The organism is Nocardia sp. NPDC051981 (assembly GCF_040680715.1).
Taxonomy (GTDB): domain Bacteria; phylum Actinomycetota; class Actinomycetes; order Mycobacteriales; family Mycobacteriaceae; genus Nocardia.
In genome coordinates this window covers 435,872-491,186 of the sequence record NZ_JBFAXK010000002.1, presented here as the reverse complement: position 1 = coordinate 491,186, position 55,315 = coordinate 435,872, and the positions used below count along the sequence as shown (strand labels likewise).

Genomic DNA, 55,315 nt, shown 5'->3' with positions numbered 1-55,315 from the left:
GCAGCTGTGAGGCCTGAATCTGCGACAGTCCGATGGTGGTGACGTACCGGGTGTCCCGGCCGAACGCCTTGTTCATCTCCTCGTACACGCGCTGCGGCTTGAGCGGCACGTTCTCGAAGTGCGTCTTGCGCTGTCCGGTCGCGCGGCGGGCGCGCACCTGCTCGGCCCAGTCACCGTGGTCGGTCAGACCACCCACGGCGTCAAGGGATTCCGCGACGGCGATGAACTGTTCCAGGGCCGCACCGGCGTCGGAGACGATGCCGTAGTCGGGCGCGAAGACCCGGCCGATCTGGGTCGGCTCGATGTCGACGTGCACGAACTTGCGGTCCATGGTGTAGGTGTCGAGACCACCGGTGTGGCGGTTGGCCCACCGGTTGCCGATACCCAGCACGAAGTCCGAGGCCAGCAGCGACTCGTTGCCGTAGATGTGCGAGGTCTGCAGACCCACCATGCCGGCGTTCAGCTCGTGGTCGTCGGCGATGGTGCCCCAGCCCATCAGGGTCGGGACCACCGGAACACCGGTCAGCTCGGCGAATTTCACCAGCAGGGCGTCGGCGTCGGCATTGATGATGCCGCCGCCGGCGATGATCAGGGGACGCTTCGCGGCGTTCAGCATCTGCAGCACCTTGGCGGCCTGCGCCCGGGTGGCGGCCGGGCGAGCCACGGGCAACGGCTCGTAGGTGTCGATGTCGAACTCGATCTCGGCCAGCTGCACGTCGATTGGCAGATCGATGAGTACCGGGCCCGGACGGCCTTCGCGCATGAGCCAGAACGCCTTCTGGAAGGCGCCCGGCACCTGGGCGGGCTCGAGCACGGTGTGCGCCCACTTGGCCAGCGGCTTCGCGATGGACGCGATGTCGACGGCCTGGAAGTCCTCCTTGTGCAGTTTGGACACCGGGGCCTGGCCCGTGATGCACAGGATCGGAATGGAATCCGCGCTGGCGGCGTACAGACCGGTCACCATGTCGGTGCCCGCCGGGCCCGACGTCCCGATGCAGATACCGATATTGCCGGGCTTGGCCCGGGTGAAGCCCTCGGCCATGTGCGAGGCGGCCTCGACGTGGCGGGCCAGCACGTGCTTGATGCCGCCGTGCGCCTTCATGGCGCTGTAGAACGGGTTGATCGCGGCGCCCGGCAGACCGAAAGCCTGTGTGGCCCCTTCCCTTTCCAGGATCAGGACCGCCGCGTCGACGGTGCGCATGCGCGCCATAATCAGTTCTCCTTGTCCAGCTTGCCGCTCAGGCGCTCGACGCCGCGCAGCAGTGCAGAGTGGTCCAGGTGGCCGTCGCCATTGGCGCGGGCCGAGGCGACCAGCTGCGCGATGAGCGAGCCGGCCGGGCTCACCAGACCGGCCTCACGCGCGGCGGTGGTGAAGATGCCCATGTCCTTGTGGTGCAGGTCGATCCGGAAGCCCGGCGCGAACTCGCGGTTGATCATCTTGTCGCGCTTCTGGTTCAGCACGGCCGAACCGGCCAGGCCGCCGCCGAGCACGTCCAGGGCGGGGCCCAGCTCGACGCCGTAGGCCTCGAGGAATACCACGGCCTCGGCCACGGCCTGGATGTTGCTGGCCACGATGAGCTGGTTGGCGGCCTTCACGGTCTGGCCCGCGCCATTCGTGCCGACGTGCACGATGGTCTTGCCGACAGTGTCGAAAACCGGCTCGGCGGTGGCGAAGTCCTCGGCCGAGCCGCCGACCATGATGGACAGGGTCGCGTTCACCGCGCCCGGCTCGCCGCCGGAGACCGGGGCGTCCAGCAGGCGGAAGCCACGCTCGGCGGCCTGCTTCGCCAGCTCCTGGGTGACATCCGGGCGGATGCTGGAGAAGTCGATGATCAGCGCGCCGGGCTCGGCGGTCTCGAAGACACCCTTCTCACCGGCAAGAACCTCCTGCACGTGCGGGGAGTCCGGCACCATCACGGCGATGACCTCCGCGCCGCGCACGGCGTCCGCGATCGAGGTGACCGCACGGCCACCCGCGTCGACCAGCGGCTGGGCCTGGGCCGGGTTGCGGTCGAAGCCCTTGACGGCGTGGCCGGCGTTCTGGAGGTGGACGGCCATCGGGGTGCCCATGATGCCGAGGCCGATGAAAGCGATGTTGGTCATGATCTGTTCCCTAATCCTCTGTATGGCAAGTTCTCTGGGTCTCTGGACGGCGGGCTACTTCGCGGCGCGACGCTCGCGCGGCAGCCATTCGAAGGCGTCCTCGGAACGGCCGGACGGCTTGTACTCGAGGCCGACCCAGCCCCGGTAGCCGCGCGACGCGAGGTCGGTGAGCTGAAGCTCGAGCTGGAGCTCGCCGGTGCCCGGCTCGTTGCGGCCCGGGTTGTCGGCGATCTGCACGTGGGCGATCCGGTCGGTGTACTCGGAGATCACCTTGTCCACGTCGTCGCCGTTCACGGCGAGGTGGTAGAGGTCGGCGAGCAGGCCGATATTGCTGACGCCCGCGTACGCCCGCACCTTGTCGATGACAGCGAGACCGTCGACGGCCGTCAGCAGCGGGTAGCGCGGCGCGCCGGAGGCGGGCTCGACCAGGATGGTGGCCCCGATCCGGGAGGCGGCCACGGCCGCCGCCGCCAGATTCTCGACGGCCAGCTCGTCCTGCTGCTCCGGGGTGGCGTGGTCGACGCGGTTGCCGTAGAGGGCGTTGAAAGCCTTGGTGCCCAGTCGTTCTCCGATGCCGACCGTGACGTCGATATTGTCCTTGAACTCCGCGGACCGCGACGGCCAGGAGACCAGGCCGCGGTCGCCGCCGGCCATGTCACCGGCGAAGAAGTTGAGGCCGATCAGCTGCACGCCCGCGTTCTGCACGGCGGCGACGAAGGCGTCCACGTCCCGGTCCGACGGGACCGCCTCGGCGAACGGCCACCAGAACTCGATGGCGTCGAATCCGGCCTGCCGCACGGCTTCCGGGCGCTCCAGGGTGGGCAGCTCGGTGAACAGCAGCGAGCAGTTCACGGCGTAGTCGAGCGAGTGGGTCATCAGGAATCCCTCCAGTTCGTTCCCGCAGCGTTTCCGCTATTTTCCACAATGCGGAAATATTTTTTCGGGATATGAAAATGCTAGTGCTCCCGAAACAACCCCGTCAAGAGAGTTCCGGGAGCTACCGGCCAGTACGGCACGAGATATACGAAATTGCCGATTCAGTCGCGGATATCGTCGTCCAGTCGCTCGCCCAGATCGTCCTTGCGATCCTCGGCTGCCGCGAACACCGAAGCGCCCGTCTTGTTTCCACCCTTGATCTCGTTGAACACCAGATTCAACGCGATCGCCACCACCGCCGTGGCGGAGATGCCGGAGTGCATGATCACCCGAGCCAAGTCGGGAACCTGTCCCAGAACGTCGGCGCCGCAATCGGAATCAGGCCCACGCCCATGGCCACCGCGACGATGACCATATTGAGGTTGTCGGTGAAGTCCACCCGCGCCAGCGTGCGGATACCACTCGCCGCCACGGATCCGAACAGGACGATGCCCGCACCGCCCAGCACCGGATACGGAATCCCGGCCACCACCGCGCCCACCACCGGGAACAAACCCAGCAGTACGAGCACCAAACCGCCTGTCGCGACCACGAACCGGCTCTTGATGCCGGTGAGCGCCACCAGTCCGACGTTCTGCGCGAAGGCGCTGCACGGGAAGCTGCCGAACACCGGCGCGACCGTGGTGGAGAGCATGTCGGCCCGCAGGCCGGTCGCCACCCGCGCCGAATCCACCTCGGTGCCGACGATTTCGCCGATGGCGAGGATGTCGGCGGTGGTCTCGGTCATGATCACCAGGATCACGATGGTCATGGACACGATCGCGCCGGCCTCGAACGTCGGCCCGCCGAAGTGCAGGATCGGCGGCAGCGCAATGATTTTCGCCTTGCCGACCGCCGAGAAGTCGGCGTGGTGGGTGACCACGGCCAGCAGGGTGCCGATCGCCAGGCCGATCAGGATCGACAGCCGCGAGATCGCGCCCTGGAAGAGCCTGCTGATCACCAGAATGATGAGCAGGGTCAGCCCCGCGAAGCCGATATTGCCCATCGAGCCGTAATCGGCCGCCTTGGGATCGTTGCCCATCGCCCACCGGAATGCGGTGGGCAGCAACGAGAGTCCGATCACCGTGATGATCGTCCCGGTCACCACGGCCGGGAAGAGCCGTACCAGCTTGGCGAAGAAACTGGACAGCACCAGTCCGATCAGACCGGCGACTATGATCGCGCCGAAGACCGGCCGGAGTCCGCCGTCGCTCGCGATGGTGACCATCGTCGAGACACTGGCGAACGAAATACCCTGCACGATCGGCAATCTGGAGCCGATGGGCCCGATGCCGAGGGTCTGTAGCAGGGTGGCCAGACCGGAGAGGAACAGGCCCGCCGTCACCAGCAGGGCCATGTCCGACGCCGAGAGCCCGGCCGCACCGCCGACGATCAGCGGCGGTGCGATCACACCGCCGTACATCGTCAGAATGTGCTGAGTTCCGTAGACCACCAACTGACCCAGGGGATGTCGCGCATCCTCGGGACGGGTGATGGTCTCTGTCACGCGGCTCTGGTCATCACCCATCGCCGCACCTCCTAGATCAGCACTGAGCCATTCAGCAAAAGCCCGGGGTGGCGAGCCAGGCGTTCCCGGCCTCGTTGGCGTCGTCGCGCTCGACGGTGGCCTCGATCAGGCCGTACGGACGGTCCGCGGCGATGAAGACCTCGCCCGGGTTGTCCACATTGAAGGGGCTCAGGTCCACCAGGAAGTGGTGCTTGTTCGGGGCCGAGAAACGGATCTCGGCGACCTCGGTGAACTGCTCGAGCACCGCGCGGCCCATGGAGTAGAGGGTCTGCTGCAGTGCCAGCGAGTGCACCACGGCGAACTGCCGCAGGATGGTCTTGAGGATGGCGTCGTAGGTCTTGTCCCAGTCGACGTCGGTGTGGTTGTAGCGCCACCGGGCCACCAGCGAGGTCGCCATGATGCGGTCGTTGGTCGGCTGCAGGGTGGTGTACTTGTCCTTGAAGAAGCCGTGGAACTCCGAGCCCGTGGTCTTCAGCAGGGTCAGGTCCTTCACGCCGGAGACCACGTGGGCCTTGCGATCCGGGCCGACGCCGTCGATGTTCACCACGGTGGTGCGTACGCCCCGGCCCGACTTCACGAACGAGTGATCGTGGCCCTGACCGTCGACCTCGATGCGATCCCAGGCGTACTCCTCGATCTCGACGCGCGCACCGGTGGCGGTGGGGGCCCGGGAGATGAAGTGGTCGGCGAGGGTGAGGCCGAACTCCTCGATGGAGTGCACACCCTTCTCCTTGGCGAAGGAGAAGGCGGTGTTCTTCTGGGTGTCGGTGGGCAGCACGTCGCCCTGGTCGCCAGTGATGTGGGCGTCGGCGAAGTCGCCGCGCAGCGCCGAGGAGACGTTGAGGTCGCGAATCTGGTGGCGCGGGGTGTCGCGGTAGACGCGGACGACGCGGTTCTCGGCCTTGCCGTACTGGTTCTGTCCCAGCTTGATTGCCATGTGAGTTCAGCTTCCTCGGTAGGTGGAATAGGCGAAGGGGCTCATGAGCAGGGGCACGTGGTAGTGCTCGCCCGCCACCCCGGCGACCTTGAAGGTGATGGAGACCGACGGGTAGAAGTAGGTCTGATTCGTTGCGGCGGCATAGCTTTCAATGTCGAAGGTGAGCCGGTAGACACCGGCCGCGAGCCCTTCGGGGCCGAGATCGCGGATCCGGCCGTCGTCATCGGTCTTGCCCTCGGCCAGCACCCGCGCGTCCGGGCCGACCTGTTCCAGCCGCACCTCGACACCGGCCGCGGGCTTGCCCAGCGCGGAGTCCAGGATGTGCGTCGTAATGGTGCTCACTGCTCGAATACCTTTCGCAGGCGCAGGACCGCGATCTTGCGCAGCTCCTCGGCCACCACGGCCGTCTCGGTGGCGTCGTCGTTGGTGAGGCGCTGGTGCAGGCTCGCCAGAATCTGCTCGGCCGACAGGCCGGTGGCGCAGATCAGGAAGACCCGGCCGAAACGCTTCTCGTAGGCGCGATTGCCGTCCAGCAGCTGCGCGGCGATGGCCACGTCCTGGCCGACCCAGGCCTGCTCCTGGCGTGACCACGCGGATCCGGCGTCGGTGCCCGACACGCGGTCACCGATGCGGGGGTGCGCGGCCAGCGCGCGATCCACCTCGGCTCCGCTCAGGGCGCCGGCCAGCTCGCCGGCCCGGGCGAGCACGCTGTCGATATCGGCATAGGGCCGGGCCTCCAGCACGCCGTCGGCCCACGCGGGCACGTCACAGCAGGTCAGCAGGTCCGGCCGGAGTTGTTCCCCGGCTGTCGAATTGAATTCGCTCAATGTCACCATCGGCGCTACCTCTCTCGGATAGCGGAAGGGTGATTCCGCTACTCGAGAAGAGTGTCATGGGCCACAACAAATCGTCAACATTTTGTTGAAAATATACGGAGACCGCAGGTCAGGGCGCTAGCCGAGCATACGTACCGGCCACCCCGGCGAGGACGGCCAGCATGCCCGCCACCAGGTGGCCCCGAAGATGACCGGCAGCGCCTCGCCCGGCGCGGCGTCCTTGGCGATGGCCAGGATCGGCCCCACCGCCGCGAATGATCCGCCATAGATGAGCGGCAGCCGCGCACCGAACTTCCACCAGCCCAGGGACTGCAGCGGGGTGGCACAGCCCTCGGCTTAGCGTCGAAACTCTTTGGCCCGCAGGTGAACCGCGTTCGCTCAACGTCTCCATTGGCGCAACCTCTCTCGGATAGCGGAAGGTCATTCCGCTATCCGAGAAGAGTGGCACGGGCCACATTGGCCGTCAACAATTCGTTGAATATATATCGGTCGGCCGACAGACCGGTCAGGCGCGCTCGCGGTTCAGGTAGTTGTAGACGGTGAAGCGGGTGACACCCAGCGCCGCAGCCACGGTCTCCGCCGACTTACGGAACGTGAAGGCGCCCCGCTCTTCCAGCAATCGCACAGCTCGCTGCTTCTCGACGCGCGGCAGTCCGGCCAGCGGTCCGCCCAGCTCGGCCGCCACCTCGTCCAGCAGCCGCTCCAGGCCGCCGAGGGTGTCGGACTCGGGCGGACCGAAACGCACGCAGGCCAGGGTCGTTCCTTCCCAGACCAGGGGGACATCGTCGGCGGTGGCCTCCTGCGCGGGCACCAGGCGACCGCCGGTTCTCTCCAGCAGCGGGGCGAGGGTCACCAGCACGGGGTGCGACACGTCCATCGGCGAATGCTCAGTCATCCTGCTCGACCTGCATGGTCACCCGGGTCGCCCCGTGCGCGAAGGCGGTCACCATGATCTCGCCCAGCACCGGCAGCAGTCGGTCGTCGGTCCCGGCCACCGAGGTGCCGAGCGGACCGAAATCGCATTCCAGACCGGCCGATTCGGCGAGTTCGAGAGCCGCTCTGGCATGCGGCGGCGTTTCCCCTTCGCCATGGAACGGTTCGGTCGTGAACTCCGCGCGTAGCCGCATGGGCCTCAGGCTACTGGGCAGAACAGGTGATCTACGATCTGCCCTAGAATTCCGGCATTCGGAAAAACTGAGGAGGACCGGGGTGCCAGCAGCGAAGGAGCCCAAGAGCGGCACCGGCGGTGTGCAGTCCATCGAGCGCGCGTTCGCCCTGCTGGAGCTGATGGCCGACGAGGGCGGCATGATGGGCCTGTCCCAGCTCGCCACGGCGTCGGGGCTGCCGCTGCCGACCATTCACCGGCTGGTGCGCACCCTGGTGGATCTGGGCTACCTGCACCAGGAGCCGTCGCGCAAGTATGTACTGGGCCCCAAGCTGATCAAGCTCGGTGAGAGCTCCTCGCAGATGCTGGCGGTGCTGGCCCGCCCGCACCTGTCCCGGCTGGTCGACGAGCTCGGTGAATCCGCGAACATGGCCATGCTGGACGGCGATCAGATCGTCTATGTGGCGCAGGTGCAGTCGCGGCACTCCATGCGCATGTTCACCGAGGTGGGCCGGCGGGTGCTGCCGCACTGCACGGCCGTGGGCAAGGCCATCCTGGCCGGTTCGGCGCCGGACCTGACCCGAGAGCTGTTGCAGCGCACCGGAATGCCGCGCTACACCGACAACACCATCACCGATCCGGAGGAGTTCGCCCGGCAGCTGGACGAGGCCGCGCGCACCGGATACGCCATGGACGAGGGCGAGCAGGAGCTCGGCGTGCGATGCGTGGCGGTCGCGGTGCCCAAAGCGCCTGCCCGGCTAGCGATTTCGGTGTCCGGCCCGGTGGGCCGGATGACCGAGGAGCTCATCGACCGCGCCGCACCGCTGCTGGCCGAGGTCGCCGCCGCCCTGTCCGACGACCTCCGATAGTTCTCGAATCTGCTACGCAGCAATCTCACCGGCGGTTCTCGGTCGGCTACCAGACAGCGATGTCGTAATCGACCTCATAGAACCCGCGAAAACTTGCGGGCCAGGCCTCCGATACCTCGCAAAACCGCTCGCTGCCAACAATTCCCATAATCTGGACAGATCCGAGAGGGTTCCGGTTTCGAATCCTGATGCGAAGTCATCGACATCTCGGAATGAGGTTTTCCTATGGGCACAAGGCAGCCCACAAGTTCGGTTCAGCTTTGTCGGCGTGCGGCCCGGGTCGCCGTTGCGGGGGCGCTTCCCCTCTCCCTGGTTCTCATGGGAGTAACACCCGCCCTGGCCGAGGAAGCGCCACCGGCCGTGGCGGATCAGCCGGCCCTGGATATCCCGGACTCGTCGATTCACATCGGCACCCTCCAGCTCGACCGGCCGTTCTTTCTGAGCCCCGAACAGACCCAGCAGATCAATACCGCGACCACGGGCACGGAAGCCGGTCTGGCGCAGTCGCTCGAAGCGGCCGGGCTCGACCATGCCCGCTCCACCAGTATCGCGAAGGCCGTCCTCGGTGACGCTGCCATCGGCGCTTCGGTCGGGTCCGTCCTGGCCAGTCCGATCGCGTGGACCGGCGCACTGGTCGGCGTGGTCTCGGGCGCGATCGCCGGACTCCCCTTCGCACCGATCGGCCTGGTCATCGTCCCGGCCATCGGCGGCGTCATCGGCTACGCCATGGTCGCCGCACCGTTCATGGCGCTCGGCGCAGGTGTCGGGGCGGCCGTCGGTATGGCGGACGGTCTGATCAATCCGGCGTCGGCAACCCAGCCCGGCCCGGCTGCGCCCCAGCCCAGCTGAACGCTGCGCAGCTCAGCTGAACCTCGGTGATCCATGGCGAAGACGGCCGGAGCGGCGGCGTAGATTGTCGTCCACGCTGCTCGGGCCGTCTTCTTCGATGAAGGGATCCGGTGATGGGTGTGTCGACTCGATGCCGAGTGGGTGCGGTCCTGGCGATCGTGCTGACCGTGGCCGCCGGTGCCTGCGGATCCGATCGGGGCGGTGGGACGCAGAGCTCCGGCGCCAACTCCCCCGAAGCCGCGCAGATCGCCGATATCGTGCGCACAAAACTGACCCAACTCGACCTCACCGCAGCGGTTTACGGGGTGTGGCGGGGCAAGAATCCGATCACCATCGGCGCGGCGGGCGACTCGCCGCTGGGCATCCCCGCGACCACCGACATGCAGCTGCGGGTGGGCCAGCCCATGGAGCCGATGCTGTCCACCGTGCTGTGGCATCTGGACGCGGCCGGCACCCTGTCCATGGACCAGCCGATCGCCACATGGCTGCCGACCTTCCCGCGCGCCGACCGCATCACGCCGCGCATGCTCGCCGACAGCACTTCCGGAATCTCCGACTACGTCACCGACCCCGACTTCCTGAAACGCTTCGCCGACAATCCGTTCCACACCTGGACCGCCCAGGAGCTGTTCGACCTGGCCAATGCCCGCCCGCCCCTGTTCGATCCCGGCACCAGCTTCGCCTACGCCCACAGCGACCTGGTCGTCCTGGGCGAGGTGCTGCAGCTGGCCAGCGGCAAATCGCTGGGCGATCTGATCTCCCAGTACGTCCTGGGCCCGCTCGGCATGCGGCATTCCGCGGTGGTCCGCACCGCCCGGATCGACGAGCCGATCCTGCACGGCTACACCGACGAGCGAAAGATCTTCGAAGATGCCACCTTCTGGAATCCGACGGCATTCCTGCACTCCGGCAACACGAATTCCACCGTCACCGACGTGGGCCGCTGGGTCCGGGCCCTCGGCACGGGAGAACTGCTCTCCACCAGCCAGTTCCAGCAGATGATGGCCCCCTCCACCGCCGGCCTCGGCCCGCTCACCGCCCAGAAGTACTTCGCCTTCGGCGTGCCCCACATGGCCGACTGGCTGTTCATGAACCCCGCCTACGGCGGCTACAACGGCATCGCCCTCTACGACACCAAATCCGACACCACCATCGTCGTCTACGCCACCCGGGGTCCGACCGCCAAGCCCGACACCGACAACGCCATCCCCATCGGCACCGCCATCGCCGCCCTGCTGGTGCCCGACCGCGCGCCGCCCCTGCCCTGATCTGGAACATCCGTGGAGATCATCGGGGAAGGCGTGCTCAGCGGATAGGCTGAGCGCGACGCCCGGGTCCTGACGCAGGTCGGCCGAGAGGAGTTAGCGATGAGCGCCGAGGATGCCGCCGCCGCACCGGCCCTGGCCGGTGACCTGACGGGAATCGTCGGGCGACATCTGATCTATGCGTACGAGAACGGCTGGAAGTTCGACCTGTACGTGCGCAATTCGCAGACTGTCGCCTTCCGCTGCCTGATGGGACCGATGTTCGGGCGCTGGTCCACGGCGCAACCGGCCAAGATGATCCAGCTCAGCGGCGATATGTACAAGATCGCCTGGGTGGAGCCGACCGGGGCGGTCACCGTGCTCATCGTCTGGCTCCGTGAGCGCCGGGTGCACACGACGATCTGCTATCCGCAGTGGATGCTCGACTTTCCCGAGAGCACCCTGGGCCACTACGAGGACGACATCCCGCAGATCATCGCCGACCGCGACCAGGGCCCGACCTACCCGCAGACCCTGGTCGCCTCCACCGGTCGCATCACCTACCTCGAAACCCGGGAACCCGACGACGACACCGTCATCGACTGCCCACCGGCCAAACTCCCCCTCGATTACGCGAATCGCACCAACTGATTCGGCGGCTCGCCGATGAATTCTGCGCGCCCGCGGCGTCTATGCCTACAACACGCACTCTGTGAACCCGATGAGGGAGGATTCCGTGAGCACCAACCCGCTGCCGTCCGTTGTCGACATCGACACCTGGCGGACCGAACTCGAAGCACTGCGTATCCGTGAGAAGGCCGCGACCCGCGAGCTCGACGCCATCGCCGCCCAGCGCCGCCGCCTGCCGATGGTCGAACTGCCCGACTACACCCTGGAAGGCGAGGACGGCCCGGTCCGCTTGGCCGACGTCTTCGCCGGCAAGTCCCAATTGGTCGTCTACAGCCACATGTGGTTCCCGGGCGAGGAATGGCAATGCCCCGGTTGCACCGGATTCACCTCGCAATTCACCCGTTTGGAATTCCTGGACCTCTACGACGCCCGCTTCGTCATCGTCACCCAGGGCCCGATCGACGAGGCCCTCGCCTACAAGCGCCGCGTCGGCAACCGGATGCCCTGGTACTCCACGGCCAACAGCCCATTCGGCGCGGACATCGACGCCCCGCCCGGCGGCGGCTTCGGCGTCAACGTCTTTCTCCGCGACGGCGACACCGTCTACCGCACCTGGCACACCAACGGCCGCGGCGTCGAACAACTGACCCACACCTTCCCCCTCATCGACCTCCTCCCCTACGGCCGCCAGGAAGACTGGCAGGACGTCCCCACCGGCTGGCCCCAGTCCCCCACCTACAACCGCTGGCCCAGCTCCAAAGACATCGCCGCCACCTACGGCAGTCCGAATCCCTGAGGCCGCCAGAGGAATAACGAATATCCGTCCGATCACGAGTCGAGTTGCGTTCCTGTCCAACACGATTCACAGCAAACCGACGGTTCCGTTCATTGTTTGTAACAGGTTCCAGTTAGGGTTGCGGCGTGTTCCTTCGACGTGATCGTTCGGGCCTGTCCGAGCTGGCGCGCGATCCGCGCGCTGACCACTATCCGATGCCGACGGTGCCCGAGGGCTGGTATGCGGTGTTGCGCAGCAAGCACCTGCGGTCCGGAAAGATCGTGAATCTGCACTACTTCGGGCGGGCGCTGATCGCCTTCCGGGGCAGCGATGGCCGGGCCACTGTCCGCGACGCGCACTGCCCGCACTACGGCGCCCACCTCGGTGCGGGGGGCCGGGTGGTGGACGGACAGGTGGAGTGCCCGTTCCATGGCTGGCGTTTCGATGCCGACGGTGCCTGCGCCTCAGCGCCTTTCGCATCCCGCCCGCCGCGGGTGACGCTGGGCGGATTCCCGGTGCGCGAGCACAGCGGGCTGATCTTCGTCTACTCCGGTGCCGGCGAACCGCTGTGGGAAGTGCCCGAGATTCCCGAGGCCACCGATCGCGCCTTCGCCCGCCCCATCGACGATGTCCTGCAATCGCGTATCCACATCCAGGAGATGCGCGAGAACATCGTCGACGAATCCCACTTTCACCACATCCACGGCCAGAGCGAGCCCCCGGTCCAGGAACTCATCCCCGACGGCCCCTTCGCCGAAATCCACACCCGCTTCTGCAAACCCGTCCTCGGCTACCCGGTCGACAACAGCTTCGACGTCTTCATGTACGGCCCCGGTGTCATGGTCGTCCGCACGACCGGCGCACTGATCACCATGACCGCCATCGCCCTCACCACCCCCATCGACGACACCACCAGCGAACTCCGCATGCTCTACTACATCCGCCGCCGCCCCGGATTCCCTTTCACGGCCCCAATTCTCAAACTCGCCCTCCGCCTGGTCGCCTTCGGCGAGGTCCGCGAAGAACTGGCCATCTGGGACCACAAAATCCACCGCTCCCGCCCCGTCCTCCTCCCCCACGAGAAGGGCATCAAGTCCCTCCGCCGCTGGTACGCCCAGTTCTACCCACCCCAGTCCCCGCAGGCCCTGGAAGATCTGGCACTGCCCGGCACTACCCGCGACCTGGAACCTCTCCACTAGAAGTCAGCCCCATATCGGCCTTTGGAAACAAGAAGGCCCGCTCTGTCCGGTACCGCAGGATGAGGAGCCTCAGTACCGTGGTGCGATGCCCGGAAGTGGTTGACGTCCCTATGTTTCCGGTATGCGAGTGATGATCATCGCGATGCTGGTCCTGCTGTGCTGGGGAATCGGTGGGGGCAAGGCCGAAGCGCAACCCGGACCTGCCGATCCCGAGCAGGAGCAGGTGGCCTTCGACAGCGACGGGGTGACGCTGCGCGGGGCGGTCTACCGGCCCACCGGGGCCGGGCCGCATCCGGGAATCGTGCTCATCGGCGGGTCGGGGCCGGGGCCTCGGGCCGAATACCATCCCGAGGCAGCAGCTTTCGCGCGCGCGGGCATCACTACGCTGGTCGTGGACAAACGCACTGTCGGATACTCGACCAGCCACCGGGACTTCTCGGTACTGGCCGACGATGCACTCGCCGGGGTGCGATTGCTGCGCGATCGACCCGATGTGGATGCCGCTCGCGTTGGCCTGTGGGGGTTCAGCGAGGGCGGCTGGGTGGCGACACTCGCTGCGTCCCGCTCGTCGACGGTCGGTTTCGTGGTCACCATCGGCGGGTCCGGACTGACACCCTTACGCACCCAAACCTGGTATCTCTCGAATCTGCTGCGGCACAACGGCGTGTCCGGCCACCTGCCGGATGCAGTGAGCGGCCCCGGCGCTGCTGTGGTCGAGGGACTCGGCGCGTTCCCGGAGGCGGACTACGACCCGGTGCCCGCTCTGCGGCACGTGCGAGTGCCCGTACTGGCGCTGTGGGGTGACCACGATGTGAAGGTGCCGAGCGGCGAGAGCGCGACGATCTTCCAACACGAACTGGTAGCCGCCGGAAATCACTCGGTGACAACTCGTTTAGTACCGCATGCCGGCCACAACGGCCATCGCACCACCGACGGGTTCGACAGCGTCGGCGGCGAACTCTTCGAGGGCAAGCCGCTCGGTGAACTCGACCCCGGCTACACCGACGTCATGACCGACTGGATCCACGCGGTAGCGGCCGATCAAGCACCACCCACCAGCGCCGCCACCCCGCCCCACCAGACAGCCGGCCGCGCGCCAGGCACCCACCCCGGCCTCGAGTACGCAGCACTGGCTGCCCTACTGCTCGGCTTCGCCACCTACCCACTCTCCGCCCTCGGCCGGATGATACTGCGACGCAGTCCATCCGAAGTCGGCCGCGGACCACACCTGGCAGCTCGAGCAGTGTCCGCCGTAGGACTGCTGGCCACCCTGGGCACCGTGACCTACGTCGTTGGAATCCTGGCCACAGGTGGCAAGCTACCGCCGACAGCCCTCATCCTCGGCCAGCCACTGCCCTGGCTCCTGCTCCACGCACTGGCATTGGCCGTCCCAATAACCGCAGCCATCCTGGCCCTGTCGACCTGGCGCACACGAGCCCAAATGCACGCACCACTACGTCGGCAAACGCTCATACTGCTCGCAACTGCAATGGCATTCGTGCCCTGGGCCCTGCACTGGCAATTGTTCAGCCGATGAGCCGGCTCACCACCGCGATCCAAACATCGCCCCGGAGCTTCCCCTCATCAACCAGACAGCAGCGCCAGTTGCGTTATCTTCCGTGCCACCGCCCCAACTTCGGCTACAGACAGCGGAAGCGAAACATATTGGCAGGCAGCGACATCAACATCATTGCCGTGAGGACGCACGGTTCCCACTACACCGCCAACGTAGTAGCACCGCGTCGATTCCCAACCTCGCCGGGACTGAAGGTCGTAGAAGTATTCGACGAACTCACAGAGATAAGCGGGCTTACCTGCCGGCCGAAGTCCCGTCTCCTCCAGCAGCTCCCGATCGAGAGCATCCAGACGCCCCTCTCCAGGCTCGAGACCCCCACCGGGCAAATCCCATCTCCCCTTCTGCCCGGTGCCATCTCGAACCAGCAGCACCGCATTGTCGCAAAGCGCCACGAGATACACCGACGTCCGTTGAACCAGTTCAGCTTCGGGCACCAGGTGAGCATCGCCGTTGATGTCACAACACAGATACATCCTGCTCATGCGGCCTCCGGCTCGGGTCGAACCTCCCACGGACACAAGTAAATCTGCGCCCAGCCTCGCTGAACGCCATGGTGAGCATGATCCGCTGCGGCCTGGCAACACGCCAGAGGCGAAACGCAACGATAGGCTGGGCCAATGGCCGACGAACAAGAAGTCCCAGCCGAGCTACTCGCGGGTGATGCCATCGAGACGCCGGAGGAGACAACCAAACGGAAGTTCCGAGAAGCACTCGACCGAAAGAATGGCCACGCCTCCGCAGGCAGTTCCACCCAACACTCCGCCAAGGTGCACGGCACCCACGCTCGAGCAGGCGGCAAACGCACCTTCCGCCGCCGAGCAGGCGGCTAGTCACGGGAGCGCAGCCGTAACTCCGGCTGCCACGTGAACAACAGAATGACGAAGGCCCGGTCCGCAGGGACCGGGCCTTCTCAGTGGAGCTGCCGGGAATCGAACCCGGGTCAGACCCCTGGCGGGGGTACCGATTCGGGCTCTACCTGCGAAAATACATCACTGCAATTCACGGCAAATCACTCTTTTTCACGGCAAGTTGTGCCCAAAATGTGCCCACCGCCGGTTAGTTCGAAGGCAGCCTCATGCTGGGCCGCCTCGTCGACGGGGAAGCCATCGTCGCCGATCGGCGTGATGCCATACGCGTCGTGTCGCCACGCCATCGGTCCGCCCTCGCGTCCAGGGTTGCGCCGCGGGCTGTTCATCGGCGATCTCTGGACGAGTCTGCGGGCTCGGCCGGACGGGTGTGGGTGTGCTGGTCGTCGACAGTGACCACGTCGGCGGCGGCGATCAATTCGGCCGGCACTCTGCCGTCGTCGAAGTGACGGACACTCGGGACGAATACGGCCACGGCTTCGGTTCTGCTCACGGCGACATGTAGCCGATGCACTGGCCGGTCAGTTTCGGGCCCGAATGCGAGGGTCTTGCACAAGTCGTAGCCGAATCGCGCTGCGAGGCTGCGCAATTGAGTTTCGTCCCAGTCCTGGCGGGCGCCGGAAATGTCGCGCCGCAGATATCCGATTGCCCTGGGTTTCGTCACCTGATGCCCCTTTCATCGTGGGAGAGGCGCCCACCGCCGGGGAGCAAGGCAAGGGGTACCGGTGATCGACCTGGCGGCGGGGCTCTCATGGTCAGCCTGTCTGGCCAGGGACCTGCGAAGTATCACACTGTGTGGCACCGTTGAGTCATGGATGACTTGGGGGTCGGCGCGCGTATTGCCAGGGCGCGCAGACTTGCCCGGCTCACTCAGGTGCAGTTGGCGCAGAAAGCAAATGTGTCGCTGTCGCTGCTGCGCAAGGTGGAGCAGGGAGACCGCGCCGCGACACCGGCGCTCACAGCGGCCGCCGCGCGAGTTCTCGGTGTGAGCGTGGGCGATTTGAACGGTCAGCCGTACGAGCAGGAACAGGGCGACGCGGGCGCAGCGCACGCGACCATTCCAGAGCTGCGCCGCGCGATCGTGGCATACGATGATGAGCCTGTGACCGGGCCGTCCAGCTTCGGTGATCTCGCCGATGCACTCGACCGAGTGCGCGAGGGCATGAGACGGGCCCGGTACAGCGACATGACCGCCGAGCTTCCCGACGTGATCCGCGGTCTGCACCAGCTCGCCGACGATGATCTTCCGGGCGCGCAGCGCGAGGAGGTCCACTCGGCGCTGGCCTACGCCTACAGCAAGGCGATGCTGTTCGCCTACCAATACGGCTATCTCGATCTCGCGGGCCTGGCGGCGGAGCGGTGCGGGTGGGCTGCCGATCGCAGCGGCGACCCGATATGGCCGATCGCTGCCGAGTACAACCGGGCGTTGATCCTGCTCTACTCGGGCGCATACGCCGGCGGGCTGCGCACGATCGACCGGGCCTACGCGGCGAGCGAGCAACTTCCGACCACGCCCGACCTGTTGGCGGTGCGTGGCGCGCTGCACCTGCGCGGCTCGATCCTGTCGGCGCGGGCACTCGATCGCGACACTGCCGAATCGCACCTCGCGGAGGCGGGCGGCGTCGCTGCGGCGATCCAGGGGAGCCGGTACAGCAACTACGGCACAGGATTCCGACCGTCGAACGTCGATATCCATTCCGTCGCTGTGCCTGTCGAGCTGTCGGACGGTACAACGGCCTTGTCTCGGGCCGAGCGGATCCACTTGGCGGGATCGGTGGCCCCGTCCCGGGCTGGTCACTTCTACATCGATGTGTCGCGGGCCTGGCTGCTGCACGGCAACAAGGCTCAAGCGTTCCGGAGCCTCGAGCAGGCGCGCATGATCGCGCCAGAACTGACCCGAAATCATCCCCAGGTCCACGAAACCTTGCGCGTGCTCGCCCACACTCGGCGCGGCACCGACAAACTCGCACACTTCGCCAAGTGGGCCAACGTCAAGATCTAGTCTCTGGAACCCGCTCGGTTCGGCAGCGGATCAACTGCGGGTGCCATGGCGATGGGTGCGAGACGGTCCCGGAAATCAGGCCACGGACGGCCGTAGATGTGTTGAGACCGCCCGATCGGTTGCGCCGTCAGTTCTGGGCAGGCTGCGGACATTTCGGCGCGGTGGTTGGACCGGGTGAAGATCACGCCGGATGGATTCAGAGCGCTCCGCAGTCGGCCAAGTAGGTCGAGCCGCTGCCCAGGCCGCAGGTGCACCCAGGCGTTACGGATCATGATCACGTCGGCCGAGGCAATCCCGTCCCGCGGGAGCAGACGCGGGGATAGCGCAACGTCGACCATTGCGCGTATGTCCTCGCGAATCGTCAATCGGTCTGGGTCGACGCACGGGACGAAGTAGCGCCGGAACCGTTGCGGCAGTCGACCCATCGCGAAATCAATCTCGATCTCCGTGCGTAGATACTCGCCGCAGACGGCCCGCTCATGGTGCCCGGCGTCGCCGTCGTGCGCGACGATCTGAGCCGCGATTCCGGCATCGTGGAGATACATTGCGGCCGAATAGGTCTCCGCACCGTTGTGGCAGGCTGCCGAGATGATCGACACAGGCCTTGAGCGTCGAGAAACGATGTCGACCAGGGCGGCGAAGCGGTGCGGGTAGGCACCGAATCCGGTCACTTCCAGTCGGGGGTCAAGCATCGGGGATACCTCGTCATGTCAGAGACCGGACCGTGCTCGAAACACACTCCGATCAGGTCGAATCGGGCGTTTGCGCCCACGTTTTCAGCCCCCGTACAAAAAAATCCTGACTACCGCGGCGAAGTCAGGGCCCCCGCCCCCCGAATATTTTCCGGGGGCGGGGTGGCGAGGTCAGCTGAACCAGACCGGGGTGTCGGTGATGCCGTCGCCGTCGATGGTCTGGCCGTGCCCGAGCTCGGTCATCGGCACCGCGGTCTCATTGGGCACGGACGCCAGGACATCGGCCATGGCGTTATCTGCGGTGATGAGGTCGACCCAGTGCTTGCGCCGTGCGGGGGTGATCTTGCCGTGCCGGATCGCGTCGTCGACGGCGCCCTCGACCTTGGCCTTGGCCGCGGCCGCGATCAACCGTCGGCCTTCGGCGGCGTCGGCGCGCAGCGCAGTCATGGTGGCAGTGTCGACGGCCTCCAGGCCATGCCGTTTGGCGGCGGCAGCGACGTCGGATGGCTTGCCGCTGGCGCCTTGCGCCTGACTAGCGAGGTCGCCGACGACTGCGAGGATCCCCTCGATGTCGGCGGGGTCGGTCTCGGGCGGCAGCCCGAGCAGGTCGAACAGCTTGGCCTGCTGTTCGTCGGTGAATGTCAGTGCCATGGTGCGGGCTCCCTTCAGAGCAGTCCGATCAACTTCTTGAGCGCATAGGGCTTGTCGGGCGCGAACGCGGGCACCGCGTAGGCCTGCACCCACTTCGAGCGGGTCGAGCGGTCGTCCCAGGTGTCGACGGTGAGCACGCGCTCGAACCCGATGACACCGGCCTGTCCTTCGGCGAGTACGTACGCCGAGCCTGGCCCGATGCGCAGGCTGGGGAACAACCCGACTCCGGCGGACTTCAGCATCTCGTCGAGGTTGTCGCCGTAGGCGACGCGCAGGTAATGCGCCTGCTGCGGGTGCACGATCAGCAGGTCATGCTTCACACCCAGCTCTTGCAGGTCCGCGGCGAGCTGCGCGGCCGACAGGTCGGCGGTCGGGCGCGCACCGGAGGGGGTGAGCGCGTCCAGCGGCCCCACGGTGACCAGATTGGCCCACGAGTGACCGGTGACGGTGTTTTCGGCGGTGATGGCGTCCTCGATCGCGGCGACGGCGGCGGTGTCGAGCTTGCGGGCGATCGTGTTGGACAACTGGGTGGTCTGCTGGTCGAGGTAGGACACGTCGTTGCGGTCGACCTGCTCGTCGGGGACCTGGAACTTGCCACCCCAGTCGTCGACCTCGGCGAGCCGCGATTCCGGATCCACACCTTCCACGACGCGGTACTCGTTACCGGGCGCGCGCTTCTCGATGTCGGTGGTGTAGCCGTCGGATGCCTTGATCACCGAGTACAGCAGTCCACCGCCCTCGATCGGCTTGCCGAGTGGGCGGAACAGCTTGGGCAGGATGAGCTGAGCATCGGCCAGGCGCGCGATCTGGTCGCGGATCAGGGTGGGCTGCTTGAGTGCAATGTCGACGGTCAGCTGCCGTCCGGACAGTTGCGGGATCAGTGGTGATGTCATGGGTGGGTTCCTCTCAGGGGTACAGGACGATCTCGGCATCGGCGCCGGACGCGGCACCGGTGACGGCGTAGCCGACCGCGACACCGGCCGACTTGGCGACAACCTGGCCGCTCGCTCCGACCTCGACCTCGGCGAAGGCGGCGATGGTGCCCGCGGCCCGCACCCAGACCACGCCGTCGCGGGCGACACCGACCAGAGCGCCGGCCGCGGCGTCGTGCTTGGCGACACCGAACTTTCGGCCGGCCGCGGTGGCATGCGCGACCGATAGGTTCCCGCCGCTGCGGTTACCGGAGATGGCGACGAACCGGCGGCCGGTAACCGCGGTACTCGCGACGGCGGTGATATCAGCGCCGGGCGCGTAGACGCGCGGGTTGGTCAATGGGGTGGAGGGCATCAGGATTCCTTTCGGTGCGCGCGGCGGCGACGCGACGCCGCGATGAGGACGGTCCGCTGGTGATCACCGGGTCGGGACACCTTGGGCCGCAACGTGATCCGCGATGCGGCCACGAGGTCTTGCAGCGACTTCAGCGAGTGGATACCGGGTGCGGTGGCGCCGAGCAGGGCCACGCCGGTCAGCACCAGCGGCCATACGGTGCCGCCGGCGCCCTCGTAGCCTTGCAGGGCCTCCACCGACCGGTCCGGGTAGTGCATCGGCAGGGCGGCGGCCAGCCACTCGGGCAACACCAGATCACCGAGCAGTAGGTCACCGTCCTCGGCCAGGCGCAGGCGGTCGACGTACCCGAAACTCGGCTCACCGTCGTGGTCGGCCTCGAAACGGGCATCGACGTGACCGAGCTTGATCACCGGCTTGCGCAGAATGCCAGCATTGAACGCGGCGACCACCGATGCGAGGTCGGCGCGGCCCGGTGACCATGTGCCCGTGGAGATCTCCCACTGCCCGACCCGGATCAGCTCGACGTCGGGCACGGTGCGTGTTTCATTCACGGGCACCCCCGGGGCCTTCAGCGCTGTTGCGCGGCCCGCTCGATCGCAGCGGCGGGCAGCACCCACCGGCCACCGGCGCGCCGGGCAGGGAGGGTGCCGCGCTGGGCGCGGTCGCGGACATTGGCCGGGCTGCAGCCGAGAATGCGCGCGGCCTCGACGGCGGTGATCCACTCATACGCCGCATCATCGGCCGCTTCCGGTTCGACCAACGCCGAGCTTGCGCCGTGACTTGCGGCGGATGTTGTACGCCTTGCGATCTCGCAAGCCCGGGTGAGCCGCTCGGTCACCGCGACCAGCCGCGCCCCCGGCACCACCCCGGGGTCACGGTTGATCCTGTCGACCAGATGCGCCAGTGCGCGCGCCACCCACGCGGCGTCGTCGAGGTCGAGCACCACCCCCGGACGGGTCGCCTCAATCGCCACCGGACACCCCATACAAGTCCACCAGTCGCGCCTGCAACTGGTCGGGCTCCTCCATCCCGCGCGGCAGCCGCGACAGTGCCCACCACAACGCCGGAAGGATCTCGAGAATCTGCGCCTTCTCGCGCAACATCAGATCCGTCATGGCGTCGTTGAACCCCCAGTTGTCGCGGCCGTACCCGTGCAGCACCGCACCCACCACCGCGCGCTCAATCCGCAACTCGCGACGGGCCGCCGCCGGGTCACGCTCGGGGGTTAGGTCGTCGCCGTGCCCGCTCATGCCGCACCGCCGTTCGCCGTGGCCTTCCATGCCTTGAATGCGGCGCTGGCTCGGTCATTGCGCCACTTCAGGCGGGCGCGCGCGTCGGCGATCGTGGTGGGCGCTGGATCGAGTGCGGCGATTGCGTCAATGTCCTCCTGCGGCACCGACTCCCCCGGATTGCGGTCCTCCGTGCTGGGCGCTCGCACCTCGGCGCGCATGCCGTCGGTGCCGTTCGGCCAGATCGTGAACTTGCCCGCGAGCGGTTCCTTATCACCGGTCGGGCTATGTTTCCGTAGGCCGCCATGTCGATCCTTATTGATCGCCAGATACGCACTGCCGCCCTTGCCGGGAGTGAATGCCGAATCCACGGTTACCCGAATCGAGGTGCCGCCGATCGCGCGCTTCTTGGCGATGGTGCCGCCAGCGCCATACGCCCGGGAGTCCGTGCCTTTCGACAGGTGATCGATCCCGATCACACACGCACCCGTGCGAACCAACGGCTTGATGATCGTTCGGTGGCAATCGGTGAATTCATCGGCGGAGTTGCTGCTGCTGCCGAACATCGGAAGTAGCTCCCCAATGCTGTCGAGCACAACGAGCGTCGGGGTCCAGGTCTTCATGTGCTCGACGACGTTGCGCAGTTCGACACGGTCTTCGGGGTCGATGTAGAGGAACCGCGTCGGATCGCGCAGCACCTCGGCCGGTGCGCCCATGGCGAGCAGCCGCCCGATTGTGGACTGCGGGCCGTTGTGGTCGAGGTCCAGGCGTAGCACGCGGCCACCGTCGGCCAGCTCGCACACCGTCGCGTAGTCGGTGAGCAACGTCTTGCCGCCCTCGGGGTCGCCGAAGACCACGTTGTATTGGTCGGGGTAGAACAGCCCGATCCCATCAGTGCGTGCGCACACGGTCGGGATTGGGGGCTCGGGGAGTGTCCCGTCCAGTAGTCCGGCCACGTCCACATACGCCGGAAGGGGGAACGTTCCGGGAACGTTCCCGGAACGTTCCGAGTCCTCGGGAACGATCTGGGGACGACCGGAAGGCGAAATCGGCCGGGACCTGCTGTTTTCCGATTCGGGAACGTTCCCACCTCCTATACCGGGAACGTTCCCGACTTCCTCGACCGGACGCCCGTCGGCGATGCTGACCACGTTCTGCTCAGGCTCCAGTACGTCCTTCAGCCACTTCACGCGCTCACGGACGAACGGAGGGCAGTCCGGGCACGCCGGATCCGGCGTCGGGCTGTGACGAGGGCACGCCTTCGGTGGCCCCATGTCTTCGGCTGAGGCGGTCACTCGATCTCCTTGCTGTCGATGGGGACCAACGCGCACCCCAGCACCACGGCGGCGGCCCGCTCGATCCGGGCTCGCACCTCGGCCAACGAATCCCCCCGGTCAATCGCCCATGCGATACCGGCCACGAAGTTCCGAATCCGTTCCAGCGCAACGTGTTCGGCGTCAATTTCAGCGAGCATCTGCGGCGCAGCTGCCGGGTAGTACTCCCCCGGGGCATACACGCGACCGGCGCCGAACTCGTCGCCCAGGCAGCTGTCCAGCTCGCGCGCCGCTCGTCGCCGTTCGCGTCGGTGCGTGATCACGGCCTTCCGATCGCGGGTCGCTGAGGGCTGCCCACGGTCCGCGACCGCGCGGGCGAGGATCGGGCCGAGCTGGGCATCGGCGCCGGCGACAGCGACAGTCTTACCCGGGGTCATGCGATCACACCCGACGCACCGCCGACCTGATCGAGTACAGCGTCGAGACCGGTTCGCAAGGCGAGTGCTTCCGCAATCGTCATACCAAATCCGAACTCGCCGTTGCCGATCTGCACGTGAGCACGCACTGTAGGTGCGCCATCAACATGGCGATGCGCGAACACCTCGAGATACGGCGTGTGCTGGCCGTCGCTGTCCCGCACCAGATCCTCGGTCGACAGTTCGGTCCTCACGGGAACGCCCCAGCACGCTTGCTCGTCAACGAACGCAGCGAGCGGATGCCCATCGCCGTTCTCGCACCACGACGCGCACCGCACTGCGGGGAGGTGCTTATCAGTGGGTTCGATAGACTTCACGGCGAATTCCTTCTGTTGTAAGTGGTGGGATTCATTGGCCCGGTGAGCGGTGGCCGCCGCTCCCGGGCCGCTCTGCGATTGAGGCTCACGGAGCATCACGCGGCCCCTGCCCCGTCGGCAGTGGCAGTGAGGTTTGCCCTGACGTACGCCTCGACGTCAGGCCACCGATAGATCACCCGTCGGCCGAGCTTGACGTACGGGATCCCTACGCCCTTGTAGCGCTGCTGGGCCAACGATGCTGTGGTTGTCCGCAGATACTCGGCGACCTCCGCCGGTGTCGCCACTGGCGGGTTTCTATGCCCTTCCATTCGCGTCCTTTTCGTGTGAGACTGTCGAGTCAACTGGGTATCACTCGACATCACCGCAATCTAGAGTAGTGATACCAATACGTCAAGCATGTATCACTCTTCGTGGCCGAAAGGGATGTTCTATGTCAGGTCGCTACGTGCCAGCGCGCGATGCCGAGTGGAAGAAGATCGCGCCACATGTCCACATGTTCTTGCCCGGGACGATTCACATTGAGGACGAACCCCATCCCGGCTGGAAACTGTCGTTTGAGCTAGATTTCGACGGCGTCCGCGTCGCCCCGCTGGCTGTTCATATCGCGTCGACCGGCGCGGCGATCTCCGGTACCGATCTCCGGGCGATCGCAGTCAATGAGGTCCTTGCCGGGTCCTTGACGGCCGGCGCAGACCTAGTCGGCTTCCTCGCCCATGACGAGGGCTGGACCCTCGTACCGACGGAGGAGGACAAGGAGCGGATTCGCAGGGAAGGACCCACCCCCGAGAATGTGGAGTGCGTGGCCGCGCACTTTCTGTACGCACGAGCGACGAGGACACCGGCGTCCGAGTACGTGCAGTTTCAATTTGGGCTGCCCAAACCGACCGCAGCACGGTGGCTGCGGAAGGCTCGAGAGATGGGCCTGATCGATGGCGACGATTGAGCAGTACAAGCTGTGCAAGCCGTCCTGCCCCGATGACTGCGCGAAGCGGGACCATCAGCGCCACATGGTCCGCTACCGCAAGCCCGACGGTAAGCAGACGAAAAAACGCGGATTCCGCCGCAAGATCGACGCCGAGAACTTCGCGGCGACAGTTGAGGTCAAAAAGATGACCGGCGACTACATCGCGCCGTCGATGGGCCGCCTCACGGTCGCCGAGATGGGTGCTGCGTGGCTACCGCGGCAGGTCCATACGAAGGAATCGTGGTCCGAGCGCGTCGATTCCATTTGGCGCGTGCACATTGAACCTCATTGGGGCGCAAGGCAACTCGTGTCGATCACACGGCCCGAGATTCGCGATTGGATCGCAGGCATTGACCGCGCGCCGTCAACGGTCGCTGACATTCACGGGGTGCTGTCGTCCATCCTCAGCGAGGCGGTAGACGAACGTCGGATACCAGCGAACCCGGCCGCCGGCATTCCTCTTCCCCGCCGGGTGCCGGTCGATCACGTATACCTCACGCACGACCAGGTGGCCGACCTCGCCGCGGAGGTCAGCAAGCACAGCGAAATCGTGATGCTGCTCGCGTATTCAGGCCTGCGCTGGGGCGAGATGGCCGCGCTTCGCCCGCGTGACGTAGACCTACAGCGGCGAAGAATCCACATCGTGCGGTCGGCGTCCAAGGTGAACTCCCGGACGGTGATAGGTACGCCGAAGACATGGGAACTACGATCGGTCGCGATTCCCGCCGAAGTGACTGAACTCCTCGCGCCGATCGTCAAGGCGCAACGCGACCCCGTAGGGCTGCTGTGGTCACGGCCGGACGGAACTCCAATCCGGCCACCGACCACAACCCATTGGTTCACCAAAGCGGTTGGGCGGCGCATCGCGGCGTCGGTCCCGCTCGGCGAGGATGGCGAGCCGGACGGCCCGCCGACGTTCCCGCGTGTGACGGCACACCAGCTTCGCCACACGGCGGCGTCGCTCATGATCGCCAGCGGTGCACATGTGAAGACCATCCAACGTCAGCTCGGGCACAAGTCCGCGACGATGACACTCGACAACTACGGGCACTTGTTCGACGACGATCTCGACGGTGTGGCCGATCGAATGGGCGTCGGATTCCGGGCCGCCGCTGCGAGATGTGCCCAAAATGTGCCCACACGGCCCAATCTGCGGGTAGTCACGGCATGAAAAAAGCCCCTCACCTGCTAGGCAAGTGAGGGGCTTTTGGTGGAGCTGCCGGGAATCGAACCCGGGTCCTCCGCCGCATCTTCAGGGCTTCTCCGTGTGCAGTTCGCTATGCCTCTGCTCGGATCTCTCGGTCACGCGAACAAGCCGAGATGACGATCCCAGTCGCTGTTGGATGTCCCGTCCGGCGCCGCGACCGCGTCGGACGGTAGAGCCCTCTAGCTGATGCCAGGGACCGGGTCGAGGGCGAACCCGGGCTGACAGACACGCTTCGTTGCTTAGGCAGCGAGAGCGTAGTCGCGCTGATGAGAATCGGCGCTTATAGGGTTACAGCGACGCTTATACGGTGGTCTCCTGCCTGCACCGACACGCTTCCCCTGAATCAACGTACGCAGTCGAAACCGTTCAGCCCCGTCTGTGTTCACCGATTCAGATGAACTACCCGGCTCTCACCGGGCTACCTATCCTAACACCGAACAAACCTTGGTTCATTCCATTAACTCGCCGTCGGCCGGGGGTCCCGGGGAGTCAGCCGCGCATGCCCTTGATGCGGCGGCCTAGTTCGCGGGTGACCTCACGCTCGGCGTCGCGTCGGGCCAGGTCCTGGCGCTTGTCGTAGTCCTGCTTGCCCTTGGCGAGGGCCAGTTCGACCTTGACCTTGCCGTCGGAGAAGTACATCGACAGCGGGACCAGGGTCAGGCTGGACTCCTTGGTCTTGCCGAGCAGCTTGTCGATCTCGCGGCGGTGCAGCAGCAACTTTCGGGTGCGGCGCGGCGCGTGGTTGGTCCAGGTGCCGTGCCCGTACTCGGGTACGTGCAGGCCGCGCAGCCACACCTCGCCGTCGTCGATGGAGGCGTAGGCGTCGACCAGCGAGGCCTTGCCCTCGCGCAGGCTCTTCACCTCGGTACCGACCAGCGCGACCCCGGCCTCGTAGGTCTCGAGGATCGCGTAGTTGTGCCGCGCCTTCTTGTTGCTGGCGATGACCTTGCGCCCCTTTTCCTTCATGTCTCCTCTATCGTCCCGTCGCTGCCCGGAGTGCCCAACCAGCTTACGGATGCTCCGGCCCGAACCCGCACGGTGACGGAATCGGGCCTCGTTGTTCAACCACGCCGGCCGGCGTCTTGTTCCGGTGGCCGGGACGTGCCCAGCCCATCCCGGCGGGCCCGGTGTTAGTCATGAGAACAGCGCTGGCGTGAGCCAGTTCACAGTGACTCTCCTCGGAAGGACTTCCGTGCATACGGCTTTCATCCGCATCAAGGTCGATCCCGCGGCAGCCAACCGGGTCGCGCAGGCGATGCTGACGCTGACCGCGCCCACCCTCGCCGAACCGGGCTGCCACACCTACGAGTTCTACCGCGACCAGGACGACCCGTCACTATTCCTGTGCTTCGAGCACTGGGATTCACGCCAGGCGCTCGACGCTCACGGCTCGGCTCCGCACGTGCAGGCCTTCCTCAGCGAGTTCGGGCCGCACATCCAGGTGTGGGAGCAGAACCATACGACCGCGCTGGCCTGAACCGGTCCCGGCAGGAACGGGATGTTCCGGCCGGGGCGGTGCCGTGCCTCTCGCTGCTCGTACTGCTCAGACATTCTCCCGCGAGTCGAGGACGACCTTGGTGCCCGGAGCGGCCGCGACCTGCAGGGTCCGCAGTCGCAGCAGGACCGGGTTGTCCGCCAGGAGCTTCGCGGTATTGGCCAGCGAGCGCAAGGCGGCAGCCTCGGCGCGGGCGCGCTCGAGTTCGGCGCGGCCGCGTTCGCGCGCCAGCACCGTTTCGAGAGCGGCCTTCCGGAGCTCGCCCGGGAGCATGAGGTCCTTGGCGCGGAGGCTCTCGACGCGAATACCGAGGCGTTCGACGGCGGCCGCCACGCGCTCGGTGCCCGCGCCGAGCCGGGTACGGTCGGCGATCAGCTCGTCGAGGGTGTGCGCGGCCACGAGATCGCGAGCGACCTCCTGGACCGTCGTGTAGAGCACCGCCTCCGCGGACTGGGCTCCGGTGGTGAAGGTCACCGGATCGGTGACCACCCAGTCGCCGACGAAGCTGACCCGCAGCGACAGACCGTCGCGGGTCAGCAGCTCCTGGCCGCCGACCCGCAGCAGACGCGGGCGCATATCGACCGTGACCAGGGTGCAGCGCTCCTTGTTGTAGCGGTGCCGGCCGGGGCCGAGAACCTCCCGCAGGGTGCCGTCCTCGAATCGCAGCGTGCGCTGGTATTCCATGACCGTCTTGTATTCCATGACCGTCGTGAACATGCGTATCTCCTTCCCCCACAGTGGTTTCGGCGTGACCGGGCACGCCTCGCCCGGTCACGGGACCGCGGTGGGGGCGTCCCCCGACCGAAGTCGGGGAGCCCGCAGGGCCACGGCACCGCACCCGACCGGGCGAGGCGTACCGGCGAAGGGAATCGAACCCCGGCAGATTTGTTCTGCGCCAACCTGAATGACGTGGCCGCCCTCGAACGGGGAATGCGATCCGGAGATTCCGGGGCACCCCTCGAGCGACCGGGACCCACGGTAGCCACGGTAGCCACGGTATCGCGGTGTACGCCAATGATTTTCGGGCACGGATCTGACGTGAAATGCAGAAAGGCCCTTCAGCATTCGCTGAAGGGCCTTTCTCAGTAGTCCCGACGGGATTTGAACCCGCGCTACCGCCTTGAGAGGGCGGCGTCCTAGGCCGCTAGACGACGGGACCAGGTCGCTCGCTGCGATCCGTGGACCGCGGCAGCTCCGAAAGCTTATCGTGCCGCCGCCCAGCAACCAAATCGCCTGCTAATGGACGTGCGCGAGGTCATTTCCGGACACCGATCACTGGTAGTCGGGCGGGAGCTCGTCGAAGTCCGGTGGCGCTTCGTCGGGCCAGGGGATCTCGTCGGCGGGGGTGAAGGTGGCCGGGCTCGGTTTCGGCGCGGCGGCCGGCGCGGCGCCGAACTGCGAGGAGCGTCGCTCGGGGACCGCGGATTGCGGGCTCGCACTCGAGGCCGCGGACCGAGATCCCGGGGACGAGGCCGCCGACCGGCCGGTCGGCGTGGCGACGGTGGAACCGGAAGCCGGTGCGGGGCTTGATGTTTCGGTGCCCGAACCGCCGGCGGCGATCACTTCCAGCACGCCCTCACCATATTTGGCGCGCTTGTTCTCCCCGATGCCGGAGATGCCCGCGAGGTCGGACAGGGTGGCGGGTTTGCGGGCGGCGATCTCGCGGAGGGTGGCGTCGTGGAAGACCACGTAGGCGGGGACGCCCTGCTCCTTGGCGGTGGCCGCGCGCCAGGCGCGGAGCTTTTCGAACAGGTCGGTGTCGGACTGGCTCAGGTCGCCGGCGGCCAGGCGGGATGCCTTGGCGGGCTTGGCGGTTCGGGCGGCCTTGGCGCGTTCGGGCTCACGCCGGAACATGACCTGGCGCTTCTCGAACAGCACCTGGTTACTGGCGTCGGTGAGGGTGAGCACACCGTAGTCGCCGTGCACGGCGAGCAGACCCTGGGCCAGCAGCTGGCGGACGACGCCGCGCCACTCGATGTCGCGCAGCTCGGTGCCGATGCCGAACACCTTCAGCTCGTGGTGGGCGTGCTGCTCCACCTTGGGATTGCGCTTGCCGATCAGGATGTCCACGATGTGGCCCGCGCCGAAGCTCTGACCGCGTTCGCGTTTGAGCCGCAGCACGGTGGAGAGCACCTTCTGGGCGGGCACGGTGCCGTCCCACGCCTCGGGCGCGTTGAGGCAGGTGTCACAGTTGCCGCAGCGCTCACCCTGCTGACCGAAGTAGGCCAGCAGCTGGACGCGGCGGCACTGCACGGTTTCGCAGAGCGCGAGCATGGCATCCAGGTGCAGTTGCAGCTGGCGGCGGTGCATGGCGTCGCCGTCGGAGGAGTCGATCATCTTCCGTTGCTGCACAACGTCACTGAGGCCGTACACCATCCAGGCGGTGGACGGCTGCCCGTCACGCCCGGCACGGCCGGTCTCCTGGTAGTAGCCCTCGACCGACTTGGGCAGATCCAGGTGTGCGACGAAGCGCACGTCCGGCTTGTCGATGCCCATGCCGAAGGCGATGGTGGCGACCACCACGAGCCCGTCCTCGCGCAGGAACCGCGCCTGGTTGGCCGCGCGGGTGCGATTGTCCAGGCCCGCGTGGTACGGCACGGCTTCCACGCCATTGGCGGTCAGGAAGGCCGCGGTCTTCTCGACCGAATTGCGCGAGAGGCAGTAGACGATGCCCGCATCGCCGGCGTGCTCGGTCTGGATGAACGAGAGCAGCTGGTGTTCGGGCCGATTCTTGGCCTCGATCCGGTATTGGATATTGGGCCGGTCGAAGCTGGCCACGAAGTGCTTGGCGCGGGTGAGGTCCAGTCGCTCGGCGATCTCCTTGCGGGTGGCCTCGGTCGCGGTGGCGGTGAGCGCGATGCGCGGCACGTCCGGCCAGCGCTCGTGCACCATCGACAGGCCCAGATAGTCGGGCCGGAAGTCGTGGCCCCACTGCGAGACACAGTGCGCCTCGTCGATGGCGAAGACCGAGATCTTGCCCCGATCCAGCAACTGCGCGGTGGACTCCAGCCGCAGCCGCTCCGGTGCGAGGTAGAGCACATCCAGCTCGCCCGCCACGAATTGCGCCTCGACCGTGCGCCGTTCGTCGGGGAACTGGGTGGAGTTCAGGAATCCGGCGCGCACGCCGACGGCATTGAGCGCGTCCACCTGGTCCTGCATGAGCGCGATGAGCGGTGAGATCACCACGCCCACGCCCGGCCGCACCAGCGCCGGAATCTGATAACACAGCGATTTGCCGCCGCCGGTGGGCATGAGCACCAGGGCGTCGCCACCGGCGATCACCTGGTCGACGATGTCCCGCTGCGGCCCGCGAAAACTGTCGTACCCGAACGTCTTTCGCAGTACCTGGTGCGCCGGATCACTTCCGGCGTCATCCAGGCTTCCGACTACGGTCTCGACCTCCGGCGCACTCACGCCCGCAATCCTACGGACACCACCCGACACCGGAATGCCGTTGGGGCCAATGGCCCGAACTTCGCACCCTGTGCGAGTCGAGAAGGCTTTGGGGGCCTGCATGAATGCAGCAGGCACCCCCAAAGGGAAGAGCGTGGCATCTACTCGCGGACGTAGTACCGGAGCGCGGCGTATGCCGTGAGAGCGGCGAATCCGATACCGATCGGTGTGACGATCATCGCGACGGCCGCGATGTCGTCGCCCGTGATCCGCGGCAGTACCTGGTCGTTGAACAGCGACCCCAGCGCCCGGTTGATCACCAGCGGTTGCGCGACGAACAGACCGCCCACCGCCAGCACCGATCCGACCAGCGCGGCCAGCACCGCCTCCAGCAGGAACGGCAGCTGCGTGTACCACCGCGTGGCGCCGACCAGCCGCATGATGCCGACCTCGGTCTTGCGGGCCAGCGCCGCCACCTGAACCATATTGGCGATCAACAGCAGCGCGGCCAGCGCCTGCAGCGCCGCCAGACCGAAGGCCGCATTGCGCAAACCGACGAAGAAGCTGACCAGCCGATCAACGATGTCCATGTCATTGAGCACGGTCATGACGCCGGGCCGCTTGGAGAAATCGTCATAGATGGACCGGTATTCGGTGACATCGTCGAGCTTCACCCGGAACGAGGAGGGCAGCCCGTCCTTGCTCACCTCGTCGGCGAGCCCGGGCTGATCCTTGAAGGTGGTCTCCTTGACCTCCTTCACCGCGTCCTGGCTGTTGACGAACTGCACGTTCGCCACGTAGTCGTGCTTCTTCAGATCCGCCATGAGCGAGGCGCACGGCTGCCCGGTGCAGTCCGGATCGGTCTTGGAGACCTGATCGTCGAGATACAACCGGATCTCGACGCGCTGGACGTAGTAGTCCTGGATCTTGTCCGCCATGCGGACCGCCAGCAGACCGCCGCCCAGCATGGTCAGCGACACCGCGGTGGTGAGGATCATGGCGATGGTCATGGTGATATTGCGGCGCAGGCCGGTGAAGACCTCGCTGAACAGGAATCCCGCGCGCATTACCGGCCCACCCCGTACACGCCCATCTCGTCGTCGCGCACGATGCGCCCGCGGTCGAGTTCGACCACGCGCCGGCGCATGGCGTCGACGATGGTGTTGTCGTGGGTGGCCATGACGACCGTGGTTCCGGTCCGGTTGATGCGTTCGAGCAGCGTCATGATGTCCTGGCTGGTCTCCGGGTCGAGGTTGCCGGTCGGTTCGTCGGCCAGCAGTACCAGCGGCCGGTTCACGAAGGCGCGCGCGAGCGCCACCCGTTGCTGTTCACCGCCGGAGAGCTCACCCGGCAGCCGGTCGGCCTTGCCGGCGAGGCCGACCATGTCGAGCGCCTCGGGCACCGAGCGATTGATGAATGCTCGTGATTTGCCAATCACTTCCAGCGCGAAGGCCACGTTCTGTTCCACGGTCTTCTGCTGCAGCAGCCGGAAATCCTGGAAGACGCAGCCGATGCGTTGACGCAGTTTGGGAACCTTGCGCCCGGGCAGCCTGTCGACCCGGAAGTCGGCGACCCACACCTCACCGGTGGTCGGCTTCTCGTCCTTGAGCAGCAGCCGCATGAACGTGGACTTTCCAGAGCCCGAGGGCCCGATAACGAAGACGAACTCGCCTTTTTCGATATCGACGGAGATATTGTCCAGCGCCGGCCGCGTCGAGGTCTGATACGACTTGGTGACGTTGCGCAGGGTTATCACGGGGAGCCAGTGTAGCCAGCACGCCGCTGTGGCCGACTACACCGCGCGGACTCGGGCTCAGCGGCCCGTGTGCTCGGCAGTGTTCGGCAGATAGTTGCTGAGCATGGTGTTCACGATCGGCGGGGTGCTGTTGGTCTCGTGTTGGGCGGGCTTGACGAAGACATACAGAACGAACGTTCCTACCCACACGGCAATCAGGATCGCCGTGGACTTACGCATTCTCTTGATAAGCACCGACACTGAGACCCTCCCGGCGCAACGCGGCGGCCACCCGCACCCGCAGCTCGCGCCCGACTTCGAACTGTTTGCCCGGCAGCGTCCGGGCCACCATCTTGATGTTCATCTGGTTGACGGTGAGATCTTCGACACCCATGACGGTCGGCTCGTCCAGCAGCAGTGCTTTGAGCTTGCGATCGGCGAAGGCCTTGGCCCCCACCTCGCGCAGGATCTCGTTGACCTTGTTGATGTCGGCGGTGGCGGGAACGGGCACGTCGATGGCGGCACGCGCCCAATCCTTCGACAGATTGGTCACTTTCACGATCTGACCGTTCGGGACGGTTATCACTTCGCCGTCGGCGCTACGCAGCGTCGTGATGCGCAGCGTGACGTCCTCGACCGTACCCTCGGCCTCGGTCGAATTGCCAGTGACCGCGATGCGCACGACATCACCGAAGCCGTACTGCCTTTCGGTGATCAGGAAGAATCCGGCGAGCAGGTCCTGCACGATCCGCTGCGCCCCGAAACCCAGGGCGGCGCCGAGCACCGCGGCCGGGGCGACCAGTCCGCCGAGCTCGAAACCCAAGCGCCGCAAGACTTCCAGCGACACCAGGAAGTAGACGATGGACAGCACCACCCAGGTGATGACCTGCGCCAGCGCATGCCGATGCTTGGCCGCCTCGGACCGCACCAGCGAATCGCTGCTGCGGAAGCCGGCGTCGATCTTGCGAGTGATGCGGTCGCGCACGAAGGTCGCGGCGCGACTGAACAACATGGCGCCGACGACCAGCAGCACGATCTCGAGACCGCTGGACCGCAGCCAGTTCGCGAAATCGGCTCCGGTGCCCGCGGCGAGAATCGAACTCATGCCCTACCCCTGGGTTGCCTGCTCCCGCATGCGCCATCGGATGCCGGATTCGATGAAGGCATCGATGTCGCCGTCGAGCACGGCGGAGGGGTTGTTGACCTCGTAACCGGTGCGGAGATCCTTGACCATCTGATACGGGTGCAGCACGTAGGAGCGCATCTGGTTACCCCAGGACGCGCCCTCGTTGGTCTTGAGCGCGTCCATCTGGGCGCGTTCTTCCTGGCGCTTGCGTTCGAGCAGCTTGGCCTGCAGCACCCGCATGGCCGAAATCTTGTTCTGCAGCTGCGATTTCTCGTTCTGACAGGTGACCACGATGCCGGTCGGGATGTGGGTGAGGCGGACCGCGGAGTCGGTGGTGTTGACCGACTGTCCGCCGGGGCCGGACGAACGGTAGACGTCGACCCGGACCTCGTTCTCGGGAATCTCGATGTGGTCGGTGGTCTCGACCACCGGCAGCACCTCGACCTCGGCGAAGGAGGTCTGGCGGCGGCCCTGGTTGTCGAACGGGCTGATGCGGACCAAGCGGTGCGTACCCATCTCCACCGATAGCGTGCCGTAGGCGTAGGGCGTCTTGACCGCGAAGGTCGCCGACTTGATGCCCGCCTCCTCCGCATACGAGGTGTCGTAGATCTCGACCGCGTACTTGTGGCCCTCGGCCCAGCGCACGTACATGCGCATGAGCATCTGCGCCCAGTCCGCGGCGTCCACGCCGCCCGCGCCGGAGCGGATGTTGACCAGCGCCTCACGCTTGTCGTACTCGCCCGAGAGCAGGGTCCGGACCTCCATGGCCTCGACATCGGCGTGCAGGCTGGCCCGCTCCGAATCGGCGTCGGCGAGCGCGGCCGTGCGATCCGCACCCTCTTCCGCCTCGGCGAGCTCGTAGAGCACAGGCAGATCCTCGAGCCGCTGGCGGAGGTCGCGCACCCGGCGCATTTCACTCTGCGCGTGGGAGAGCTGACTGGTCACGCTCTGCGCGTGTTCCTGGTTGTTCCACAGCTCCGGGTCGGCCGCCTGCTGCTCCAGCTCATCGATGCGGCGAGCCAGCTCGTCGATGTCGAGCACCGACTCGATGGTCTTGAGAGTCGTGTCGAGTTCGGCCAGATCAGCGGAGACGTCAGGATGCACGATGTTCAAGGCTACCCCGCCTCCCCGAGCCTTCAGCGGACGGCCAAGTGCCGTAGTCACTTAGGCACCTGTGCCGGCGGTTGGGAGCCAACCCGATTTTGGACGTACCCGGTGAGTTACCCCGGCCGTTGCGAAATCAGTTGTCACCTCTCGAACGGGACAAGAACCCGTCACCAGGCACTATTCCGACAAATCACCCGGCGACGGCACGCAGTCCGCCTGGGCGGCGGCCGACGAGGCGGTCCAGGGCCGTGGCGGTGGCGGCGTCGGCCGGGAGGTAGACCATGAGGAATTGGTCGTCGTCGGCGGAGAGGTTCAGGGTTTCGTAGGCCAGGCGCAGGGGACCCGCCTCGGGGTGGGTGAGGCGGCCGACGCCATTGGTGTCGGGAAGACCGGGGAGGGTGTCGAGGCGGCGGGTGAATTCGGGGCCGACGGTGGCGGCCAGTTCATCCATGAGGGCATTGACGTGGGGATCGGCGCGGCCGGGGCCCTGTTTGAGGGTGGCGACCACCTTGTCGGCCTTGTGTTCCCAGTCCGGGTAGGCATCGCGGGCGCGCGGGTCGGACAGGACGTAGCGGGCATAGCTGCCGGGCAGACCGCCGTCGAGCAGGCCGATCGGGCCGAACAGGGCACGGTAGCCGTCGGTCACCGCGAGGATCTCGCTGAGCCGGTTCATGATGGCCGCGGGTGCGGGTTCGAGTTGATCGAGCATGGCCTGCACGGCCGGGCGGATGCGGCGGTTGGGCCCGGAACCGCCGCGGCAGTTGAAGTTCGGATCCCCGGCCTTGGCGAAATTGAGTAGGTGCACGCGTTGCGCCGGGGTCAATCGCAGCGCGTCGGCCAGCGCGATCAGCACGGGCGCGGACGGGTGCCGGTCGCGGCCCTGCTCCAGCCGGGTCAGGTACTCGACGGAAACTCCTGCGAGTGTGGCCAATTCGGCGCGGCGCAGGCCGGGCGTGCGGCGGCGCGGACCCGTCGGCAGGCCCACTTCGGCGGGCGTGACCGCCTCCCGGCGTAGCCGCAGGAACAGGCCCAGCTCGTTCTCACTCACGCATTCGACGCTAGCAACGGGCGCGGTTCTTATCGTGTCCCTGTCACTACCACCCTCAGCGTGGTCTCCCTAACGCTCGGCCGGGCTCGCAGAGTTGATCTCGAGCGGCCGACCGGTCGCGGCGAATCTCGAAGGAGACCCACAATGACCAGCACTCCCCCGCGCCTCGCGGTGATCATCGGCAGCGTCCGCGAGGGCCGCTTCGGACCGGTGGTGGCGAACTGGTTCGCGGAGCGAGCCCGCGCCCACGGCGGATTCGAGGTGGATGTCATCGACCTGGCCGACTACCCGCTGCCACACGCCCTGCCCGCCGTCTCGCCGCTCATGGACCCGAACCCGGTGCGCCCCGGCAATACCGCCGAGCTGGCCGAGCGACTGGCCGACGCCGACGCCTTCGTGGTCGTCACGCCCGATATCAACCGCAGCTTCCCGGCCTCGCTGAAGACCGCGATCGATTGGCACTTCACGCAGTGGGATCGCAAAACGGTCGGATTCGTCGGCTACGGCGGCAGCACCGGCGGCCTGCTCGCCATCGAGTCCCTGCGCACCGTATTCAACGAACTCAACGCCCACACCGTTCGCTCCACCGTCACCTTCCCCCGCTACTTCCTGCACTTCGCCCCCGACGGCACCCTCCCCAACCCCACCGAATTCGACGACTCCGCCACCCACCTCCTCGAGCAACTCCACTGGTGGGCAACGGCCCTCACCGCGGCCCGCACTGCCGCCGTCCCCGCGTGATCGGCGGGTGGCGCACCGGCGCGCACGAAAACGGGCAATTCACCTCACCGGTATGCCACTCGGTGTTGGGGACGTGGGACACCACCTGTTAACGGGGGAGGACTAACGTGCTGGGGCGTGACCGGATACTCCGCTGACCTGGAACTCGCGCTGAAGCTGGCCGACGCGGCCGATGGGATCACCCGTGAGCGGTTCGGGGCGCTCGATTTGAAGATCGATTCCAAGCCGGATCTGACGCCGGTGTCGGATGCGGATCTGGCGGTCGAGCGGACGCTGCGGGAGATCCTCGCCGTCGAGCGGCCGGGGGACCTGGTGCTCGGTGAGGAGTTCGGCGGGGACGTCGAATTCAGCGGCCGGCAGTGGGTCATAGACCCGATCGACGGGACCAAGAACTTCGTGCGCGGGGTGCCGGTGTGGGCCTCGCTCATCTCGCTGCTCGAGGACGGCGTGCCGGTGGTGGGCGTGGTCAGCGCGCCGGCGCTGGCGCGACGCTGGTGGGCGGCGACCGGTCACGGCGCGTGGAGCAGCTTCGAGCAGGGTGAGCCTCGGGCCATCTCGGTATCGGCGGTAGCCGAGCTGGGCGCGGCCAGCCTCGCGATCTCCAGCCTGTCGGGCTGGCGGGCCATCGGGCGCCGGGCCAAGCTCATCGCGCTCACCGACGAGGTGTGGCGGGTGCGCGGATACGGCGATTTCTTCGGGTACACGCTGCTGGCCGAGGGCGCGGTCGACATCGTCACCGAACCCGAACTGTCGCTGTGGGATATGGCGGCGCTGGACATTCTCATTCGCGAGGCGGGCGGCACCTTCACGGCGCTGGACGGCAAGCCGGGGCCGCACGGCGGGAGCGCGGTGGCGACCAATTCGCATCTGCAGGACCAGGTGCTGGCGGCCCTGCAGGCCTGATCCGGGCCGGGGGTCCGAGCCTCAGCCGAGTTGCCGCATGGCGGGCCACATCTCGGCCCAGGGGCGGCGGGGTGTGCGGCACAGGATGATCGCGCGCCCCTGCTCGAGATTGCGGATGTTCAGGCCATTGTCCAAGTGCTCCAATGGTTCCGGATCCACGCAGAAGCGGCTCACCCGGTCGGCGGGCATGCCGAGGACGAGCACCTCGTGCGCGCCCGGCGGCGGGCCCCACCACCAGTACGCGTTGTGCACGCTGTACGGGGTCGGCAGGTCGTAGCGCCCGCCGAAGTGTTCGAGGGCCGCGGCCTCACCGTAGTTGGCGGTGAGAAGGTCGGCGTCGGGCGCGGAATGCGCTCGGACATCGGCGATCTGCGCGGTGAACTGCGGCCAGCCGACGGTCTCTCCCGCCTCCCTGTTGATCGCGAGCAGAGCCGACGGGTCCCGGAGGACGGACATCGGGAGCACGGGCAGGAAAACCACCGCCGAGAACACGGCATTCAGCGCGATGACGAAAGTCAGTCCGGCAAGCCGTATCCGATGCCCGCTCAGCCGCGGCTCCAGTCCGACGGCGCCCGCGGCCACCAGCAGCGGATACATCCCGCCGAGGTAGTACGCCTTGCCGACCATGACCAGGTAGCCGACGAACAGCATCGCGTAGGCGACGGCGAAGGCCCGGTAGCGCCGCCACAGCCACCACAGGCCGAACGCCCACAGCGGCACCAGCAGCACGCCGATCAGCCCGAATTGCAGGAGCACGAACCCGATTCGCGAATTCGAGCTGCCGGAGGACCCGCCCGCGATGGCCCGGCTCAGCGCCCACTGCGGCCAGCCGTTGCGCGCCTGCCACACCACGTAGGGCGCGCTGATCACCGCCGCGATCCCGAGCGCGAGCGGGAAATACCTGGTGGCGAACACTTCTCGCGGTCCTACCAGGAGCAGTGAAAAGGCCAGCGCGGCAAGGGGAACCACGATCAGGGCCTTGTTCTGCACCCCGATTCCGGCCAGCGCGCCGATCACGAGCCACCATCGCGGGTCGGCGTCGGGCCGCGGCAGATGCAGGACCAGCAGTATCAATACCGACCACACCGCGAGATCGATGTCGGCGGTACTGAGGGTGTGCCCGGCGCCGGCCACCACGGCCGCCGACGCCATGGTCCCGGCCGCGACCGCCTGCGCCACCCGGCCGCCGCCGAGTTCGCGGGCGGCGAGTCCGGCGCAGATCACCACGGTGGTGGCCGCCAGTGTCGCCGGAAGACGCAGCAGCAGTACGGAATTCGGATCAATGGCCGACATCGCGCGGGCCAGTAGTGGCACCAGCGGCGGCTGATCGGGGTATCCCCAGTCCAATCGCCGTCCCGCGGCCAGAAAGTAGAGCTCGTCGCGGTGGTACCCGTACCGTCCGGAGAGCGCGGTGAGCAGCACCGCGAAAATTCCGGCTATCCAGTACGTTTCGCCACCCGAGGCGTTGACCGGCCGTTCGCGCATCCCCCGCATCGTCGCATCTCCGGGGTGGCCGGGCCACCGGTGCCGGGGGTACCCGGCGCGGGCTGCGGTCCCGCCACCGGGCGCGTTGCTACGCTCAGCTATCCAGCGTCGCTACGCCGTTGTCTCTCAGCCGAGCGGTACGCAGACCGAGCCGAGGTCGAGGAACGGGCCGCCGGGGGCAGCGGAGCCCACACCGACCGAACCGAGTCCGATCTCGGTGCCGACACCGCTGATGCAGCCACCCGTGCCACCGGATCCGGTGCCCAGGCCGACACCGGAACCGCTGATGCCCACATCGATCGGCTGCAGCTGCACGTCGGCGCTGGCGTTGGGGGCGGCGAGGAAGAGACCGGCGGCAATGATGCCCGCCGTTCCGAGCGCAATCTTCATATGTACAAACCTCCATCAGGAGCGGGTTATGCGCCGACACCCTAGCCCACCTCGGATGCTTCTGAAGCATATTTGTTTCACTAGATCCCGCGTGATACCGGTCGGTAAGCTCGAACGACTGCCCTGACCTGCCGATTCGACAATCCTCGACGCCAGTTCTTACTCTGAAGTAAGATAGTCTTACTCAGGAGTAAGATTGCTGGGCAGGATCACCCACCTCCTCGATAGAAAACTGGTGATTATGAGCACTCGAGACACCGCAACGAAGCGGGATACCTCCGCCGTTGGCCTCAACCCGGTCAAACGTGACTGGATGGGCGCGGCGATGCGGGTCATGACGACCATCACGGGATCGGAGCTGGCGGAGAAGTACAAGCTGCGCAAGCCGATCGAACGAATCACCTACGAGGGCACCAAGACCGGGTTCCGCACCCTGGGCGCGGCGACCCGGGTGTTCGAGAAGGTCGCCGGCGGTGGGGCTCCGAAGCGGCTGCCCGCCAACGAGTCTCGCCGGAAGGACTACTTCGACCTCACCCCGACCGACGAGCAGCAGATGATCGTCGAGACGGTGCGCGACTTCGCAGGCGAGATCCTGCGCCCGGCCGCGTACGAGGCCGACAATTCCGCCAAGGCCCCGCGCGACCTGCTCGAGCGCGCCGCCGAGCTGGGCATCACCCTGATCAACGTGCCCGAGGAGCTCGAGGGTGCGGCGTCCGAGCGGGGCGCGGTCACCAATTCGCTGGTGGCCGAGGCGCTTTCGTACGGCGACATGGGCCTGGCGCTGCCGATCCTGGCGCCGAGCGGTGTCGCGATCGCGCTGTCGCAGTGGGGTACCGACGCGCAGCAGCAGACCTACCTGGGCTCCTTCACGGGTGAGAACGTGCCGCAGGCCTCGGTCGTCGTCGCCGAGCCGCAGGCCCTGTTCGATCCGTTCGCGCTGCGAACCAAGGCCACCCGCTCCCCCAGCGGTTTCCGCCTCAACGGCGTGAAGACCTTGGTCCCGGCCGCGGGTGACGCCGAGCTGTTCATCGTCGCCGCCGAGCTGGACGGCCGCCCCACCTTCTTCATCGTCGAGTCCGACACCGACGGTGTGGTGATCGAGGCGGACCCGAGCATGGGTATGCGCGCCGCGGGCCTGGGCCGGCTGGTGCTGAACAATGTGGCCGTGCCCGCCACCGCCCTGCTGGGCGACTCGGAGGGCGCACAGCGTGCCGAGGAGTACGCCGACGCCGTGCGGCTGGCCCGGCTGGGCTGGGCCTCGCTGGCCATCGGCACCGGTCAGGCCGTGCTGGACTACGTGATTCCGTACGTGAAGGAGCGTGAGGCGTTCGGTGAGCCGATCGCGCACCGCCAGGCGGTCGCGTTCATGGTCGCCAATATGGCGATCGAGCTGGACGGTCTTCGGCTCGTGACGCTGCGGGGTGCGTCGCGCGCGGAGCAGGGGCTCTCCTTCGCCCGTGAGGCCGCGCTGGCCAAGAAGCTGGCCACCGACAAGGGCATGCAGATCGGGCTCGACGGCGTGCAGCTGCTCGGCGGCCACGGTTTCACCAAGGAGCACCCGGTCGAGCGCTGGTACCGCGATCTGCGCGGCGTCGGCGTGGCCGAAGGCATCGTCCTCATCTGACCCGACTTCTCAACGGAGAGACACCTCATGATCAATCTCGAACTCCCCAAGAAGCTGCGGGCCAGCGCCAACCAGGCCCACCAGGTCGCGCAGGAGATCTTCCGTCCCGCGTCGCGCAAGTACGACCTGGCCGAGCACGAATACCCGGTCGAGCTGGACACCATGGCCGCCATGGTCGAGGGCCTGTCCGACTCCGGCTCGGCCGACGTCTCCGGCGCCACCGGTGGCCGCAAGGCCGGCGAGAAGACCGAGGGCGCCGGGTCCAAGGACGCGCACGCCACCGAGTTGCTCGGAAACACCAACGGCGGCAATATGTCCGCGCTGATGAACGCGCTGGAGACCTCGTGGGGCGATGTCGGCCTCATGCTGTCGATCCCCTACCAGGGTCTCGGCAACGCCGCCATCGCGGCGGTCGCCACCGATGAGCAGCTGTCGCGTTTCGGCAAGGTGTGGGCCGCCATGGCCATCACCGAGCCGTCCTTCGGTTCCGACTCCGCGGCCGTGTCCACCACCGCGGTGCTCGACGGCGACGAGTGGGTGCTCAATGGCACCAAGATCTTCGTGACCGCCGGTTCGCGCGCCACCCACATCGTGGTGTGGGCGACCGTCGACAAGTCGCTGGGCCGCGCGGCCATCAAGTCGTTCGTGGTGCCGCGGGATGCCAAGGGCCTCACCGTGTCCCGCCTCGAGCACAAGCTGGGCATCAAGGCCTCCGACACCGCCGAGCTCCGCCTCGAGGACTGCCGCATCCCCAAGGACAACATCCTGGGCTCGCCGGAAGTCAATGTGGAGAAGGGTTTCGCGGGCGTCATGCAGACGTTCGACAACACCCGCCCGCTGGTCGCCGGCATGGCCGTCGGTGTCGGCCGCGCCGCCCTCGAGGAGCTCCGCACCGTCCTCACCGACGCGGGCGTCGAGATCTCCTACGACAAGCCGGCCAACAACCAGCACGCCGCCGCCGCGGAATTCCTCCGCCTGGAGGCCGACTGGGAAGCCGCCTACCTGCTGTCACTGCGCGCCGCGTGGATGGCCGACAACAAGAAGCCCAACTCCCTCGAGGCTTCCATGTCCAAGGCCAAGGCCGGCCGCATGGGCACCGACGTCACCCTCAAGGCCGTCGAACTCGCCGGCACCACGGGTTACTCCCAGCGCACCCTGCTGGAGAAGTGGGCCCGCGACTCGAAGATCCTCGACATCTTCGAAGGCACCCAGCAGATCCAGCAGCTCATCGTCGCCCGCCGCGTCCTCGGACTGGGCAGCGACAAGCTGAAGTAAATTCTGGCACAACGGAAGACCGGTGCGGGCCGTATTCTTGGCTCGCACCGGTCTTCCTGCTTCCGGACGCCCTGGTCCGTGATGGGTTAGAGTCCGAGCGCCTTCAGCAGGTTGCCGATAACCGGGAGGGAGTCGGCGCTGCCGGTGCTGGTTTGCGCAGCGGACACGGTCACGGGCAGTGTGGCGGTCGGGGGCCGGTAGCCAGGGTATCCAACGCCGCTGGCGCAGCCATACGCTTCGATGGTGTGTGCACCTGTGGTGGTCGGCGTCCACTGCACAGTGGCAAGCAGATTCGGGCCCGGTGCGATGTTTCCACCGCCGAGCAGCTGACTCGCGTCGGTGGCCGAATAGGGATCGAGGTCGATCGCCACCGACACAGTGGACTGCATCTGACAATGCACAGTGAACGGGTCCCATCGGCCGGAACAACAGGGTTGTATCGGTAGTCGAATCGGTCTCGGTTCACACCGAATCCCGTATCGATCTCGAAGTCGCCGATCTACGGACGACCAGCGCTGGCTGCGGGCCGCCGGGTACGTGCTGAAACTGGCGGTCAACTGGGGCGCGGCCCGGGCGGCGGCCACTGTATGACCTGATCCGTGACGCCGATCGGCTGGACCACGCGACTCGGCGACACCAGCTGGGAGTTTCGGGCTCTGGTTGCCCAAATGTGATTTACGCGGATAGGTTTCGCCGGTGCGTGGATTCAGTAGGCGGATGCTATTGGGGGCCGGTGCTATCGCCGCGGGGGGGATGATGCGGACGGGGACGTCCCGGGCCGGGGTGCCGGTGGTGGGCCCGGCGTTCGATGCCCAGTACCGGGCCATCACGAAGGTCGCCGGAGGCCGGTGGCACTGTCTGGTAAGCGATCTCGGGTCGGGGCAGCCGGTTCCGGTCGTCGAGGAGGACGCCGACTTCGTCATCGAGGGGGCCAGCGTGCAGAAGCTGGCGGTGATGACCGCGGTGATGACCGAGGTGGATGCCGGGCGGATCAAGCTGTCGGACACCACGACTCTGGATGCCGACATGGTGGCCGAGGGCAGCGGGCTGTATCTGAACCAGGCGGCGTTCGGGGATCAGCTGACGGTGGCGAATCTGCTGACGACCATGCTGCAGGTGTCGGACAACACCGCGGTGCGGTTGTTGTCGCGTTTCGTGTCCGGGGATCAGATCAACGAGATCTTGGATCGGCTGGGGTTCAAGGCGACCCGGGTGCTGCCGATACCCGGTGAGAGCCGGTTCTATCTGGGGAACACGACGGCGCGGGAGAACAACGATCTGCTGTTCCGGCTGGCGTCGGGGACGCTGCTGTCGAGGGAGTCGACGCGGGCGGTGCTGCGGATCATGACGTGGACGGCGGTGGGGTACACCGACGGGATCCGGCGCAACATGTCCTCGGACGAGCGGGCCCGCTTCGCCACCAAACACGGTGCGTCCGATGACAAGCGGCACGATACCGGGATCATGTTCGATGAGGCGGGGGCGCCGCTGGTGGTGTTCTCGTTCTTCGCCGATCAGGCGCCGGACGCGGACAACTACGGGGCTACGAATCCGGTGGTGGAGGCGCATGCCACGCTGGGCCGGTCGCTGTTCGACACCTACACGCATCTGTCGCCGCTGCAGTCGTTCATCGATCCGAAGAAGATCGCCTCGGGCGGGCACTGAGCCGGCGCGGGAAGTATCAGCCCGCCAGCAGATTTCGCATGGCGGTGAAGACCTCGGAGGCGCCGCCCAGCGACCAGCCGCCGTCGACCGGGATGACGGCGCCGTTGACGTAGGTGGCGTACGGCGACGCCAGCCACAGGCAGCAGTCGGCGATCTCCTGGGCGGTGCCGTAGCGGCCCAGCGGCACGGATCTGGCCACCAGCTCGGACAATTCGGGAGTGGGAGCCAGGCGGCCCATGCCCTCGGTGTCCTCGATGGGGCCGGGAACCACCGCATTCACCCGGATGCCCGCCGCCGCCCATTCCAGCGCCGCGACCTTGGTGAGCATGTCCACGCCCGCCTTGGCGGCACAGGCGTGCGCCTGCAGGGTCATGGGCACGGTCGACTGCGGCGCCGAGATGGTGATGACCGACGCCCCGGGCGTGCGCAGGTGCTCGCGGGCGGCGCGCAGGACATTGAAGGTGCCCTTCAGATCGATGTCCACCACGGCTCCGAAGGCCCGCGCCGACATGGATTCCGTTGCGGCGGGGAAGTTCCCGGCCGCGCCCGAGACCAGCACGTCCAGCTCGCCGAGCTCGGTGCAGGTGGCGGCGAGGCCCTCGGCGACCGCCTCGTAGTCACGCACGTCCGCGACGAAACCCAGGGCGGTGACCCCGCATTCACCGAGCGAGTCGACGGCTGCACGCACCTTGTCCGGCGTGCGCGAGAGCACCGCCACCGAGGCCCCGGCCCGCGCGAAGGCTCGAGCCACACCAAGATTGATGCCGCTGGTACCGCCCGCCACGAAGACCGTCCGGCCGGAGAAATCGAAGACGTCGCTCATCACCTGATTTTGCGGCGCTGTCTCGACGGCGGTACCCGGATCGACCGGTTCGATACCGGATGGTGGCGCGATCAGGCCACCGCGAGCGTGGTCAGGCCGCCGCGAAGCGGACGGCCAGCTGGGTGCGGCTGGTGCAGGCGGTCTCCGCCAGCACCCGGCTGAGGTGCTTCTTCACGGTGTCGACGCCGATGAACAGGCGCTCGGCGATCTGCCGGTTGGTGAGTCCGCGGGCCGCCAAATCCGCGACCTCCCATTCCCGGGGCGTCAGTTGCCAATTCGCGGCGGTCTCACGCCGTTCCCGGTCCCGGGTGAGCTGATCGGCGACCAGCGGGGCGAGGTGCCGCCGCAGGGAGTGCAGGACGGCAACGTCCCGTTCCGGCACCCGCAGCGAGTCCGCCACGGCCATACCGACATACAGCACACCGGCGGGACCGCCGTCCACCAGCATGGCGGCCTTGTCGTTGATTCCGTTGGGGCGCAGGAAGTCCGTCAGGAACGGAGTGGCGCCGGGCACCTCGCTGAGCCGGATGACGCCCCGGTTCCGCAGCAGATCGGCGACCAGCTCGCCGCGCAGGGGATCCGCGTCGATCCACCGCGCGGCGTAGTCGGCGAGGAACTCGGAGGTGTACCCACCTTGGATACCGCAGCCCTCACGGATCGCCTCGGCGAGCGAATCACCGTGCAGCACAGCGACTCCGGTGAATCCGAACCAGCCCTGCAGGGCCAGCAGCAGCCGCTGTCTGAACTCGGTCAGATCCCCGGCCCGATCCACCGATTCGAGCACGCCGATCAGCCGCCGATGGTCCTCGGCACTCAACGGGTCGCCCTCGGGGAGCGGGCGGGGACGGCGAGTGGGGTCGGTGAGGGCTCCGGTCACCGGTCCATATTCCACCTTTGGGCCATACCGTGGCACGCCGCGCGCGGGCATTGTCGGTGACAGCACTCCGGCGGACCCGCCGGAAGAACCGATCGAGGAAGCTACCCATGACTGCACAGACCTCCCGCCGCTGGCTGATCACCGGAGCCAACAGCGGTTTCGGCGCGGCCTTCACCCAGGCCGTGCTGGCCGCCGGGGACGAGGTGGTGGCCGCGGTGCGCCGCCCCGAGACCATGGCGGACGTGGTTGCCGCGCACCCGGACCGGGTGCAGGTGGTGACCCTGGACGTGCGCGACCCGGCCGCCGCCGAGCGGGCGGTGAAGGAGGCCGGGCGGATCGACGTCCTGGTCAACAACGCGGGCTACGGCATCGTCGGCGCGATCGAGGAGACCACCGAGGCCGATCTGCGGGACGCCATGGAGGTCATGTTCTTCGGCCCGCTGCGGCTGACCCAGCTGGTCCTCCCCCAGATGCGCGAGCGCCATGCGGGCGCCATCGTCCAGCTGACCAGCATGGGCGGGTTCCTGTCCTTCGCGGGCGTGGGCGCCTACAGCGCCGCCAAGGGCGCGCTGGAGCTGGCCAGTGAAGCCCTTGCCGCCGAGGTGAATCCGCTCGGCATCCAGGTGCTGATCGTCGAACCCGGGGAATTCCGAACCGGTTTCGCCAAGCCCGCCGCCCTCACCATCGGTTCCGCCATCCCGGACTACGCCGGCACCGTGAGCGCCATCCGCGACGGCCTGCCCGCCTCCGACCAGCAGCAGCAGGGCGATCCCGGCAAGGCCGCGGCCGCCGTCCTCGCGGTGATCGGCCAGGCGGACGCCCCGTTGCGCCTGGCCCTGGGCCCGGACGCGGTCGGCGCCATCCGCGGCAAGCTGGCCACCGTCGCCGCCGAGCTGGACGCCACCGCCCAGCTGGGCCTGACCACCGGCTTCGACGATGCCTGAGCCCGGAAATGCGAGCAGCCCGCCGATCGGTCGGCGGGCTGTTCGGGTGAGCGCCGGATTACATAGCGGCCAGCGACGCGCTTCCGGTGCTCATTGCGGCGACGATGTTGGCGAGTGCGGCGAGAATTTCCATGGGGTACCTCATCGGTTCGGGGCAGGGGAACCCGCAGCCTGGGCGACCCAGGTTACGAGCGAGCAATCAGTAGGTGAACACAGTAGAGCGATTCGCTCAGAGTTGCCGTATGTCTGTTGTGACCGAAATTGTGTAACGGACGTCACAGGCCGCTGTTACGGTGACGCTACCGCCGTCGGGTCCGGGCGGTGGACGGCTCGTCAACGGAGGTGGTCCGCATGGCCTCGGTTCTGCATTCGGCTCGGCAGCGCATGGCGCACACCGGTGAGGCGCTCAAGGGCCTGAGGCGTTTGCGGGAGCTGGGGTTGAGCGATTCCACCGATCCGGTGGGGACGGTCCGATTGCTCAGGGACGCCAGGGTTTTCGGGCCGCCGGCGACCGCGGTACGGCGCGCGGCGCGCCTGTTCGGGGACCGGCCGGCCCTCGCGGACGAGCGGGGTGAGCTCACCTACCGCGAGCTGGACGAGCAGTCGAACGCGCTGGCGCGCGGATTGCAGCGCAACGGTGTCAAACCGGGCACCGTGGTGGGCGTGCTGGCCCGCGACCACCGGGGCCTGGTGCTGACCATGGTGGCGCTGGGCAAACTCGGCGCGCGGCTGGCGCTGATGAACACCGGATTCGCCAAACCGCAGTTCGCCCAGGTCTGCGAGCGCGAGAACGTGCGAGTCGTATTGCACGACAGCGAATTCCTCGGCCTGCTCGACGCCCTGCCCGAGGACCTTCCGCGCATCCTGACCTGGGTTGACGAGGGCACCGAAATACCATCCGGCACAAAAACTCTGGACGAGCTCATCGCGGCCAACGCGCCGACGCCGCTGCCCGCGCCGAAGCAGCCGGGCGGCTTCATCATCCTCACCTCGGGCACCACCGGCCTGCCCAAGGGCGCCCCGCGCGAACGCACCGGACCGCTGTCGACGGTGCAGATGGTGGACCGCATCGACTTTCCGCAGCAGGGCACGATGGTCATCGTCTCCCCCATCTTCCACTCCACCGGGTTCGCGACCTGGCTGACCGCGTGCGCCTTCGGCAACAAGGTGGTGATGGCGCGCCGCTTCGACGCCGAGCGGACGCTGCGCCTGATCGCCGAGCACCGCGCCGACATGCTGGTGGCGGTGCCGACCATGCTGCATCGAATGGTGGAGCTGGACAAGGAGATTCGCCAGCAGTACGACACCTCCTCGCTGACCGGGATCGTGCTCGCCGGTTCGGCGCTGTCGCCGGAGCTGTCGGTGCGCACGGCCGAGGTGTTCGGGCCGGTGCTCTACAACCTCTATGGCTCCACCGAATGCGCGATCGCCTCGGTCGCCCGGCCCGAGGATCTGGCCCTCGCGCCGGGGACGGCGGGACGGGCGCCGCTCACCTGCGAGGTGGCGCTCTTCGACGACGACGGGCGGCGCGTCCTCGCCAAGAACGTGACGGGCCGAGTCTTCATCCGCTCGGGCTCGCCGTTCAAGGGCTACACCGACGGGCGGATGAAGGAGGTCATCGACGGGTACATGTCCAGCGGCGACGTCGGGCACTTCGACAATCGCGGACTGCTGTTCATCGACGGCCGCGACGACGACATGATCGTCTCCGGCGGCGAGAACGTCTTCCCGCAGGAGGTCGAGAACCTGCTGCTGGAGCGCCCCGACGTATTCGATGCGGCCGTGGTCGGCGTGGACGATGTCGAATTCGGTAAGCGCCTGCGCGCGTTCATCGTTCCCGAGCCCGGCGCGAAGCTCGCGCCCGAGGAGATCAAGACCTATGTGAAGGACAATCTGGCCCGCTACAAGGTGCCGCGGGACGTCTTCTTCCTCGACGATCTGCCGCGCAATGCCACCGGCAAACTGCTGCGCCGGGTCCTCGTGGAGTACGAGCCACCCCTCGCGAGTCAGTAGGCGGCACAGCGCCGAGTCGGTAGGTGGCACAGCGCCAGTCACTAGGCAGCACAGCGCCGATGCCGCCCGCGACATGGCGGCAATCCTGGGATCCCCACCACGAGCTGCGCGGTTTATTCGTAACCGAGAGTAACGGAGACCTCGGCCACACCCCCGGCTGCCTGCGCTTGCTAGGGTTAGCACCGCACTGGATCTCGATGTTGCGGTCCGTCGGCCGACTCGTCCGGCGGGGGATCGCGGAAGGTTGTACCCATGTCACTTGCCCTTCCATCGGCTGGCACGGTTCTACGCAAGGCCGGCGATACGGCGCTCAGCGTCAATGCCATGGTCCGAGGGGGACTCTTCAATCCGCTGCGCCCCGATCACGCGGTGCGCTCGGCGCTCAATGTGCTGAAGTTCGGTCCGTTCGCGGGCGCGGTCGTGCACGCGGCCAACACCAATCCCAAGTCCGCGGCCATTGTCGACGAGCGCGGTGAGCTGACCTTCGAGCAGCTCGACCAGCAGTCCAATGCCTTCGCGCGCGGCCTCGCCGCCCAGGGCCTGGGCCCCGGCGATGTGATCGGCGTACTGGCCCGCGACCACCGCGGCATGGTGCTGAGCCTGGTCGCCGCCGGCAAGCTGGGCGTGCGCGCGGTGCTGATGAACACCGGCTTCGCCAAGCCGCAGTTCACCGATGTGGCCGCCCGCGAGAACGTCAAGGCGGTGCTGCACGACAGCGAGTTCTTCGATCTGATGTCGGCCATTCCGGCCGCGATTCCGCGCATCCTGACCTGGGTCGACGAGCAGGACAATGCCGACCCGTCGATTCCGACCATCGATTCGGTGGCGGCCGGGCAATCCACCGCGCCGCTGGCCCCGCCGGCGAAGCCGGGCGGCATGGTCATCCTGACCTCGGGCACCACCGGCACCCCCAAGGGCGCGCCGCGCGACAAGGTCAGCCCGTTCATCACGGCCCAGTTCCTGGATCGAATCCCGTTGCCGCGCAACAGCACCGTGGTGATGGCCGCCCCGATCTTCCACGCCACCGGCCTGTCGCAGTTCACGCTGTCGATCGCGCTGGGCAACCGGGTGGTGTTCCAGCAGCGCCGCTTCGATCCCGAGGGCACGCTGGCCAATATCGAGAAGTTCCGCGCGCAGGGTCTGACCGTGGTCCCGACCATGCTGCAGCGCATCCTGGACCTGCCGGAAGAGACGCTGGCGAAGTACAACCCGGCGGAGACCCTGAAAGTCGTCTTCGCCGCCGGCTCGGCCATCCCGCCGGACGTCGTCACCCGCACCCTCGACTACTTCGGCGAGACCCTCTACAACGTGTACGGCTCCACCGAGTGCGCGGTCATGACCGTGGCCACCCCGTCGGAACTGCGCAAGGCCCCGACTACCGCGGGCAAGGCGCCGGTCGGCATTCGCGTCGCGCTCTACGACGAGAACCGCAAGCGCATTTCCGCGCCCAACGTGACCGGCACGATCTTCATCGAGAACGGGCACTCCTTCAAGCAGTACACCGACGGCCGCACCAAGGAGTTCGTGGACGGCCTCATGTCCTCCGGCGACGTCGGCCACTTCGACACCGACGGGCTGCTGTTCATCGACGGCCGCGACGACGACATGATCGTCTCCGGCGGCGAGAACGTCTTCCCGCAGGAGGTCGAGAACCTGCTGTCCAACCGCCACGACATCCTGGAGGCGGCGGTGGTCGGCGTCGATGACCGCGACTTCGGAAAGCGCCTGCGCGCCATCGTGGTTCCGGGGCCCGACTCCAAGCGGGACGTGCAGGAGATCAAGGACTACGTGAAGGAGAACCTGGCGCGCTACAAGGTGCCGCGCGAGGTGATCTTCCTCGATGAGCTGCCGCGCAATGCCACCGGGAAGCTGCTGCGCAAGCCGCTGATCGAGATGGAAGTCACGGAGAAGTAGCCAAAGCCGTTAGCGCCCCGCCGGTTAACGGCAGGGTACGGATAGGGGCGAGATCAGGTCTGGTTATCATCAGCGCGTGAACATCGAATCCGGCCGCTCTACAGCGCATTCCCGCAGCATCGCTGCGGGAATGCGCGGTGGAGCGGCCGGTTCGGTATCCGGGGCGCTCGCGGTGGCCGCGCACGGCTGGATCTCGGGGGCCGCGCCCCTGGAGTCCGGTCCACTGACGCTGCTGGTCGCCGCCTCGGCCGCGGTCGGCGCGGTGGTGGCGAGCGTGCACACGCTGCGCGCCACTGCGCTCGGGCTGGTGGTCGCGCTGATCGGCGGGCAATTCCTGGGTCACTTCAGCATGATGTGGGGCTCGCCGGGCAGCATGCACCATCACCACCACAATGCCTCGATGTGGAGTCCGGCCATGCTGGCCGCGCACATCGTGGCAGCGTGCGCGGCGGCCGTCGTCATTCTCGGTGCGGAGGCGGCCTATCGGATCGGCACCACGGTGCTGTCCTGGGCGCTGCCGCTACCTGTTTCACTACCGGTGCTCATCGGGCCGCCGCTGCTGCCCATCGCGCACCGGGATCTCGTCGTGCTGCGCATCTTCGCGGCCGACGTCTTCCGCACTCGCGGACCACCCGCGCTGGTTCGAGGCTGATTCTCTTCTTCTCACACCCGGGCACACGGGCTTTCGCGTTCGTGTGACTTCGCTGTACGCCCGCGTCCGTCGTGGTGGCGTCATGCGCGTCCGGGCATCCCCATGACCGCTGTGCACACGCGGTGGCAGTCGCGTGCGCACCATGAGGGGGTCATGGTGTGCCCTGACATGCGCTGCCTCGACGTGTTCGCTCTCCGTACCGCGTGTCCCCGGGCGTTCCCTCGAACCCGAAAGATCGCTGGTGACAATCACTGACAGCGGTGTCGATACGACACCGCCGCCCTCCCCTACCCGGACGACGGAGCCGCCGCCGTCCGGCCCGCCCCCGAAACGTGGCGCGGGCAATGCCTTTCAGTCGCTCATGCTGCGACTGCACTTCTACGCAGGCGTTTTCGTGGCGCCGTTCATCCTGATCGCGGCCGTGACCGGTGCGCTGTACGCGATCTCGCCGACGCTGGAGACCGTCACCTCCAGCGGCCTGCTGCACACCGATTCGACCGGCCCGGCCAAGCCGTTGCGGGAGCAGGTCGCCGCCGGGCAGGCCGCCGAGCCGAATCTGGCGCTGGTGGCGGTGGCCCCGGGACAGCACGCCGGGGAGACCACGCGCGTGCTCTTCAGCGATCCGTCGCTGGGCGAATCCGAGCGCCGCGCGGTGTTCGTCGACCCGGTGACCGCGCAGCCGGTGGGCGACAGCGTCGTCTACGGCAGCTCGGGCGCGCTGCCCATGCGCACCTGGATCGACCAGCTGCACAAGGATCTGCACCTGGGCGCGTTCGGCCGCTACTACAGCGAGATCGCAGCCTCCTGGCTGTGGCTGGTGGCGCTGGCCGGGCTGGTGCTCTGGTACCGGCGGGTGCGGGCGCGGCGCGAGAAGCGGTCGCCCGGCTGGCTGCTGCGGCCGGATCGGTCGCGGACGCGTGCCCGGACACTGAATTGGCATGCGGTGGTGGGTGTCTGGATCCTGCCGGTGCTCCTGCTGCTGTCGGTCACCGGTATGACCTGGTCGAAGTACGCGGGTGAGAACGTGACCCAGCTGCGGCAGGCGATGAGCTGGACCACGCCCGCGGTGAGCGCCAAGCTGCCCGGCTCGGCCGGTCCGGCCATGTCCGCGGGCGGCGAACACGATCACCATGGTGGCGGTGCGGCCGCGGCCATGCCTCCCGCCGACAAGGCGGCACTGGTCGACACCGTGTACGGCGTCGCCCGGGCCAATGGCCTGACCGGGCCCTTGGAGATCAGCATTCCGGCCAAGGACGGCATGGCCTTCGTGGCGCAGGAGCTGCGCCGGCCCGGCCAGTACACCCGCGATGCCATCGCGGTGGACGGCGCGACCGGCAATGTCACCGACAAGCTGCCGTACTCCGACTGGCCGCTCATGGCCAAGCTCACCAACTGGGGCATCCAGTTCCACATGGGCCTGATGTTCGGCCTGGCCAATCAGCTGTTGCTGCTGGTCATCATGGCGGGGCTGGTCACGGTGATCGTGCGCGGCTACCTCATGTGGTGGCGGCGCCGCCCGACCGGGAAGTCGAGGCTCGCCGCGGGCAAGGCCCCGCGCCGGGCACTGGCGCAGACCCCGCTGATCGTCCTGGCGCCGTTGGCAGCGGCCGCCGCGGTGGTCGGCTGGTTCGCGCCCATGATCGGCATTCCGCTGCTGGGCTTCCTGGTGATCGACGTGCTGGTGGGTGTGGGAGCCCGCCTGCGCGCCACCGCCTAGTCCACGAAAACCGCTGAGCGACACGGCCTCCGGGCCGTGCCGTCGGCCAGTCACATCCTTTCGCGGCTCACGCACATAACAGAGCCGCGCCATTCGTGCGGACCCTGACCCGCACTGACGAAAGACGAAATCTGATGAAGCTCAACAAGTTCGCCGTGTCCGCCGCCCTCGTGACGACCGCGCTCGGGGTCACCGCCGGAACCGTGAACGCCGCACCCGCCCAGTCCGACGCGGGTGTCGTCAACTACAGCGCCACCACCGGCGAGAGGGACCTGACCATCCGCACGGATGCCGGGTCGCTGGTGGTGGACAACGGCGTCCTGAAGATCAAGGCCGCCGACGGAACCACGGTCGCGGGCACCGAATTGTCGTTCCGGGTGGACGATTTCGTCTTCCCGATCGCCGCCGACATCCACGACCGCGTCGCCACGCTCACCCCGCAGTTCGACACCGCCCACGCGGTCTACCAGCCGGTCGCGCTGCCCTTCGAGAACAGCGCCCCCTGGAAGTCGGACTACGAGCGCGAACAGGCCGCCTGGAGCCGCATGACCAGCACCATCTCCATGGGCGCCACCGTCGGCACCCTGGCCGGCGGCCTCGGCGGCGCGGCTCTCGGCTGCCTGCTCGGCGCCGTCGGAGCCGCCGGCCTGGTCACCCTCGGCTCCGCAGGCGTCCTCGCCGCCATGTTCGTGCCGCTTCTCGGCGCAGCCGGTACCGGCTGCCTCATCGGCGCAGGTGCCGTCGGCTTCGTCGGCACCATCGCCGGCCAGCTGTTCGTAACCGCCCCGGTAGCCATCGCCGCCGCGGTCCAGTACTTCACAACCATCACCCAGCCCTCGATCACGCCCGCGAAGTAACCCGAAACCCGTTGCCGCCGGCCGATCCACCGACTTCCGGATCGGCCGGCGGCACCGTGGCCACAACCGAAAATGGGTGTCCCGCCACCATCTACACCGACCCGGGCGACAGCAGCACACCAACGGTCACTGCTGACATACCGCCGAACTGACCGAGGCCGGGCGAATGACCCACACGCACTACAGTTTCGCGGCTCGGCGAACAGCGCGTTGCTCGGCGCAGGGTCACCGCTCGAGTCCGGCCGCACGTGGATCCAGTTACGGCAGACAGCCTCCGACGTCGAGTTGGAGATACAGCGCGGGTCAGGGAAGGCGGTGGGCTCCGGCCGAGGGGGTGGCCGTGTAGTCGTGGGGTGGGAGGAATCCCTTGGTGGCGAAGGATTCCCGGATGGCGGTGACGATGTCGGGGGTGTCGTCGCGGTCGGCGAGGGCGAGGATGCTGCCGCCGAAGCCGGCGCCGGTCATGCGGGCGCCGTGGGCGCCGGCGGCGAGGGCCGCGTCGACGGCGGCGTTCAAGGGTGGGGCGGAGACTTCGAAGTCGTCGCGGAGGGATTGATGGGCGGCGGTGAGGAGGGGGGCTACGGTGCGGGGGTCGGCACCGGTGCGCAATTGTTCGGCTATTTGCAGGACACGGGCGTTTTCGGTGATCACGTGGCGGGCGCGGCGGCGGAGGAGGGGGTCGGTGAGGCGATCGGCTTCGGCGGCGAAGGGGATGTCGCGCAGGGTGGGGGCGTCCAGTTGGGCTGCGGCGGCGGCACATTCGGCGCGGCGGGCGGCGTAGTCACTGTCCACCAGGCGGTGGGGGGTGCCGGTGTCGATGATGAGCAGCGTCAGGCCGAAGGCGGCCAGGTCGAAGGGGATCTGCTCGGTGGCTCCGGTGCGGGTGTCGAGGAAGAGGAGGTGGCCCGCGGTGCAGAGGAGAGAAGCGGACTGGTCGAGGGTGCCGGTGGGGACTCCGGCGTAGACGTTCTCGGCGGTGCGGGCGATGTCGATGAGCTCGGTGTCGGTGATGGCAGGGGCGAAGAGGTCCCGCAGGGCGATGGCGACCGAGCAGGACAGGGCCGCCGAGGAGGACAGGCCCGCGCCGATCGGGACGGTGCCGTCGAGGTCGAGGTGAATGCCGGGAACCTCGTGGCCGCGTCGCTCGAATTCGCGGATGACGCCGAGCGGGTAGCGTGACCAGGCGGGGAATTCGGACCAGCCGCCGGCGGCGAGGGCGGCCGTGGTGGTGTCGACGGGGTCACCGGGCGCCTGCCGGGATCTCAGCCGCACCACACCACCCGGCCCGGCCGCCGCGGTGCAGGTCACACCCAATGGCAGGGCCATCGGGAGCACGTAGCCGTCGTTGTAATCGGTGTGCTCACCGATGAGATTCACCCGGCCCGGGGCCCACCAGCGTCCCGCCGTCGTTTCCACTTCCGGCTCCTGTTCACAGGTTCGCGCAGGCCGTACGGTTCGATTCGCTGGGGAGCATAACGAGTCTCGCGGAAAGTGATCCTGCGGGTTCGCCGAACTCCGCTCCGGAGCGGCCGTTTTCATGTCATGATCGGTTCGGTTGCCCAGATAGTGGCAGCGCCTTTTCTCTACCGGGCACTCTGCCACCGCTGCGCGGGACCTATGCTCGTACCGCAACACTCGGTTGATGATCGGCGGTGTCTTTTCGAGTACTGCTCGGACAAGGGGGGCTGGTGGGAACGGACGCACAACCGGCCGAACGGTCTGGTCCGCGCTTCAAAATCTGCTGGCGCACCGTGCTGTTCATCGGTGGCGTGCTCATTCTCGGCTTGCCCATGGTGGTCAATACCCGCGCGGTGGCCCTGGGCACCCTGTTCGTGTCGGTGGCCATCAGCCTCACCATGATCGGGCTCGGTGTACGCAGGTACCACCCCCGCCATCCCCTGCCCTGGTATCTGCTGTCGGCGTCCGCCGTGCAATTCGCCATTGGCACCGGGCTGCGCCACATCTCCGAATCGCAGCGCCACCCCTTCGACGATCTCTTC

At 67.3% G+C, this 55,315-nt stretch carries 63 protein-coding genes, 1 tRNA gene and 1 other RNA gene (2 of these 65 cut by a window edge); 24 read left to right on the top strand and 41 right to left on the bottom strand.

Annotated elements, in window-relative coordinates; genetic code table 11:
* The 11 genes from gcl to AB0L60_RS06155 form a co-directional block, all read right to left on the bottom strand.
* Positions 1-1,210, bottom strand: the 5' portion of a protein-coding gene (gene gcl, locus AB0L60_RS06205) for a glyoxylate carboligase (RefSeq protein WP_364608033.1). Its footprint begins 569 nt before the window's first position; only the first 1,210 of its 1,779 coding nucleotides appear in the window; it begins with the start codon at positions 1,208-1,210; the stop codon falls past the left edge of the window.
* Between the two features lie 2 nt (positions 1,211-1,212).
* Positions 1,213-2,103, bottom strand: coding sequence for a 2-hydroxy-3-oxopropionate reductase (locus AB0L60_RS06200; protein WP_364608030.1), 891 nt, complete (start codon positions 2,101-2,103; stop codon positions 1,213-1,215).
* Between the two features lie 54 nt (positions 2,104-2,157).
* Complete coding sequence (locus AB0L60_RS06195) at positions 2,158-2,979, bottom strand: TIM barrel protein (RefSeq protein ID WP_364608027.1); 822 nt, start codon at positions 2,977-2,979, stop codon at positions 2,158-2,160.
* A gap of 161 nt (positions 2,980-3,140) precedes the next feature.
* The gene (locus AB0L60_RS06190) at positions 3,141-3,317 is read right to left on the bottom strand and encodes a hypothetical protein (RefSeq protein WP_364608024.1); all 177 of its coding nucleotides are present in this window, start codon (positions 3,315-3,317) and stop codon (positions 3,141-3,143) included.
* Complete coding sequence (locus tag AB0L60_RS06185; protein ID WP_364608021.1) at positions 3,305-4,546, bottom strand: nucleobase:cation symporter-2 family protein; 1,242 nt, start codon at positions 4,544-4,546, stop codon at positions 3,305-3,307. Before AB0L60_RS06185 ends, AB0L60_RS06190 begins: the two co-directional genes overlap by 13 nt.
* A gap of 31 nt (positions 4,547-4,577) precedes the next feature.
* On the bottom strand, positions 4,578-5,483 hold the full coding sequence (gene pucL, locus AB0L60_RS06180; protein WP_364608018.1) for a factor-independent urate hydroxylase: 906 nt from the start codon (positions 5,481-5,483) through the stop codon (positions 4,578-4,580).
* A gap of 6 nt (positions 5,484-5,489) precedes the next feature.
* On the bottom strand, positions 5,490-5,834 hold the full coding sequence (gene uraH / locus AB0L60_RS06175; protein WP_364608573.1) for a hydroxyisourate hydrolase: 345 nt from the start codon (positions 5,832-5,834) through the stop codon (positions 5,490-5,492).
* On the bottom strand, positions 5,822-6,319 hold the full coding sequence (uraD, locus tag AB0L60_RS06170) for a 2-oxo-4-hydroxy-4-carboxy-5-ureidoimidazoline decarboxylase (protein ID WP_364608015.1): 498 nt from the start codon (positions 6,317-6,319) through the stop codon (positions 5,822-5,824). Before uraD ends, uraH begins: the two co-directional genes overlap by 13 nt.
* Positions 6,320-6,436: 117 nt before the next feature.
* The gene (locus tag AB0L60_RS06165; RefSeq protein ID WP_364608012.1) at positions 6,437-6,565 is read right to left on the bottom strand and encodes a hypothetical protein; all 129 of its coding nucleotides are present in this window, start codon (positions 6,563-6,565) and stop codon (positions 6,437-6,439) included.
* A gap of 259 nt (positions 6,566-6,824) precedes the next feature.
* Complete coding sequence (locus AB0L60_RS06160) at positions 6,825-7,214, bottom strand: helix-turn-helix domain-containing protein (RefSeq protein WP_364608009.1); 390 nt, start codon at positions 7,212-7,214, stop codon at positions 6,825-6,827.
* A complete protein-coding gene (locus AB0L60_RS06155; RefSeq protein WP_356999696.1) occupies positions 7,207-7,446 on the bottom strand; it encodes a thiamine-binding protein in 240 nt (79 codons plus the stop codon). Before AB0L60_RS06155 ends, AB0L60_RS06160 begins: the two co-directional genes overlap by 8 nt.
* An 82-nt stretch (positions 7,447-7,528) precedes the next feature.
* On the opposite strand from AB0L60_RS06155, the gene AB0L60_RS06150 reads away from it, so the two are divergent.
* From AB0L60_RS06150 to AB0L60_RS06120, 7 genes are all read left to right on the top strand, one after another.
* A complete protein-coding gene (locus AB0L60_RS06150; protein WP_364608005.1) occupies positions 7,529-8,293 on the top strand; it encodes an IclR family transcriptional regulator in 765 nt (254 codons plus the stop codon).
* 318 nt (positions 8,294-8,611) lie between these two features.
* The gene (locus tag AB0L60_RS06145; RefSeq protein ID WP_364608002.1) at positions 8,612-9,142 is read left to right on the top strand and encodes a hypothetical protein; all 531 of its coding nucleotides are present in this window, start codon (positions 8,612-8,614) and stop codon (positions 9,140-9,142) included.
* Positions 9,143-9,255: 113 nt separating this feature from the next.
* Positions 9,256-10,410 carry a serine hydrolase domain-containing protein gene (locus AB0L60_RS06140; protein ID WP_364607999.1) on the top strand — a complete coding sequence of 385 codons (1,155 nt, stop codon included), beginning with the start codon at positions 9,256-9,258 and terminating at the stop codon, positions 10,408-10,410.
* Positions 10,411-10,509: 99 nt separating this feature from the next.
* Positions 10,510-11,037 carry a phenolic acid decarboxylase gene (locus AB0L60_RS06135; RefSeq protein WP_364607996.1) on the top strand — a complete coding sequence of 176 codons (528 nt, stop codon included), beginning with the start codon at positions 10,510-10,512 and terminating at the stop codon, positions 11,035-11,037.
* A gap of 70 nt (positions 11,038-11,107) precedes the next feature.
* Positions 11,108-11,812, top strand: a complete 705-nt coding sequence (locus tag AB0L60_RS06130; protein ID WP_364607993.1) for a DUF899 family protein — start codon at positions 11,108-11,110, stop codon at positions 11,810-11,812.
* A 125-nt stretch (positions 11,813-11,937) separates the two neighbouring features.
* On the top strand, positions 11,938-12,990 hold the full coding sequence (locus AB0L60_RS06125; RefSeq protein WP_364607990.1) for a Rieske 2Fe-2S domain-containing protein: 1,053 nt from the start codon (positions 11,938-11,940) through the stop codon (positions 12,988-12,990).
* 121 nt (positions 12,991-13,111) lie between these two features.
* Positions 13,112-14,527, top strand: a complete 1,416-nt coding sequence (locus AB0L60_RS06120) for a prolyl oligopeptidase family serine peptidase (RefSeq protein ID WP_364607987.1) — start codon at positions 13,112-13,114, stop codon at positions 14,525-14,527.
* 47 nt (positions 14,528-14,574) lie between these two features.
* On the opposite strand, the gene AB0L60_RS06115 is transcribed toward AB0L60_RS06120, so the two are convergent.
* Positions 14,575-15,048 carry an NUDIX domain-containing protein gene (locus AB0L60_RS06115; protein ID WP_364607984.1) on the bottom strand — a complete coding sequence of 158 codons (474 nt, stop codon included), beginning with the start codon at positions 15,046-15,048 and terminating at the stop codon, positions 14,575-14,577.
* A gap of 135 nt (positions 15,049-15,183) precedes the next feature.
* Between AB0L60_RS06115 and AB0L60_RS06110 the strand changes: the two genes are divergently transcribed.
* Positions 15,184-15,396 (top strand): DUF5302 domain-containing protein, encoded by a 213-nt coding sequence (locus AB0L60_RS06110; protein ID WP_364607981.1) that lies wholly within the window; start codon positions 15,184-15,186, stop codon positions 15,394-15,396.
* Between the two features lie 179 nt (positions 15,397-15,575).
* Here the strand turns inward: AB0L60_RS06110 and AB0L60_RS06105 are convergent, their stop codons facing one another.
* Both AB0L60_RS06105 and AB0L60_RS06100 read right to left on the bottom strand, forming a co-directional pair.
* Positions 15,576-15,761, bottom strand: coding sequence for a hypothetical protein (locus AB0L60_RS06105; protein WP_364607978.1), 186 nt, complete (start codon positions 15,759-15,761; stop codon positions 15,576-15,578).
* Positions 15,758-15,925, bottom strand: a complete 168-nt coding sequence (locus tag AB0L60_RS06100; RefSeq protein WP_364607975.1) for a hypothetical protein — start codon at positions 15,923-15,925, stop codon at positions 15,758-15,760. Before AB0L60_RS06100 ends, AB0L60_RS06105 begins: the two co-directional genes overlap by 4 nt.
* 318 nt (positions 15,926-16,243) lie before the next feature.
* Here AB0L60_RS06100 and AB0L60_RS06095 point away from each other — a divergent pair, with 318 nt between their 5' ends.
* On the top strand, positions 16,244-17,434 hold the full coding sequence (locus tag AB0L60_RS06095) for a helix-turn-helix transcriptional regulator (protein WP_364607972.1): 1,191 nt from the start codon (positions 16,244-16,246) through the stop codon (positions 17,432-17,434).
* On the opposite strand, the gene AB0L60_RS06090 is transcribed toward AB0L60_RS06095, so the two are convergent.
* From AB0L60_RS06090 to AB0L60_RS06045, 10 genes are all read right to left on the bottom strand, one after another.
* The gene (locus AB0L60_RS06090; RefSeq protein ID WP_364607969.1) at positions 17,431-18,126 is read right to left on the bottom strand and encodes a CheR family methyltransferase; all 696 of its coding nucleotides are present in this window, start codon (positions 18,124-18,126) and stop codon (positions 17,431-17,433) included. The two genes, AB0L60_RS06095 and AB0L60_RS06090, sit on opposite strands and share 4 nt — an antisense overlap.
* 171 nt (positions 18,127-18,297) lie before the next feature.
* Positions 18,298-18,777, bottom strand: coding sequence for a phage protease (locus tag AB0L60_RS06085; RefSeq protein ID WP_364607966.1), 480 nt, complete (start codon positions 18,775-18,777; stop codon positions 18,298-18,300).
* A 14-nt stretch (positions 18,778-18,791) separates the two neighbouring features.
* Positions 18,792-19,670 (bottom strand): major capsid protein, encoded by an 879-nt coding sequence (locus AB0L60_RS06080; protein WP_364607963.1) that lies wholly within the window; start codon positions 19,668-19,670, stop codon positions 18,792-18,794.
* A 13-nt stretch (positions 19,671-19,683) separates the two neighbouring features.
* On the bottom strand, positions 19,684-20,064 hold the full coding sequence (locus AB0L60_RS06075) for a capsid cement protein (RefSeq protein WP_364607960.1): 381 nt from the start codon (positions 20,062-20,064) through the stop codon (positions 19,684-19,686).
* Entirely contained in the window at positions 20,064-20,615 is a 552-nt protein-coding gene (locus AB0L60_RS06070; RefSeq protein WP_364607957.1) for a hypothetical protein, read from the bottom strand. The genes AB0L60_RS06075 and AB0L60_RS06070 overlap by 1 nt, the downstream gene beginning before the upstream one ends.
* 17 nt (positions 20,616-20,632) lie before the next feature.
* Entirely contained in the window at positions 20,633-21,037 is a 405-nt protein-coding gene (locus tag AB0L60_RS06065) for a helix-turn-helix domain-containing protein (RefSeq protein WP_364607954.1), read from the bottom strand.
* Entirely contained in the window at positions 21,027-21,314 is a 288-nt protein-coding gene (locus tag AB0L60_RS06060) for a hypothetical protein (RefSeq protein WP_364607951.1), read from the bottom strand. Before AB0L60_RS06060 ends, AB0L60_RS06065 begins: the two co-directional genes overlap by 11 nt.
* Positions 21,311-22,201 carry an AAA family ATPase gene (locus AB0L60_RS06055; protein WP_364607948.1) on the bottom strand — a complete coding sequence of 297 codons (891 nt, stop codon included), beginning with the start codon at positions 22,199-22,201 and terminating at the stop codon, positions 21,311-21,313. Before AB0L60_RS06055 ends, AB0L60_RS06060 begins: the two co-directional genes overlap by 4 nt.
* A 383-nt stretch (positions 22,202-22,584) precedes the next feature.
* Positions 22,585-23,004 (bottom strand): hypothetical protein, encoded by a 420-nt coding sequence (locus tag AB0L60_RS06050; protein WP_364607945.1) that lies wholly within the window; start codon positions 23,002-23,004, stop codon positions 22,585-22,587.
* Positions 23,001-23,360, bottom strand: a complete 360-nt coding sequence (locus AB0L60_RS06045) for a hypothetical protein (protein WP_364607942.1) — start codon at positions 23,358-23,360, stop codon at positions 23,001-23,003. The genes AB0L60_RS06050 and AB0L60_RS06045 overlap by 4 nt, the downstream gene beginning before the upstream one ends.
* A gap of 430 nt (positions 23,361-23,790) precedes the next feature.
* Between AB0L60_RS06045 and AB0L60_RS06040 the strand changes: the two genes are divergently transcribed.
* The gene (locus tag AB0L60_RS06040) at positions 23,791-24,303 is read left to right on the top strand and encodes a hypothetical protein (RefSeq protein ID WP_364607939.1); all 513 of its coding nucleotides are present in this window, start codon (positions 23,791-23,793) and stop codon (positions 24,301-24,303) included.
* Positions 24,290-25,495 (top strand): site-specific integrase, encoded by a 1,206-nt coding sequence (locus AB0L60_RS06035; protein WP_364607936.1) that lies wholly within the window; start codon positions 24,290-24,292, stop codon positions 25,493-25,495. The genes AB0L60_RS06040 and AB0L60_RS06035 overlap by 14 nt, the downstream gene beginning before the upstream one ends.
* Positions 25,496-25,532: 37 nt before the next feature.
* On the opposite strand, the gene ssrA is transcribed toward AB0L60_RS06035, so the two are convergent.
* Positions 25,533-25,905: a transfer-messenger RNA gene (ssrA, locus tag AB0L60_RS06030) on the bottom strand.
* 115 nt (positions 25,906-26,020) lie between these two features.
* Positions 26,021-26,497 (bottom strand): SsrA-binding protein SmpB, encoded by a 477-nt coding sequence (gene smpB / locus AB0L60_RS06025; RefSeq protein WP_154787106.1) that lies wholly within the window; start codon positions 26,495-26,497, stop codon positions 26,021-26,023.
* A 226-nt stretch (positions 26,498-26,723) separates the two neighbouring features.
* Here smpB and AB0L60_RS06020 point away from each other — a divergent pair, with 226 nt between their 5' ends.
* A complete protein-coding gene (locus AB0L60_RS06020) occupies positions 26,724-27,008 on the top strand; it encodes a putative quinol monooxygenase (RefSeq protein WP_364607931.1) in 285 nt (94 codons plus the stop codon).
* Between the two features lie 66 nt (positions 27,009-27,074).
* Here the strand turns inward: AB0L60_RS06020 and AB0L60_RS06015 are convergent, their stop codons facing one another.
* From AB0L60_RS06015 to AB0L60_RS05975, 9 genes are all read right to left on the bottom strand, one after another.
* Complete coding sequence (locus AB0L60_RS06015) at positions 27,075-27,743, bottom strand: slipin family protein (RefSeq protein WP_364607928.1); 669 nt, start codon at positions 27,741-27,743, stop codon at positions 27,075-27,077.
* Between the two features lie 369 nt (positions 27,744-28,112).
* Positions 28,113-28,185 (bottom strand) — tRNA-Glu (locus AB0L60_RS06010).
* A 113-nt stretch (positions 28,186-28,298) separates the two neighbouring features.
* The gene (recQ, locus tag AB0L60_RS06005; protein WP_364608570.1) at positions 28,299-30,404 is read right to left on the bottom strand and encodes a DNA helicase RecQ; all 2,106 of its coding nucleotides are present in this window, start codon (positions 30,402-30,404) and stop codon (positions 28,299-28,301) included.
* Between the two features lie 176 nt (positions 30,405-30,580).
* Positions 30,581-31,486 carry a permease-like cell division protein FtsX gene (gene ftsX, locus AB0L60_RS06000; RefSeq protein ID WP_364607925.1) on the bottom strand — a complete coding sequence of 302 codons (906 nt, stop codon included), beginning with the start codon at positions 31,484-31,486 and terminating at the stop codon, positions 30,581-30,583.
* Entirely contained in the window at positions 31,486-32,175 is a 690-nt protein-coding gene (gene ftsE / locus AB0L60_RS05995; protein ID WP_354840562.1) for a cell division ATP-binding protein FtsE, read from the bottom strand. The genes ftsX and ftsE overlap by 1 nt, the downstream gene beginning before the upstream one ends.
* Positions 32,176-32,232: 57 nt before the next feature.
* Positions 32,233-32,394, bottom strand: coding sequence for a hypothetical protein (locus tag AB0L60_RS05990; protein ID WP_364607921.1), 162 nt, complete (start codon positions 32,392-32,394; stop codon positions 32,233-32,235).
* On the bottom strand, positions 32,387-33,259 hold the full coding sequence (locus AB0L60_RS05985; RefSeq protein WP_364607918.1) for a mechanosensitive ion channel family protein: 873 nt from the start codon (positions 33,257-33,259) through the stop codon (positions 32,387-32,389). Before AB0L60_RS05985 ends, AB0L60_RS05990 begins: the two co-directional genes overlap by 8 nt.
* Positions 33,260-33,262: 3 nt before the next feature.
* Positions 33,263-34,384 carry a peptide chain release factor 2 gene (prfB, locus tag AB0L60_RS05980; protein ID WP_364608567.1) on the bottom strand — a complete coding sequence of 374 codons (1,122 nt, stop codon included), beginning with the start codon at positions 34,382-34,384 and terminating at the stop codon, positions 33,263-33,265.
* A gap of 193 nt (positions 34,385-34,577) precedes the next feature.
* Complete coding sequence (locus tag AB0L60_RS05975) at positions 34,578-35,435, bottom strand: helix-turn-helix transcriptional regulator (protein WP_364607915.1); 858 nt, start codon at positions 35,433-35,435, stop codon at positions 34,578-34,580.
* Positions 35,436-35,579: 144 nt separating this feature from the next.
* Between AB0L60_RS05975 and AB0L60_RS05970 the strand changes: the two genes are divergently transcribed.
* Both AB0L60_RS05970 and hisN read left to right on the top strand, forming a co-directional pair.
* Positions 35,580-36,176 (top strand): NAD(P)H-dependent oxidoreductase, encoded by a 597-nt coding sequence (locus AB0L60_RS05970; RefSeq protein WP_364607912.1) that lies wholly within the window; start codon positions 35,580-35,582, stop codon positions 36,174-36,176.
* A 117-nt stretch (positions 36,177-36,293) separates the two neighbouring features.
* Positions 36,294-37,079, top strand: a complete 786-nt coding sequence (gene hisN, locus AB0L60_RS05965; RefSeq protein ID WP_364607909.1) for a histidinol-phosphatase — start codon at positions 36,294-36,296, stop codon at positions 37,077-37,079.
* 21 nt (positions 37,080-37,100) lie between these two features.
* Here hisN and AB0L60_RS05960 read toward each other — a convergent pair whose 3' ends face one another.
* Positions 37,101-38,564 (bottom strand): glycosyltransferase family 39 protein, encoded by a 1,464-nt coding sequence (locus tag AB0L60_RS05960; protein WP_364607906.1) that lies wholly within the window; start codon positions 38,562-38,564, stop codon positions 37,101-37,103.
* 126 nt (positions 38,565-38,690) lie between these two features.
* Positions 38,691-38,954: a hypothetical protein gene (locus tag AB0L60_RS05955; protein ID WP_364607903.1), complete on the bottom strand. Its 264-nt coding sequence runs from the start codon at positions 38,952-38,954 to the stop codon at positions 38,691-38,693.
* A 241-nt stretch (positions 38,955-39,195) separates the two neighbouring features.
* Here AB0L60_RS05955 and AB0L60_RS05950 point away from each other — a divergent pair, with 241 nt between their 5' ends.
* Positions 39,196-40,578, top strand: coding sequence for an acyl-CoA dehydrogenase family protein (locus AB0L60_RS05950; protein ID WP_364607900.1), 1,383 nt, complete (start codon positions 39,196-39,198; stop codon positions 40,576-40,578).
* A 27-nt stretch (positions 40,579-40,605) separates the two neighbouring features.
* Positions 40,606-41,853: an acyl-CoA dehydrogenase family protein gene (locus AB0L60_RS05945; RefSeq protein ID WP_364607897.1), complete on the top strand. Its 1,248-nt coding sequence runs from the start codon at positions 40,606-40,608 to the stop codon at positions 41,851-41,853.
* Between the two features lie 86 nt (positions 41,854-41,939).
* On the opposite strand, the gene AB0L60_RS05940 is transcribed toward AB0L60_RS05945, so the two are convergent.
* Positions 41,940-42,224, bottom strand: a complete 285-nt coding sequence (locus AB0L60_RS05940; protein WP_364607894.1) for a hypothetical protein — start codon at positions 42,222-42,224, stop codon at positions 41,940-41,942.
* A 385-nt stretch (positions 42,225-42,609) separates the two neighbouring features.
* On the opposite strand from AB0L60_RS05940, the gene AB0L60_RS05935 reads away from it, so the two are divergent.
* The gene (locus tag AB0L60_RS05935) at positions 42,610-43,518 is read left to right on the top strand and encodes a serine hydrolase (protein ID WP_364607891.1); all 909 of its coding nucleotides are present in this window, start codon (positions 42,610-42,612) and stop codon (positions 43,516-43,518) included.
* 16 nt (positions 43,519-43,534) lie between these two features.
* On the opposite strand, the gene AB0L60_RS05930 is transcribed toward AB0L60_RS05935, so the two are convergent.
* Together AB0L60_RS05930 and AB0L60_RS05925 are read right to left on the bottom strand one after the other, a co-directional pair.
* Positions 43,535-44,341, bottom strand: coding sequence for an SDR family oxidoreductase (locus AB0L60_RS05930; RefSeq protein WP_364607888.1), 807 nt, complete (start codon positions 44,339-44,341; stop codon positions 43,535-43,537).
* Positions 44,342-44,432: 91 nt separating this feature from the next.
* Complete coding sequence (locus tag AB0L60_RS05925) at positions 44,433-45,218, bottom strand: LuxR C-terminal-related transcriptional regulator (RefSeq protein ID WP_364607885.1); 786 nt, start codon at positions 45,216-45,218, stop codon at positions 44,433-44,435.
* Positions 45,219-45,325: 107 nt separating this feature from the next.
* Here AB0L60_RS05925 and AB0L60_RS05920 point away from each other — a divergent pair, with 107 nt between their 5' ends.
* The 6 genes from AB0L60_RS05920 to AB0L60_RS05895 all read left to right on the top strand — a co-directional run bounded on the left by AB0L60_RS05920 (position 45,326) and on the right by AB0L60_RS05895 (position 53,315).
* Positions 45,326-46,162 (top strand): SDR family NAD(P)-dependent oxidoreductase, encoded by an 837-nt coding sequence (locus tag AB0L60_RS05920; RefSeq protein ID WP_364607882.1) that lies wholly within the window; start codon positions 45,326-45,328, stop codon positions 46,160-46,162.
* Positions 46,163-46,513: 351 nt separating this feature from the next.
* Entirely contained in the window at positions 46,514-48,175 is a 1,662-nt protein-coding gene (locus AB0L60_RS05915) for an acyl-CoA synthetase (RefSeq protein WP_364607879.1), read from the top strand.
* A 252-nt stretch (positions 48,176-48,427) separates the two neighbouring features.
* The gene (locus tag AB0L60_RS05910) at positions 48,428-50,089 is read left to right on the top strand and encodes an acyl-CoA synthetase (protein ID WP_364607876.1); all 1,662 of its coding nucleotides are present in this window, start codon (positions 48,428-48,430) and stop codon (positions 50,087-50,089) included.
* A gap of 76 nt (positions 50,090-50,165) precedes the next feature.
* Positions 50,166-50,741, top strand: coding sequence for a hypothetical protein (locus AB0L60_RS05905; protein WP_364607873.1), 576 nt, complete (start codon positions 50,166-50,168; stop codon positions 50,739-50,741).
* 361 nt (positions 50,742-51,102) lie between these two features.
* A complete protein-coding gene (locus tag AB0L60_RS05900; protein WP_364608564.1) occupies positions 51,103-52,458 on the top strand; it encodes a PepSY-associated TM helix domain-containing protein in 1,356 nt (451 codons plus the stop codon).
* Positions 52,459-52,592: 134 nt separating this feature from the next.
* Entirely contained in the window at positions 52,593-53,315 is a 723-nt protein-coding gene (locus AB0L60_RS05895) for a hypothetical protein (RefSeq protein WP_364607870.1), read from the top strand.
* A gap of 303 nt (positions 53,316-53,618) precedes the next feature.
* Here AB0L60_RS05895 and galK read toward each other — a convergent pair whose 3' ends face one another.
* Positions 53,619-54,731 (bottom strand): galactokinase, encoded by a 1,113-nt coding sequence (galK, locus tag AB0L60_RS05890; protein ID WP_364607867.1) that lies wholly within the window; start codon positions 54,729-54,731, stop codon positions 53,619-53,621.
* Between the two features lie 272 nt (positions 54,732-55,003).
* Here galK and AB0L60_RS05885 point away from each other — a divergent pair, with 272 nt between their 5' ends.
* Positions 55,004-55,315: the 5' portion of a GGDEF domain-containing protein gene (locus AB0L60_RS05885; protein ID WP_364607864.1), read on the top strand. Its footprint extends 1,209 nt past the window's final position; 312 of the gene's 1,521 nt are visible here — the first part of the coding sequence; its start codon is at positions 55,004-55,006; its stop codon lies beyond the right edge, outside the window.

Coding starts and splice junctions, on each gene's coding strand:
- AB0L60_RS06200 (WP_364608030.1), bottom strand. CDS start 2,103: ATGACCAACATCGCTTTCATCGGCCTCGGCATCATGGGCACCCCGATG.
- AB0L60_RS06195 (WP_364608027.1), bottom strand. CDS start 2,979: ATGACCCACTCGCTCGACTACGCCGTGAACTGCTCGCTGCTGTTCACC.
- AB0L60_RS06185 (WP_364608021.1), bottom strand. CDS start 4,546: ATGGGTGATGACCAGAGCCGCGTGACAGAGACCATCACCCGTCCCGAG.
- pucL (WP_364608018.1), bottom strand. CDS start 5,483: ATGGCAATCAAGCTGGGACAGAACCAGTACGGCAAGGCCGAGAACCGC.
- uraD (WP_364608015.1), bottom strand. CDS start 6,319: ATGGTGACATTGAGCGAATTCAATTCGACAGCCGGGGAACAACTCCGG.
- AB0L60_RS06160 (WP_364608009.1), bottom strand. CDS start 7,214: ATGACTGAGCATTCGCCGATGGACGTGTCGCACCCCGTGCTGGTGACC.
- AB0L60_RS06155 (WP_356999696.1), bottom strand. CDS start 7,446: ATGCGGCTACGCGCGGAGTTCACGACCGAACCGTTCCATGGCGAAGGG.
- AB0L60_RS06145 (WP_364608002.1), top strand. CDS start 8,612: ATGGGAGTAACACCCGCCCTGGCCGAGGAAGCGCCACCGGCCGTGGCG.
- AB0L60_RS06140 (WP_364607999.1), top strand. CDS start 9,256: ATGGGTGTGTCGACTCGATGCCGAGTGGGTGCGGTCCTGGCGATCGTG.
- AB0L60_RS06135 (WP_364607996.1), top strand. CDS start 10,510: ATGAGCGCCGAGGATGCCGCCGCCGCACCGGCCCTGGCCGGTGACCTG.
- AB0L60_RS06130 (WP_364607993.1), top strand. CDS start 11,108: ATGAGGGAGGATTCCGTGAGCACCAACCCGCTGCCGTCCGTTGTCGAC.
- AB0L60_RS06120 (WP_364607987.1), top strand. CDS start 13,112: ATGCGAGTGATGATCATCGCGATGCTGGTCCTGCTGTGCTGGGGAATC.
- AB0L60_RS06115 (WP_364607984.1), bottom strand. CDS start 15,048: ATGAGCAGGATGTATCTGTGTTGTGACATCAACGGCGATGCTCACCTG.
- AB0L60_RS06110 (WP_364607981.1), top strand. CDS start 15,184: ATGGCCGACGAACAAGAAGTCCCAGCCGAGCTACTCGCGGGTGATGCC.
- AB0L60_RS06105 (WP_364607978.1), bottom strand. CDS start 15,761: ATGAACAGCCCGCGGCGCAACCCTGGACGCGAGGGCGGACCGATGGCG.
- AB0L60_RS06095 (WP_364607972.1), top strand. CDS start 16,244: ATGGATGACTTGGGGGTCGGCGCGCGTATTGCCAGGGCGCGCAGACTT.
- AB0L60_RS06090 (WP_364607969.1), bottom strand. CDS start 18,126: ATGCTTGACCCCCGACTGGAAGTGACCGGATTCGGTGCCTACCCGCAC.
- AB0L60_RS06085 (WP_364607966.1), bottom strand. CDS start 18,777: ATGGCACTGACATTCACCGACGAACAGCAGGCCAAGCTGTTCGACCTG.
- AB0L60_RS06080 (WP_364607963.1), bottom strand. CDS start 19,670: ATGACATCACCACTGATCCCGCAACTGTCCGGACGGCAGCTGACCGTC.
- AB0L60_RS06075 (WP_364607960.1), bottom strand. CDS start 20,064: ATGCCCTCCACCCCATTGACCAACCCGCGCGTCTACGCGCCCGGCGCT.
- AB0L60_RS06060 (WP_364607951.1), bottom strand. CDS start 21,314: ATGAGCGGGCACGGCGACGACCTAACCCCCGAGCGTGACCCGGCGGCG.
- AB0L60_RS06050 (WP_364607945.1), bottom strand. CDS start 23,004: ATGACCCCGGGTAAGACTGTCGCTGTCGCCGGCGCCGATGCCCAGCTC.
- AB0L60_RS06040 (WP_364607939.1), top strand. CDS start 23,791: ATGTCAGGTCGCTACGTGCCAGCGCGCGATGCCGAGTGGAAGAAGATC.
- AB0L60_RS06035 (WP_364607936.1), top strand. CDS start 24,290: ATGGCGACGATTGAGCAGTACAAGCTGTGCAAGCCGTCCTGCCCCGAT.
- smpB (WP_154787106.1), bottom strand. CDS start 26,497: ATGAAGGAAAAGGGGCGCAAGGTCATCGCCAGCAACAAGAAGGCGCGG.
- AB0L60_RS06015 (WP_364607928.1), bottom strand. CDS start 27,743: ATGTTCACGACGGTCATGGAATACAAGACGGTCATGGAATACCAGCGC.
- ftsX (WP_364607925.1), bottom strand. CDS start 31,486: ATGCGCGCGGGATTCCTGTTCAGCGAGGTCTTCACCGGCCTGCGCCGC.
- AB0L60_RS05990 (WP_364607921.1), bottom strand. CDS start 32,394: ATGCGTAAGTCCACGGCGATCCTGATTGCCGTGTGGGTAGGAACGTTC.
- AB0L60_RS05985 (WP_364607918.1), bottom strand. CDS start 33,259: ATGAGTTCGATTCTCGCCGCGGGCACCGGAGCCGATTTCGCGAACTGG.
- AB0L60_RS05970 (WP_364607912.1), top strand. CDS start 35,580: ATGACCAGCACTCCCCCGCGCCTCGCGGTGATCATCGGCAGCGTCCGC.
- AB0L60_RS05960 (WP_364607906.1), bottom strand. CDS start 38,564: ATGCGCGAACGGCCGGTCAACGCCTCGGGTGGCGAAACGTACTGGATA.
- AB0L60_RS05955 (WP_364607903.1), bottom strand. CDS start 38,954: ATGAAGATTGCGCTCGGAACGGCGGGCATCATTGCCGCCGGTCTCTTC.
- AB0L60_RS05950 (WP_364607900.1), top strand. CDS start 39,196: ATGAGCACTCGAGACACCGCAACGAAGCGGGATACCTCCGCCGTTGGC.
- AB0L60_RS05945 (WP_364607897.1), top strand. CDS start 40,606: ATGATCAATCTCGAACTCCCCAAGAAGCTGCGGGCCAGCGCCAACCAG.
- AB0L60_RS05935 (WP_364607891.1), top strand. CDS start 42,610: ATGCGGACGGGGACGTCCCGGGCCGGGGTGCCGGTGGTGGGCCCGGCG.
- AB0L60_RS05930 (WP_364607888.1), bottom strand. CDS start 44,341: ATGAGCGACGTCTTCGATTTCTCCGGCCGGACGGTCTTCGTGGCGGGC.
- AB0L60_RS05920 (WP_364607882.1), top strand. CDS start 45,326: ATGACTGCACAGACCTCCCGCCGCTGGCTGATCACCGGAGCCAACAGC.
- AB0L60_RS05915 (WP_364607879.1), top strand. CDS start 46,514: ATGGCCTCGGTTCTGCATTCGGCTCGGCAGCGCATGGCGCACACCGGT.
- AB0L60_RS05910 (WP_364607876.1), top strand. CDS start 48,428: ATGTCACTTGCCCTTCCATCGGCTGGCACGGTTCTACGCAAGGCCGGC.
- AB0L60_RS05900 (WP_364608564.1), top strand. CDS start 51,103: ATGCTGCGACTGCACTTCTACGCAGGCGTTTTCGTGGCGCCGTTCATC.
- AB0L60_RS05895 (WP_364607870.1), top strand. CDS start 52,593: ATGAAGCTCAACAAGTTCGCCGTGTCCGCCGCCCTCGTGACGACCGCG.